46 protein-coding genes, 6 tRNA genes and 1 other RNA gene (2 of these 53 only partly in view) are annotated in these 57,490 nt (G+C 66.1%); 40 read left to right on the forward strand and 13 right to left on the reverse strand.

Going from position 1 to position 57,490, the window contains the following annotated elements; translation table 11 throughout:
* From KHO22_RS00260 to KHO22_RS00280, 5 genes are all read left to right on the forward strand, one after another.
* Positions 1 to 261 carry the 3' portion of an extracellular solute-binding protein gene (locus KHO22_RS00260; RefSeq protein ID WP_211945098.1) on the forward strand. Its footprint begins 1,629 nt before the window's first position, so 261 of the gene's 1,890 nt are visible here — the last part of the coding sequence; its start codon lies beyond the left edge, outside the window; its stop codon occupies positions 259 to 261.
* A 16-nt stretch (positions 262 to 277) separates the two neighbouring features.
* Positions 278 to 1,330 carry a microcin C ABC transporter permease YejB gene (locus KHO22_RS00265; protein WP_211945099.1) on the forward strand — a complete coding sequence of 351 codons (1,053 nt, stop codon included), beginning with the start codon at positions 278 to 280 and terminating at the stop codon, positions 1,328 to 1,330.
* Positions 1,327 to 2,451, forward strand: a complete 1,125-nt coding sequence (locus tag KHO22_RS00270; protein WP_211945100.1) for an ABC transporter permease — start codon at positions 1,327 to 1,329, stop codon at positions 2,449 to 2,451. The genes KHO22_RS00265 and KHO22_RS00270 overlap by 4 nt, the downstream gene beginning before the upstream one ends.
* Positions 2,452 to 2,483: 32 nt before the next feature.
* Positions 2,484 to 4,118, forward strand: coding sequence for an ABC transporter ATP-binding protein (locus KHO22_RS00275; RefSeq protein WP_211945458.1), 1,635 nt, complete (start codon positions 2,484 to 2,486; stop codon positions 4,116 to 4,118).
* Between the two features lie 353 nt (positions 4,119 to 4,471).
* Positions 4,472 to 5,158, forward strand: a complete 687-nt coding sequence (locus KHO22_RS00280) for a C40 family peptidase (protein WP_211945101.1) — start codon at positions 4,472 to 4,474, stop codon at positions 5,156 to 5,158.
* 66 nt (positions 5,159 to 5,224) lie between these two features.
* On the opposite strand, the gene KHO22_RS00285 is transcribed toward KHO22_RS00280, so the two are convergent.
* Positions 5,225 to 6,151 (reverse strand): patatin-like phospholipase family protein, encoded by a 927-nt coding sequence (locus KHO22_RS00285; protein WP_211945102.1) that lies wholly within the window; start codon positions 6,149 to 6,151, stop codon positions 5,225 to 5,227.
* A 258-nt stretch (positions 6,152 to 6,409) separates the two neighbouring features.
* On the opposite strand from KHO22_RS00285, the gene gltX reads away from it, so the two are divergent.
* From gltX to KHO22_RS00320, 7 genes are all read left to right on the forward strand, one after another.
* Positions 6,410 to 7,816: a glutamate--tRNA ligase gene (gene gltX / locus KHO22_RS00290; protein ID WP_211945103.1), complete on the forward strand. Its 1,407-nt coding sequence runs from the start codon at positions 6,410 to 6,412 to the stop codon at positions 7,814 to 7,816.
* A gap of 271 nt (positions 7,817 to 8,087) precedes the next feature.
* Positions 8,088 to 8,163 (forward strand) — tRNA-Ala (locus tag KHO22_RS00295).
* Between the two features lie 64 nt (positions 8,164 to 8,227).
* Positions 8,228 to 8,303: transfer RNA gene (locus tag KHO22_RS00300), tRNA-Glu, on the forward strand.
* Between the two features lie 67 nt (positions 8,304 to 8,370).
* Positions 8,371 to 8,447, forward strand: a tRNA-Asp gene (locus KHO22_RS00305).
* A gap of 189 nt (positions 8,448 to 8,636) precedes the next feature.
* A tRNA-Ala gene (locus KHO22_RS00310) sits at positions 8,637 to 8,712 on the forward strand.
* Between the two features lie 107 nt (positions 8,713 to 8,819).
* Positions 8,820 to 8,895 (forward strand) — tRNA-Glu (locus KHO22_RS00315).
* A gap of 67 nt (positions 8,896 to 8,962) precedes the next feature.
* Positions 8,963 to 9,039, forward strand: a tRNA-Asp gene (locus KHO22_RS00320).
* A gap of 118 nt (positions 9,040 to 9,157) precedes the next feature.
* On the opposite strand, the gene KHO22_RS00325 is transcribed toward KHO22_RS00320, so the two are convergent.
* The 6 genes from KHO22_RS00325 to trxA all read right to left on the reverse strand — a co-directional run bounded on the left by KHO22_RS00325 (position 9,158) and on the right by trxA (position 15,734).
* Positions 9,158 to 10,510: an MATE family efflux transporter gene (locus tag KHO22_RS00325; protein WP_211945104.1), complete on the reverse strand. Its 1,353-nt coding sequence runs from the start codon at positions 10,508 to 10,510 to the stop codon at positions 9,158 to 9,160.
* Between the two features lie 89 nt (positions 10,511 to 10,599).
* The gene (locus KHO22_RS00330) at positions 10,600 to 12,381 is read right to left on the reverse strand and encodes an ArnT family glycosyltransferase (RefSeq protein WP_211945105.1); all 1,782 of its coding nucleotides are present in this window, start codon (positions 12,379 to 12,381) and stop codon (positions 10,600 to 10,602) included.
* A gap of 183 nt (positions 12,382 to 12,564) precedes the next feature.
* Entirely contained in the window at positions 12,565 to 12,825 is a 261-nt protein-coding gene (locus KHO22_RS00335; RefSeq protein WP_211945106.1) for a type B 50S ribosomal protein L31, read from the reverse strand.
* 174 nt (positions 12,826 to 12,999) lie between these two features.
* Positions 13,000 to 13,857 (reverse strand): M90 family metallopeptidase, encoded by an 858-nt coding sequence (locus KHO22_RS00340; protein ID WP_211945107.1) that lies wholly within the window; start codon positions 13,855 to 13,857, stop codon positions 13,000 to 13,002.
* A 103-nt stretch (positions 13,858 to 13,960) separates the two neighbouring features.
* Positions 13,961 to 15,223, reverse strand: coding sequence for a transcription termination factor Rho (rho, locus tag KHO22_RS00345; protein ID WP_211945108.1), 1,263 nt, complete (start codon positions 15,221 to 15,223; stop codon positions 13,961 to 13,963).
* 184 nt (positions 15,224 to 15,407) lie between these two features.
* Entirely contained in the window at positions 15,408 to 15,734 is a 327-nt protein-coding gene (gene trxA, locus KHO22_RS00350; RefSeq protein ID WP_010814265.1) for a thioredoxin TrxA, read from the reverse strand.
* Between the two features lie 462 nt (positions 15,735 to 16,196).
* Here trxA and KHO22_RS00355 point away from each other — a divergent pair, with 462 nt between their 5' ends.
* From KHO22_RS00355 to KHO22_RS00370, 4 genes are all read left to right on the forward strand, one after another.
* Entirely contained in the window at positions 16,197 to 16,472 is a 276-nt protein-coding gene (locus tag KHO22_RS00355; protein ID WP_211945109.1) for a hypothetical protein, read from the forward strand.
* Positions 16,473 to 16,637: 165 nt separating this feature from the next.
* The gene (locus KHO22_RS00360; RefSeq protein ID WP_211945110.1) at positions 16,638 to 19,529 is read left to right on the forward strand and encodes a PD-(D/E)XK nuclease family protein; all 2,892 of its coding nucleotides are present in this window, start codon (positions 16,638 to 16,640) and stop codon (positions 19,527 to 19,529) included.
* On the forward strand, positions 19,526 to 23,125 hold the full coding sequence (locus tag KHO22_RS00365) for a UvrD-helicase domain-containing protein (RefSeq protein ID WP_211945111.1): 3,600 nt from the start codon (positions 19,526 to 19,528) through the stop codon (positions 23,123 to 23,125). Before KHO22_RS00360 ends, KHO22_RS00365 begins: the two co-directional genes overlap by 4 nt.
* Before the next feature lie 72 nt (positions 23,126 to 23,197).
* A complete protein-coding gene (locus KHO22_RS00370; RefSeq protein ID WP_211945112.1) occupies positions 23,198 to 24,334 on the forward strand; it encodes an IS110 family RNA-guided transposase in 1,137 nt (378 codons plus the stop codon).
* A gap of 611 nt (positions 24,335 to 24,945) precedes the next feature.
* Here the strand turns inward: KHO22_RS00370 and ffs are convergent.
* An RNA gene (gene ffs / locus KHO22_RS00375) (signal recognition particle sRNA small type) lies at positions 24,946 to 25,044 on the reverse strand.
* A gap of 131 nt (positions 25,045 to 25,175) precedes the next feature.
* Here ffs and KHO22_RS00380 point away from each other — a divergent pair.
* From KHO22_RS00380 to KHO22_RS00430, 11 genes are all read left to right on the forward strand, one after another.
* Positions 25,176 to 27,653, forward strand: a complete 2,478-nt coding sequence (locus KHO22_RS00380) for an adenosylcobalamin-dependent ribonucleoside-diphosphate reductase (protein WP_211945113.1) — start codon at positions 25,176 to 25,178, stop codon at positions 27,651 to 27,653.
* 99 nt (positions 27,654 to 27,752) lie between these two features.
* The gene (locus KHO22_RS00385; protein WP_211945114.1) at positions 27,753 to 29,975 is read left to right on the forward strand and encodes a DNA polymerase III subunit gamma/tau; all 2,223 of its coding nucleotides are present in this window, start codon (positions 27,753 to 27,755) and stop codon (positions 29,973 to 29,975) included.
* 64 nt (positions 29,976 to 30,039) lie between these two features.
* Entirely contained in the window at positions 30,040 to 30,366 is a 327-nt protein-coding gene (locus tag KHO22_RS00390; RefSeq protein ID WP_211945115.1) for a YbaB/EbfC family nucleoid-associated protein, read from the forward strand.
* Positions 30,367 to 30,427: 61 nt separating this feature from the next.
* Positions 30,428 to 31,042, forward strand: a complete 615-nt coding sequence (gene recR, locus KHO22_RS00395; protein WP_211945116.1) for a recombination mediator RecR — start codon at positions 30,428 to 30,430, stop codon at positions 31,040 to 31,042.
* Positions 31,043 to 31,112: 70 nt separating this feature from the next.
* Complete coding sequence (locus tag KHO22_RS00400; RefSeq protein ID WP_211945117.1) at positions 31,113 to 32,018, forward strand: LysR family transcriptional regulator; 906 nt, start codon at positions 31,113 to 31,115, stop codon at positions 32,016 to 32,018.
* A 151-nt stretch (positions 32,019 to 32,169) separates the two neighbouring features.
* The gene (locus KHO22_RS00405; RefSeq protein ID WP_211945118.1) at positions 32,170 to 33,366 is read left to right on the forward strand and encodes a CaiB/BaiF CoA transferase family protein; all 1,197 of its coding nucleotides are present in this window, start codon (positions 32,170 to 32,172) and stop codon (positions 33,364 to 33,366) included.
* A gap of 11 nt (positions 33,367 to 33,377) precedes the next feature.
* The gene (locus tag KHO22_RS00410) at positions 33,378 to 34,343 is read left to right on the forward strand and encodes a hydroxymethylglutaryl-CoA lyase (RefSeq protein ID WP_420839569.1); all 966 of its coding nucleotides are present in this window, start codon (positions 33,378 to 33,380) and stop codon (positions 34,341 to 34,343) included.
* A 78-nt stretch (positions 34,344 to 34,421) separates the two neighbouring features.
* Complete coding sequence (locus KHO22_RS00415) at positions 34,422 to 35,435, forward strand: Bug family tripartite tricarboxylate transporter substrate binding protein (protein ID WP_211945120.1); 1,014 nt, start codon at positions 34,422 to 34,424, stop codon at positions 35,433 to 35,435.
* Between the two features lie 168 nt (positions 35,436 to 35,603).
* A complete protein-coding gene (locus KHO22_RS00420) occupies positions 35,604 to 36,647 on the forward strand; it encodes an ABC transporter substrate-binding protein (RefSeq protein WP_211945121.1) in 1,044 nt (347 codons plus the stop codon).
* 131 nt (positions 36,648 to 36,778) lie between these two features.
* Positions 36,779 to 37,591, forward strand: coding sequence for an ABC transporter ATP-binding protein (locus KHO22_RS00425; RefSeq protein ID WP_211945122.1), 813 nt, complete (start codon positions 36,779 to 36,781; stop codon positions 37,589 to 37,591).
* 35 nt (positions 37,592 to 37,626) lie between these two features.
* A complete protein-coding gene (locus tag KHO22_RS00430) occupies positions 37,627 to 38,418 on the forward strand; it encodes an ABC transporter permease (RefSeq protein WP_211945123.1) in 792 nt (263 codons plus the stop codon).
* Between the two features lie 7 nt (positions 38,419 to 38,425).
* On the opposite strand, the gene KHO22_RS00435 is transcribed toward KHO22_RS00430, so the two are convergent.
* The gene (locus KHO22_RS00435) at positions 38,426 to 39,841 is read right to left on the reverse strand and encodes a sensor histidine kinase (protein ID WP_211945124.1); all 1,416 of its coding nucleotides are present in this window, start codon (positions 39,839 to 39,841) and stop codon (positions 38,426 to 38,428) included.
* A complete protein-coding gene (locus KHO22_RS00440; protein ID WP_211945125.1) occupies positions 39,838 to 40,518 on the reverse strand; it encodes a response regulator in 681 nt (226 codons plus the stop codon). The genes KHO22_RS00435 and KHO22_RS00440 overlap by 4 nt, the downstream gene beginning before the upstream one ends.
* 470 nt (positions 40,519 to 40,988) lie before the next feature.
* Here KHO22_RS00440 and KHO22_RS00445 point away from each other — a divergent pair, with 470 nt between their 5' ends.
* On the forward strand, positions 40,989 to 42,047 hold the full coding sequence (locus KHO22_RS00445) for a porin (protein WP_211945126.1): 1,059 nt from the start codon (positions 40,989 to 40,991) through the stop codon (positions 42,045 to 42,047).
* A gap of 174 nt (positions 42,048 to 42,221) precedes the next feature.
* On the opposite strand, the gene KHO22_RS00450 is transcribed toward KHO22_RS00445, so the two are convergent.
* A complete protein-coding gene (locus tag KHO22_RS00450) occupies positions 42,222 to 43,196 on the reverse strand; it encodes an NADPH:quinone oxidoreductase family protein (protein WP_211945127.1) in 975 nt (324 codons plus the stop codon).
* Positions 43,197 to 43,404: 208 nt separating this feature from the next.
* Between KHO22_RS00450 and surE the strand changes: the two genes are divergently transcribed.
* The 5 genes from surE to KHO22_RS00475 are packed head-to-tail and all read left to right on the forward strand — an operon-like array spanning position 43,405 to position 47,966.
* Positions 43,405 to 44,157, forward strand: a complete 753-nt coding sequence (surE, locus tag KHO22_RS00455) for a 5'/3'-nucleotidase SurE (RefSeq protein ID WP_211945128.1) — start codon at positions 43,405 to 43,407, stop codon at positions 44,155 to 44,157.
* A gap of 28 nt (positions 44,158 to 44,185) precedes the next feature.
* Positions 44,186 to 45,079, forward strand: a complete 894-nt coding sequence (locus tag KHO22_RS00460) for a protein-L-isoaspartate(D-aspartate) O-methyltransferase (RefSeq protein ID WP_211945129.1) — start codon at positions 44,186 to 44,188, stop codon at positions 45,077 to 45,079.
* A gap of 8 nt (positions 45,080 to 45,087) precedes the next feature.
* Entirely contained in the window at positions 45,088 to 45,948 is an 861-nt protein-coding gene (locus tag KHO22_RS00465; protein WP_211945130.1) for a peptidoglycan DD-metalloendopeptidase family protein, read from the forward strand.
* A 6-nt stretch (positions 45,949 to 45,954) separates the two neighbouring features.
* Complete coding sequence (gene rpoS / locus KHO22_RS00470; protein WP_211945131.1) at positions 45,955 to 47,133, forward strand: RNA polymerase sigma factor RpoS; 1,179 nt, start codon at positions 45,955 to 45,957, stop codon at positions 47,131 to 47,133.
* Entirely contained in the window at positions 47,130 to 47,966 is an 837-nt protein-coding gene (locus KHO22_RS00475) for a 3'-5' exonuclease (RefSeq protein WP_211945132.1), read from the forward strand. The genes rpoS and KHO22_RS00475 overlap by 4 nt, the downstream gene beginning before the upstream one ends.
* Before the next feature lie 35 nt (positions 47,967 to 48,001).
* Here KHO22_RS00475 and KHO22_RS00480 read toward each other — a convergent pair whose 3' ends face one another.
* Positions 48,002 to 48,856 (reverse strand): endonuclease/exonuclease/phosphatase family protein, encoded by an 855-nt coding sequence (locus KHO22_RS00480; protein WP_211945133.1) that lies wholly within the window; start codon positions 48,854 to 48,856, stop codon positions 48,002 to 48,004.
* A gap of 131 nt (positions 48,857 to 48,987) precedes the next feature.
* On the opposite strand from KHO22_RS00480, the gene rlmD reads away from it, so the two are divergent.
* Positions 48,988 to 50,394, forward strand: a complete 1,407-nt coding sequence (gene rlmD, locus KHO22_RS00485; protein WP_211945459.1) for a 23S rRNA (uracil(1939)-C(5))-methyltransferase RlmD — start codon at positions 48,988 to 48,990, stop codon at positions 50,392 to 50,394.
* 65 nt (positions 50,395 to 50,459) lie between these two features.
* On the opposite strand, the gene KHO22_RS00490 is transcribed toward rlmD, so the two are convergent.
* Positions 50,460 to 51,161, reverse strand: a complete 702-nt coding sequence (locus KHO22_RS00490) for a Bax inhibitor-1/YccA family protein (RefSeq protein WP_211945134.1) — start codon at positions 51,159 to 51,161, stop codon at positions 50,460 to 50,462.
* Positions 51,162 to 51,506: 345 nt separating this feature from the next.
* On the opposite strand from KHO22_RS00490, the gene ndk reads away from it, so the two are divergent.
* The 6 genes in view from ndk to hisS are tightly spaced (at most 51 nt apart) and all read left to right on the forward strand, a layout consistent with a single transcriptional unit that may run on beyond the window.
* On the forward strand, positions 51,507 to 51,932 hold the full coding sequence (ndk, locus tag KHO22_RS00495) for a nucleoside-diphosphate kinase (protein WP_211945135.1): 426 nt from the start codon (positions 51,507 to 51,509) through the stop codon (positions 51,930 to 51,932).
* Between the two features lie 51 nt (positions 51,933 to 51,983).
* On the forward strand, positions 51,984 to 53,138 hold the full coding sequence (gene rlmN, locus KHO22_RS00500) for a dual-specificity RNA methyltransferase RlmN (RefSeq protein WP_211945136.1): 1,155 nt from the start codon (positions 51,984 to 51,986) through the stop codon (positions 53,136 to 53,138).
* A complete protein-coding gene (gene pilW, locus KHO22_RS00505; protein WP_211945137.1) occupies positions 53,135 to 53,914 on the forward strand; it encodes a type IV pilus biogenesis/stability protein PilW in 780 nt (259 codons plus the stop codon). The genes rlmN and pilW overlap by 4 nt, the downstream gene beginning before the upstream one ends.
* Entirely contained in the window at positions 53,907 to 54,944 is a 1,038-nt protein-coding gene (locus tag KHO22_RS00510; RefSeq protein WP_211945138.1) for a RodZ domain-containing protein, read from the forward strand. Before pilW ends, KHO22_RS00510 begins: the two co-directional genes overlap by 8 nt.
* A gap of 41 nt (positions 54,945 to 54,985) precedes the next feature.
* Complete coding sequence (gene ispG / locus KHO22_RS00515) at positions 54,986 to 56,278, forward strand: flavodoxin-dependent (E)-4-hydroxy-3-methylbut-2-enyl-diphosphate synthase (RefSeq protein WP_211945139.1); 1,293 nt, start codon at positions 54,986 to 54,988, stop codon at positions 56,276 to 56,278.
* Positions 56,279 to 56,319: 41 nt separating this feature from the next.
* Positions 56,320 to 57,490, forward strand: partial view of a histidine--tRNA ligase gene (gene hisS / locus KHO22_RS00520; RefSeq protein WP_420839563.1) — the 5' portion only. The gene runs 212 nt beyond the window's last position; 1,171 of the gene's 1,383 nt are visible here — the first part of the coding sequence; its start codon is at positions 56,320 to 56,322; its stop codon lies off the right edge, out of view.

Consider the following 57,490-nt stretch of genomic DNA (forward strand, 5'->3'; position numbering starts at 1 on the left):
CCGCAGGTTGACCAGCTCGTGGACAATGTCCTGCACGCCAATACGCGTGATGAACTCGTCACTGCGGGTCGGGCGCTGGACCGGGTGCTGATGCATGGCTATTACATCGTGCCGAACTGGTACAGTGCCTCGCATCGGGTGGCTTACCGCAAGGAGCTGGGCTACCCCAGGGACCGCCTGCCTTACTACTACACGGCAGAAGGCTGGATTCTGAGCAACTGGTGGCGCACCGATACGGTCGCGTCATCCGCGGCTCGCTGAAGAAAGGGGACAGCCGATGCTTGCCTATCTGTTCAAGCGCGTCCTGCTGATGATCCCGACGCTGATCGGGGTCATTACGCTGACCTTCGCCGTCATCCAGTTCGTGCCGGGCGGGCCCGTCGAACAGATGATGCTGGAACTCAAGGGGCGCGGCGGCGGTGGCGGCGAAGCCAGCGGCGGCGGTGCCGAGTACCGCGGCCGCCGCGGCGTGGATCCAGAGAAAATCAAGGAAATCCAGGCCCTTTACGGCTTCGACAAGCCGCCGATCGAGCGCTACTTCCTGATGCTCAAGCGCTTTGCGCAGTTTGACCTCGGCCAAAGCTACTTCCAGCACCGCAGCGTGTGGGAGTTGGTCAAGTCCAAGCTGCCGGTTTCGGTGAGCCTCGGACTGTGGACCTTCTTCCTGACTTACCTGATATCGGTGCCACTGGGGATTTCCAAGGCGATCCGCGCCGGCAGCCGGTTCGACGTGGTGACCAGCATGATCGTGCTGGTTGGCTACGCCATCCCGGGCTTCGTGCTGGGCGTGCTGCTGCTGGTGCTGTTCGGCGGCGGCACCTTCGTCCAGTGGTTCCCGCTGCGCGGGCTGACTTCCGACAACTGGGACCAGTTGTCGCTGATGGGCAAGGTCATGGACTATCTGTGGCATCTGGTGCTGCCGATTACCGCGTCGGTGGTGGGCAGCTTTGCCGTGGTGACCATGCTGACCAAGAACGCCTTCCTGGACGAGATCCGCCGGCAGTACGTGCTGACCGCGCGGGCCAAGGGTTTGTCGGAGCACCGTGTGCTCTGGAAGCATGTGTTCCGCAATGCCTTGATCCCGCTGGTGACCGGGTTTCCGGCCGCGTTCATCGGCGCGTTCTTCACCGGATCGCTGCTGATCGAAACGCTGTTTTCGCTCGATGGGCTCGGCCTGCTGTCGTATGAGGCCGTGCTTCGGCGCGACTATCCGGTGGTGCTGGGTACGCTCTACCTCTTCACCCTAATCGGCCTGGTCACCCGGCTGATTTCCGATGTCTGCTACGTGCTGGTCGACCCGCGCATCCATTTCGAGGCCCTGCACCGATGAAATTATTCCCGCAAGCGGTGCCGAACGGCTTGCCGCACTCGCTGTCGCCGCGCCAGCGGGCCTGGCAGCGCTTCCGGCGCAATCGCCTGGGCTACTGGAGCCTGATCCTGTTCGTGGCGATCTTCGTGCTGAGCCTGTGCGCGGAGGTCCTGTCAAGCAACCGGCCGCTGGTGGTGCGCTACAAGGGCGATTGGTATTTCCCGATCGTCAAGGTCTATCCTGAAACCACGTTCGATGGCGATTTCGCCACGCCGGCGGACTACCTCGATCCCTATATCCGCGACCGCATCACCTCGAATGGCAATCTGGCGGTGTTCCCGCTGAACCACTATTCGTACGACTCGCTCAATTACTTCGCCAAGGAGCCCAACCCGGCGCCGCCGTCAGCCGAGAACTGGCTTGGCACGGATGACCGTGGGCGCGACATCCTGGCGCGCCTGCTCTATGGCTTCCGCGTGTCGGTGCTGTTCGGAATGGCGCTGACGGTGCTCGGCGTGCTGATCGGTACCCTGACCGGCGCGCTGATGGGCTTCTTTGGGGGGCGCTTCGATCTGTTTTCGCAGCGGGCCATCGAAATCTGGAGTTCCATGCCGGAGCTGTACCTGTTGATCATCTTCGCGTCGATCTTCGAGCCCAGCCTTGCGCTGCTGATCATCCTGCTGTCGCTGTTCGGCTGGATGGGGCTATCGGACTACGTTCGCGCGGAGTTCTACCGCAACCGCTCGCTCGACTATGTCAAGGCGGCGCGCGCGCTGGGCCTGTCCAATGTGCAGATCATGTGGCGCCATATCCTGCCCAACAGCCTGACGCCGGTAATCACCTTCCTGCCGTTCCGCATGAGCGCGGCGATCCTGGCGCTCACCAGCCTGGACTTCCTGGGCCTGGGCGTGCCGCCCACCACACCCAGCCTGGGCGAGTTGCTGGCGCAGGGCAAGGGCAACCTGGACGCCTGGTGGATCTCGCTGTCGACCTTCACCGTGCTGGTGGTGACCTTGCTGCTGCTGACGTTCATGGGTGACGCGCTGCGCGATGCGTTCGACACGCGCCTGGGCCTGGCCGCGCTGCGCGGCCGCGTGGCGCCCAAGGTGCCGGCCGGTGCGCCCGCGGGGGCAACGCCATGAACGTGGTGCCCAAGCTCCGCGAAACGGACGCCATGCCGGCCGATCCGTCGCCATCTCCGTCGACGGGTGACACGCTGATCCGCGTGGACAAGCTCTCGGTCACATTCGGCCATGGTGACGATGCCACGCGCGCAGTGCGCGAAGTCAGCTTCGACCTGCGCGCCGGCGAGCGCTATGCGCTGGTGGGCGAGTCAGGCTCCGGCAAGACGGTTACCGCGCTGGCCATGCTGCGCCTCGTGGAGGACGCCCACTACCATGGGGCGATCCGTTTCCAGGACCGCAACCTGCTCGACGTCTCGGAACGGGAAATGCGCGCCATCCGCGGCGCGGAGATCGCCATGATCTTCCAGGAGCCGATGACCGCGCTCAATCCGCTCTACACGATCGGCAACCAGATCGTCGAGACGCTGGCGCTGCATGAAGGGCTCGATCGGCGCGCGGCGCGCGAGCGCGCCATTGCCTTGCTGGAGCGCACCGGCATCAGCGACGCGGCCCATCGCTTCGACAGTTTTCCGCACCAGCTTTCCGGCGGCCAGCGCCAGCGCGCCATGATCGCCATGGCACTGGCCTGTCGCCCCAAGCTGCTGCTGGCCGATGAGCCGACCACGGCGCTCGACGTCACCATCCGTGCGCAGATCATGGACCTGCTGCGCGACCTGCAGACCGAATTCGGCATGGCGGTGATGCTGATCACCCATGACCTGAACCTTGTGCGCTCCTTTGCCCAGCGAGTCGGGGTCATGGAGAAGGGCGTGATGGTCGAGACCGGCGAGACCGCGCAGGTGTTTGCCTCGCCGCAGCATCCCTATACGCGCAAGCTGATCGACAGCCGGCCGCGCCGCGAGGTGCTGCCTCTCGTGCCGCTGGCGCCGACTCTGCTGGAGGCGCGCGGGCTCTGCGTCAATTACTCGCGCAAGCGCAAGGGGATGGCGGGGTGGTTCGGCAAGGACCAGTTCGCGGCCGTCAAGGACGTCGATTTCCAGTTGCGCGAGGGCGAGACCATCGGCATCGTCGGGGAATCGGGCTCGGGCAAGACCACGCTGGCCCATACGGTGCTGGCGCTGCAGGGCAAGAGCGCGGGCACCATCCATTTCCTTGGGCGCAGCTTCGACGGCGCCACGCGCAAGGACCGCTGCGACCTGCGTTCGCGCATGCAGGTGGTGTTCCAGGATCCGTTCGGGTCGCTGTCGCCGCGCATGACGATCGAGCAGATCGTCGGCGAGGGGCTGGGGCTGCACCAGCCGGGCCTGTCTCGCGAGGCCATGCGCCAGCAGGTCATCGAGGCGCTGCGTGAAGTCGGGCTCGACCGGACGGCGCTTGGCCGCTACCCGCATGAATTCTCGGGCGGGCAGCGCCAGCGCATCGCCATCGCCCGGGTGCTGATCCTCAAGCCGCAGGTGCTTGTGCTCGACGAGCCCACTTCGGCGCTCGATGTCTCGATCCAGCAGCAGGTGCTCGGGCTGCTCTCCCAGTTGCAGCACAAGTACAACCTTAGCTACCTGTTTATCAGCCACGATCTCGCGGTGATACGCGCCATGGCGCACCGGGTCATCGTGATGAAGGCGGGCGAGGTGGTGGAGGCGGGGGAAACCGAGTCGGTTCTCGGCGCGCCGCAACATCCGTATACGCGCAAGCTGATGGCGGCTGCCCAGGTTGGTGCCGCCTGACACCATTGCCGTGCAGTAAGCGCACCGCCTTCGGGCGGTGTCACGCGACTGTCATGCGGAAAGCGACATTCCAGATGCGGAAACTGAAGTAGGTCTTTGATTGGAAAGCCCTTTCCGTCAAATTTGTAACGAACTTTGACAGCGGTGTGCCAAGCCTATACCATCCCGCGAGGACTATTTTTGGGGTGGTCGCTCGTCCGCTTTAGGACGAGCCATGCACGGCTGTGTGCCTTTTGTGACCGGCGCGCTTCTTGCGTATGGTCATCCCCGCAATGATTCAGGCATCACCATCCTCGCCGGCGTTATTCGTGCGGCGTGATGGGGATGATTCGAACGATTCATCAGGAGAACCAATGCAGCGATCGGTACTTCATTCCCTGGCACGCGTTGCCGCCGGGATTGCCATTGCCTGCGGTGCGACTGTGTCGAATGGAGTGCTGGCGGATACGGTTTTCAAGGACCCCGATGCCCGCATCGATGCTTCGGCCCAAATGGGCGCGGACACGCATGTGGAAGGCAAGCGCGGCTTGCTGTCGTCGGTCGTGAATTCCACCAGCAACGTCGCCAGCAAGGCTGGCGACCTGGTCATGAACGCGCTTGGCCTGATTGGCGTGCGTTACCGCTTCGGCGGCAACAGCCCGGAATCCGGCCTGGACTGCAGCGGCTTTGTCCGCTACGTGTTCCATGACACCTTCGGCTTCATGCTGCCGCGCCGTTCCGTCGAAATCAGCCAGGTTGGCACCAATGTGGCTGTCAATGACCTGCGCCCGGGCGATCTGGTGTTCTTCAACACCATGCGTCAGACCTTCTCGCACGTTGGCATCTATATTGGCGACAACAAGTTCGTCCATGCGCCGTCCACGGGCAGCAAGATCCGCGTCGACGACATGCGCGCCGCCTATTGGGTGACGCGCTACAACGGTGCCCGCCGTATCGAGGACGGCCAGTCTTCGAACCGCGGCGACAACCTCGGGAACATGGTCGAGACGCTCAAGCGATTCGACCCGAACGCCACTGCGCGTACGCTGTACGGCGGCTGAAACAGGCCTGCAGGCAACAAGGAAGGACTGCTTCGGCAGTCCTTTTTGTTTGTCGGGATCGCCCGGTTATTGCGCTGCCACGGTGCCGGCCGGCCGCAAGCGGGCCTGCTCGAGCCGCTGGCGCAACGTGGCCATCATCGCGGCAGTGGCCTGTTCGCCGGCCAGTACCGCGCGGTTGCGTGCATTGAAATCGCTGCCGCCCATGTCGGGCAGTTCGGGGCGGATCACCACGTCCGCGCGCGCGAGTGCCATCTTGTTGATCGACTGGCCCATGATCGTCGTCGTCTGCAGGAGCACGCCGCTCTGGCCGCCATTCTTCTGGCTGGACGGGTCCGCCGAGATGTTAACGGCAATGACGAAGTCGGCGCCCATGCTGCGTGCCGAATCCACGGGAACCGGCTCGACCAGTCCCCCATCCACATAGTCCCGGCCCTGGATGGAGACCGGCTGGAACACTCCCGGCACGCTGCTGGACGCGCGTACAGCCTGTCCCGTATTGCCGCGCCGGAACAGGATGCGCTCGCCGGTCTTGAGGTCGGTGGCCACAATGCCAAGCGGCAGTTTCATGGCCTCGATCGGGCGGTTCGAAACCAGGCGGTTCACATAGTTCTGCAGCGCCTCGCCCTTGAGCCAGCCGCCAAAACGGCTGCCGAAGGGCAGCGCCCAGTCGGCGATGGCTGCCTCGTCCATGGTCAGCGCGAGCTTGTTGAGCTCGAAGCCGCTCATGCCGGTGGCATAGAGCGCTGCGACCACCGCCCCGGCGCTGGTGCCGGTGACCAGGTCAGGGTGGATGCCCTGGGCTTCCAGTGCCTTGATCACGCCGATATGGGCAAAGCCGCGTGCGGCGCCCCCGCCCAGCGCCAGGCCGATCTTGATGGGGCGCGGTGCCGGCTGCATGGCCACCGGGTTTGCCGGCGCAGCAGGGCGCGGGCCGAACGAGCAGGCGGAAAGCAGGGCGGCTGCGGAGGCGCCGAGGAAGTGACGTCGTTGCATGAATCGGGGTGCCAGTGGATGGGCGGAGGCGGGCGGAAACCAATATGTGACTGGATCGGCGCGAGGATGATATTTCTTCGTACTGGCCGTTCCTGTGACTCCGTGAAGCATAAATGATTCCGCTGGGGACGGTGGCGATGCCGGGCGGGCGAGGTCCATTGGCCGGCAGGGCTCCCTGCTTCGCTTGCTATAATGCAGGACCGACATATTCCAGCCTGCGCGCGTCCGCGCGGGCTTTTTTGTTTGTTCCCGACCGCCATGACCCAACGCGTCCGCACCCGCTTTGCGCCGAGCCCGACCGGCTTCATCCATCTCGGCAATATCCGATCCGCGCTTTATCCGTGGGCGTTTGCCCGCCGCATGAAGGGCGATTTCGTGCTGCGCATCGAAGATACCGATGTCGAGCGTTCTTCGCAGGAAGCCGTCGATGTGATCCTCGAAGGCATGGAATGGCTCGGCCTGGATATCGACGAAGGCCCGTTCTACCAGATGCAGCGCATGGACCGCTACCGCGAGGTACTGGCCCAGATGGTCGACAGCGGGCTGGCCTATCCGTGCTACATGAGCACGGAAGAGCTGGACGCCCTGCGTGAAGCCCAGCGCGAGCGCGGCGAAAAGCCGCGCTACAACGGCTTCTGGCGCCCGGAGCCGGGCAAGGTCCTGCCGCAGCCGCCAGCTGGCGTGAAGCCGGTGCTGCGCTTCCGCAATCCGCTCGACGGCAGCGTGGTGTGGGACGACGCAGTGAAGGGCCGCATCGAAATCTCGAACGAGGAGCTGGATGACCTCGTCATCGCGCGCCCGGACGGCACGCCGACCTACAACTTCTGCGTCGTGGTGGACGATCTCGACATGAAGATCACGCATGTGATCCGTGGCGACGACCATGTCAACAACACGCCGCGGCAAATCAATATCATCCGTGCGCTGGGCGGCACGACGCCGGTCTACGCGCACCTGCCGACCGTGCTCAATGAGAACGGCGAGAAGATGAGCAAGCGCCACGGGGCCATGAGCGTGACCGGCTATCGCGACGAAGGCTATCTGCCCGAGGCCGTGGTGAACTACCTGGCCCGCCTGGGCTGGGCGCACGGCGACGCGGAGATCTTCACTCGCGAGCAGTTTGTCGAATGGTTCGACCTCGAGCATCTGGGCAAGTCGCCGGCGCAGTACAACGCCGAAAAGCTGGCCTGGCTGAACAACCACTACATCAAAGCGGGCGACAACGCGCGCCTGGCCGAACTGACGCGTCCGTTCATCGAAGCGCTTGGCGGCAAGGTGGAGGGGGCGGACCTGGTAGGCGTGATCGCCCTGGTCAAGGACCGGGCCAACACGCTCAAGGAAGTCGCACAGACGGCGCTGCTTTTCTATCGTGGCGAGCCGCAAGCCGATGCGGCACTGAAGGCCGAGCACCTGACGCCTGAAATCCAGCCGGCACTGAAGGCGCTGGCGGCCCAGCTCGGTGCACTGCCCGAATGGAAGCGGGAAGCTATCAGTGCCACGTTCAAGGCGGTGCTGGCGGAGTACGGGCTGAAGATGCCCAAGCTTGCCATGCCGGTACGCCTGCTGGTTGCCGGCCAGCTCCAGACGCCCGCCATTGACGCCGTGCTGGAACTGTTCGGCCGCGATGCCGTGCTGCGCCGCCTTGCTGCTGGCTTGAGCGCATAAAAAAGATGCGAAAAATCCTGGCGGGGGCTTGCGCTCCGCTCAGGATTTCGCCATAATCTCTTTCTCCCTGCAGCGCGATCAGTAATCAAGGTCAAGCGGGCAATCTGGAAAGAATCTCGTGGCCGTCAGGCCAGAATCTGCGAAAGCAGGGCGAGAGGAAAAGACAGCTCAGGGGCTTGCAAAAAATCGAGGTTGATATATAATCTCGGCTTCGCTTGAAACGGTAAGTTTTCCCGTGGGGCGAATAAGCAAGCAGTAGTAGAAGTACCATGGGGCTATAGCTCAGCTGGGAGAGCGCTTGCATGGCATGCAAGAGGTCAGCGGTTCGATCCCGCTTAGCTCCACCAAGACACCGGGGTTATCTGCAGTTCGGGATGATTCCAGACGGAACGCGTTGAAAGACAAGTTTCTGTCCCCTTCGTCTAGAGGCCTAGGACATCACCCTTTCACGGTGAGTACAGGGGTTCGAATCCCCTAGGGGACGCCATAATATCGGGCGTAATCAAATGCCTGAATTGCCGCGGCGAGCGAAGCTCGATGTGGCGACGGATTACGGAGTGGTAGTTCAGTTGGTTAGAATACCGGCCTGTCACGCCGGGGGTCGCGGGTTCGAGCCCCGTCCACTCCGCCAAACTAAACCCACATGGTTAATACCATGTGGGTTTTTTCTTATAAGTGAGAGGATTATCTGATAATCAACGCGGCAGTAAATAACTGTTGCGGTTTATATCAAGGCTGTATATAATCCTTTCACTCGCCGAAGCATTTTCAGTAATGCGGAGGCGGTAAATAAGTAGTGCCGTAGTAAATGCAGTAATATGGGGCTATAGCTCAGCTGGGAGAGCGCTTGCATGGCATGCAAGAGGTCAGCGGTTCGATCCCGCTTAGCTCCACCAGGATTCGGGATGCATCGTAGTTAAAAGATGCTTCCAAAGCGAAGAAAAGTTTGTTAGAATAACGGACTGCTCAACGCGAGACGGAACGTGTTGAAAGACAAGTTTCTGTCCCCTTCGTCTAGAGGCCTAGGACATCACCCTTTCACGGTGAGTACAGGGGTTCGAATCCCCTAGGGGACGCCATAACATCGGGCGTAATCAAATGCCTGAATTGCTGCATCGAGCGAAGCTCAATGTGGCAGCCGACTAAGGAGTGGTAGTTCAGTCGGTTAGAATACCGGCCTGTCACGCCGGGGGTCGCGGGTTCGAGTCCCGTCCACTCCGCCAAAACTAAACCCACATGGTTCATGCCATGTGGGTTTTTTCTTTTGCACTTCAGGTCAAACCTCAATGCTGCTGCGTTGCACCTGCCCGGTCCACACGGACCCAGGCAGGTGCACGCGCGTCACTGCCCTTGCGCAGCGCTGATGCGCATGAAGTAACGCACCAGCAGGAAGCCGGCGATGGCCAGGCTCACGCTGTTGGCGATCCAGAAACCGGAGGCGCCGCGCGTGAATGCGGGCAGCGCCTCGATCAGGCCGAAACCCAGTACATAGCCCCCGCCAATGCCAATGCCCCATAGCGAACCGGCGTAGATCAGCGTCGGGATCAACGCGATCTTGTAGGCGCGCAGGATAAAGGCTGTCATGATCTGGACGGCATCAAAGGCCTGGTAGAAGGCGATGAACAATACCAGCGGCAACGCGGCGGCCACGACAGCGGCATCCTTGGTGTAGGCGTGCAGCACGGGCCCCCTCAGCAGCCACAGCATGCAACCCGTCAGCAAGGCCAGGGAGGCTGCCAGGCAGATGCCGCGCCATGCAAGCCGGCTGGCGCCTGCCATGTCTCGCGCGCCGATCGACTGTGCCACCAGCGTCGACGTGGCAATGGCCAGCGACAGCGGCAGCATGTAGGCCACCGCGCCGAGGTTGGCAATGATCTGGTGCCCGGCAAGGGTGACCGTGCCCATGCGCGTGATGAAGATCGACATCAGCGTGAAGGAGGTGATCTCGATCAGGTAAGTGAGCCCCATCGGTACGCCCAGGCGCAGCAATGCCCTCAACTGAGCCGGCACCGGCCAGCTCCAGGCGGAGAAGATCTTCAGGGGATGATAGATCGCGCTATGGCAAAGGATCAGCAGGCCGGCAACGCACCAGCCCCAGCTGATCAGTGTCGACGCCAGCGCGCAGCCAGGTCCGCCCATGGCGGGCATGCCAAGCCCCCCGTGGATGAACCACGCGTTGAGCGGCACCTTCATGCCCAGGCCGACGATCTGCAGCACCGTCACCATGACCGGGCGCGACAGCGCGTTATTGAGCGCGGAATAGATGCGAAAACCCAGCGCCGCGGGCAGGCCGAATGCGCCAATGTGCAGATACTGGCTGGCCTTGTCGACCAGTTCGGGCGGCGCCTTGGCAAAGGCGAGCAGCGGCTCCGGAAACATGAGCAGCATCACGCCGGGAACGGACAGCGCCAGCCCGAGCCAGGCAGCTTGCCTGACTTCGCTGCCGATCTGTTCGCTGCGTCCTGCGCCGTAGAGCTGGCCTGCGACCGGTGCGAGTGCCTGCAGCACGCCCATCAGGCTGATATAGACCGTCACGTAGATCGAACCGCCGAGGCCAACTGCGGCAAGGTCGCCTGCCGAGGCGCGCCCGGCCATGATCGTATCCATGACGCCGAAGGCGATGACGGCGAGCTGGCCGACCAGTACTGGCGCGGCAAGATGGGCGATACGCCGCAGATCGTGAAGCAGGTTCATGCCGGTTTCGCGCAGGCGCTTCCATGCGCCAGAGAGTCAGCCGGCGGCGGCGCGGCCGCCAGCCATGCCGCCGGCAGGACGGTTGAGGATTACTGGGGCAGGCGGTGCCGGGGCAGTTCGGGTCGTGCGTGCGTGGCGCGCGAGGTATCGACCAGGCGATACATGCGGAAACGCTCGTCCCGGTCGGCGGGCCGGCGGCCTTCCCAGATCAGCCGCCATTCGAAATGGGAGATCTTGCTCGGATCGCCGTAGTCAGCGCCATCGTGCCGCAGCAGGATGTCGCAATCGTCTTCGGGACCGCCGAAGCGGAAATGGCCAAAGTAGGCGAATGACGCCAGCTGGGCATTGCCCATGCGAATCGGTTGCACGCACTGGTACGCAGGCGGCAGCGCCATGGCGGCAGCCTCGACCACGTCGCGGTAGGTCTTGCCGTAGTTGATCGACGGCAGCCACAGCGTCATGGCCATCACCCACATCAGCGTGGTGCCGGCGGCGGAGATCACCACCGGGCGCCAGATCTGCTTGGGCGCCCGCGACAGCCGCCAGCGTACGACCAGCACCCAGGCCACCGTTACCAGCAATGCGAAGATGACCGAGGAGAGTCTGAAGTGGTGCTGGTAGCCGGGCAACTGCCGGAAGACGTTGCCCGCGATGCGCGGCGGCCATCCCGTGGTCTTGGCGACCCACAGAAACCACACCGTGCTGCCGAAGATGGTGAAGAACAGCAGGGCGAACCAGTCGATCGCATTGATCACGCCGCGCGCGAGCGTAGGCAACGCGAACGCGCCAAGGATTGCCATCGGCGGCAGCAGCAGGATGAACTGCGCATCGCTGGCATTGGTCTGCAGGAACAGCAGCACCAGTGTCGGCAGCAGCAGCGCAAGGGGAAGCGCGACATGCGGGGCGCGGCGCATGCCGGCCCACGCAACCCAGGCCCAGGCCGCGATCGGCCAGACCGGCCACGCGTACAGGAACAGGTTGCGCATGTTGAAGCCGAACGTCTGCATGTTCGGCGCGCCGTAGCTGCGGCGGTCATAGCGGGCCCATTCGCGGATGAAGGTCACGGCCTCCTGCCGGTCCGCCGTGCTGAAATATGCGGCGGCCAGCCACGCCGCGACGATCAGCAGCGCCAGCGGCACGCCGATAGCCGCCAGGCGTCGGCCGGGCATCGGGGCGCAGACGGCGGCGCAGATCGCGGCGGCAACCAGTAAGGCAAGTGGCAGGATCGGCCCGCTGGCCAGGGTCAGCGCACCCAGGCCGAGCCCGAACACCAGGCTGCCGTGCACGGGCTTGTCGAGGCTGCGCACCAGCCCGTACAGGATCATGGCGATCAGCGCAACCTGGCCGACCTGCGCGGTCGTTTCGTGGCCCCGGACGGCCAGCCCCACGCAGGCCAGGAACACAAGCAGGGCGCCGTCAGCCAGCGTGCGGCCATAGTCGCGCGCGCTGGGCTGGCCGCCAAAGGCGTAGGCAAACGGCTGGACCTCGTCACGGCGTCCGAGCAGGTAGGTGGTGTACCAGATGAAGGCGCAGGTGCCGAAGAAGCACAGCGCCGTGGCCAGGCGCGATGCATCGGGAGCGCCAAGCCAATTTCCGAACAGGCGAATCATGGTCGCGCCGATCCAGAAGACCAGCGGACCATCGTCGGTGAACGGGCGCCCGGCGATGTTGGGCATCAGCCAGTCATGCACGCCACCGGTCGCCAGTTGCCACATCACGCCGAAACCGGCGGCATCCTCGTTCTTCCACGGATCGCGGTGGAACAGGCCGGTCAGCCCGTAGATGATGCAGATCGCCAGCAGCAGGGCGCGCGGCAACGCGCCCGTTGCGGCGGCGGTCAACTGAACGGGGGAAGTCTTGGCTTCACGCATCGGCGGATCGGGTCAGCAGCGCGGTACCGGCCCGGCTGCCGCAAGCGAGTGGCGGCGCCCAGGGCCGGAACGGTAAGGAGGGCACAAATGCAAAGAGGCAGCCGCTGCTGCCTCTTTGCGGGTCTGCACGGCGCCGGAACATCTGTCCGCTGGCGCCACGCAAACGGGTGTTCGCAGGAGCGATTACTTCGCAGCCTTGCCCAGCTTGCTGCCGAACTTCTGGCGGAACTTCTCGACGCGGCCGGCGGTGTCCATGATCTTCTGGGTGCCGGTGTAGAACGGGTGCGATTCCGACGAGACTTCGATCTTGGCCAGCGGGTATTCCTTGCCGTCCTTCACGACCGTGTCCCTGGTCTGGATGGTCGAACGCGTGATGAAGCTGAAGTCGCTCGACATGTCCTGGAACACGACTTCGCGGTAATTCGGGTGGATGCCTTCTTTCATGGTGATTCCTTTCTGGTTGGGTAGCCAGTCCGTTGCGCGCTGCCGGCACATTGCCGCGGCGCGAGACGAACCACTTGCCGATTACGGGCAAACCGGGATTATGGCAGAAAAACAATGGCTTGGGGAAGCGCGGCCGCAATTCCCGCGGGACCGGCGAACGGCGGATTTGACGGCTTACGCCGACGTGCCGGCCGGGTCCTGCAGGAAGAATGTTGCCAGGCATTGATACACCACGGGCCAGTGACGTTTCAGGCCCGTCGGTTCCACAAAAAATGCTTCGGCCGTCACTGCAAAGAATTCGCTCGGCGCCTCGCAGCCATAAGGGTCAATCACGCGCAAGGCCGGTGGCAGCCGCTCCGGGTGTTCCCAGGCTTCGGCAGGATGCCGGTCCCAGATTTCGGCGAAGCGGTCGTACTCGGTCAGGAAGGTCTCGGCCCAGGCCTCGGCGTCGACGCCGGGGTGCAGCAGCCGGGAGAAGGGCGGAACGCCGTCGGGTTCGCCGTCGAGCATGTCCAGCTTGTGGGCAAATTCATGGACCACCACGTTGTAAGTGTCGGCCGGTACATCGTGCCTGGTATCGAGGCCGCCGCCCGGCATCTCGACATCGGGCCAGGACAGGATGACCGGGCCATGTTCCCAGGCTTCTCCGCTGGCCTCCTCGACGACGCCATGCACCAGCCCGATTTCGTCCTGCACCGTACGCCGGATGACGAATTCGCCGGGGTACAGCACGATGCCGTGCCAGCCGCGATACCACTCGATGCCAAGCCGCAGGATGGGCACGCAGGCCTGTACCGCGACGCTGACCACCATGTCGTCGGTCAGCGGCAGATCATGCGCGGTGGAGTATTCCTTCTCGGCGATGAAGAGCGTGGCCAGTTCGCGCAGCGCGCGCCGGTCGTCCTCGGCGTAGCGCTGCACGAATGGCAGTGCCGACACGGTGCGTTCCCACAGCGCATCGGGGATGGCGTAGTGCTCGAGCTTGCGGGCTTTCGAGCGGGTGCGCAGGAATTGGGTCAGTTTGCCGAGCATGATGCGTTGGGGGCTGAAAGCCGGGGCCGGCCCTGGCAATGCGACAAAGCAAAAAGGCGTGCCACGGCACGCCTTTTGTTCGCTGGGCGAAGATGCCGGAGGCTTAGCCGCCTCTGCGCATCATATCGAAAAACTCTGCGTTGTTCTTCGTCGCCTTCATCTTGTCCATGATGAATTCCATGGCCTGCACTTCGTCCATGTCTGAGATGAACTTGCGCAGGATCCAGATCTTCTGGAGGATGTCCGGCTTGATCAGCAGTTCCTCGCGACGCGTGCCCGATTTGTTCAGGTTGATCGACGGATAGACGCGCTTTTCGGCAAGGCGGCGCTCCAGGTGCACTTCCATGTTGCCGGTGCCCTTGAATTCTTCGTAGATCACGTCGTCCATGCGGCTGCCGGTTTCGATCAGCGCCGTGGCGATGATGGTCAGCGAACCGCCTTCTTCCAGATTACGTGCGGCGCCGAAGAAGCGCTTCGGACGTTGCAGCGCGTTGGCATCCACACCACCGGTCAGCACCTTGCCCGAAGCCGGCACCACGGTGTTGTAGGCGCGTGCCAGGCGGGTAATCGAATCCAGCAGGATTACCACGTCGCGCTTCAGTTCGACCAGGCGCTTGGCCTTCTCGATCACCATTTCGGCGACCTGCACGTGGCGGATGGCCGGTTCGTCGAAGGTTGACGCGACCACTTCGCCGCGCACCGAGCGCATCATCTCGGTCACTTCTTCCGGGCGTTCGTCGATCAGCAGCACGAACAAGTCGGCTTCCGGATGATTGTTGGCAATCGCATGCGCGATATGCTGCAGCATCACGGTCTTGCCGGATTTCGGCGAGGCCACCAGCAGCGCGCGCTGGCCGCGGCCGATCGGCGCGATCATGTCGATGATGCGGCCGGTGATGTTCTCTTCGGCCTTGATGTCGCGTTCGAGCTGGAGCGGCCGGTTCGGATGCAGCGGCGTCAGGTTCTCGAACATGATGCGGTTCTTCACCGCCTCGGGCGCCTGGCCGTTGACCTTGTCGACCTTGACCAGCGCAAAGTAGCGTTCGCCGTCCTTGGGCGTGCGCACTTCGCCTTCGATCGAATCACCGGTATGCAGGTTGAAGCGGCGGATCTGCGACGGGCTGATGTAGATGTCATCCGTGCTGGCCAGGTACGAGGTTTCCGGCGAGCGCAGGAAACCGAAGCCATCCGGCAGAACTTCCAGGGTGCCGTCTCCGTAGATGGTTTCGCCCATCTTGGCGCGCTTCTTCAGGATCGCAAACATCAGTTCCTGTTTGCGCATCCGTTGTGCGTTGTCGATCTCGAGCGTTGCCGCCATTTCGAGAAGCGCAGACACGTGAAGCGATTTGAGTTCTGTCAGGTGCATAGACAAGGGGTACAGAAGGCCCGGACGGGCGAGACCTAGAGGAAGGGGGAAAGAAATGAGCGAACGCTCGGGGAAGTTGTTGGTGGCATCTTAGCACAATCCGACCGGCGCGCCAGGGCGTGGCGCACGCACATCGGATTGTGGGAAACCCGGAGCCCGTGCCAGGGCTCCGGCAGGCAAGCGCTTACAGGTTGCCGTCGAGGAACGCCGTGAGCTGCGACTTGGACAGCGCGCCGACCTTCTGGGCCGCGACTGCACCATTCTTGAACAGGATCAGCGTCGGGATGCCGCGGATGCCGAACTTGGCCGGCACTTGCTGGTTCTCATCGACGTTGATCTTGGCGATCTGCAGCTTGTCGCCGTAGTCCTTGGCCACTTCGTCCAGGATCGGGGCGATCATCTTGCAAGGGCCGCACCATTCCGCCCAGAAGTCGAGCAGGACAGGCTTGTCGGACTGGAGGACGTCGGCGTCGAACGAGGCGTCGCTCACATACTTGATTTGTTCACTCATGGCGGAAAACCTCTGGTTTCGCTCAGTTTATGTCAATGGCTGGGAATGGCCGAACTGCTACCTTACACGAGAATCCCCGGATTCGCCTGACGGCACCTGGCGGAAGATTCGCCGCGGCGGCCGCTATCGCGCCCCGGTTTGGTCGATATGTTACCAGTTTGCGGATTTTCAAGACGCCCCCCAAAACGGCCCGTTCGGCGACCCATTGGGCGGTCCGGATAATCGCCGGCGGTGCAGATATTCTGCCTTGGATTTCCCGGGCGCATGAATGGTTGTTTCAATGGCGCCAAGAGATTCTGGCAATCGGACTATGTGGGACAAGCAGCACTTCAGCGGCATTGCCATGCGGCCCGGATTTGACCGCACGTGTGCCGGATGCGCCCGCCGGACGCGTAGAATAGAAGGGCAGCATAGAGGGGCAGCACTTCCTGCGCGCCATGCGCCATTGACAAGGCCATCGACATGACTCCCGATTCCCGCAAGCCTACGCAGCCCGACGCCGAGCCGACGTCTCCGGATGTGGAACACCTGAGCGACGCGCTGGATCACATCAGCAGCGCGGTCGAGACTGAAAGTATTGCCAGCGGCGCGGCCAAGGGGCTGGTGTACAGCATCATCGAGACCCTGGGCACGCTGGTTGGCGACCCGGACTTGCCTGAGCACGCGCGCTCGGGCTACGAAGGCCTGCTCGAAACCGCGCGCGAGATCCGGGCGCGGCTGGAGGGTGGTTCGGACTGATCCGGCGCGGAGTCCCCCGCATCCGCCGTTCGTGCCCGAACCGCGCGCTGCGTGCCGCAGCGCGCGGGAAGCGGGCCTTCGTTGTTCCCGCAATTGCCGTTGTTTCCGCCCATTGTTTCCACCCTTTGCCTCCCGCAGTCCGCGTAACCCGCGGCGCGCGCGCCAATGACGCCACTCCGCTTTCGTCCAGGCCCGGATTTCCTCGACCAGGCGGCTGCGGCTGCCTGGCATTTCCTTGACCACTGCGGCGTGCCGGAAGCCGCCGCGCACGTGGTCGTCCCAACCGCGGCCCAGATTCCCGGCGTGCGCATGGCCCTCGATGCCGTGGCGCGCGCGGCCGGCCGGCCGCGGCTGCTGCCGCGCGTCGTGACGCTCGGCCACTGGCTGCTCGACCTGCCGCCCGATGGCACGCCGGTGCGCAGCCACGCCGCGCGCCTGCTGGCCGTGCAGCAGGCCGTGCGCGGGCAGGACTGGCTGAGGCGCTCGTTCGGCGCGCAGACGGAATCCGCGGCGTGGGGCCTGGCGCAGACGCTGCTGTCGATCTGCGACGAACTCAATACGCGCTGGCTCGAGGACGTCGCCGTCAGCGACGGCGAAGCCATGGACGGCACGGATCGCGCATCGCTGCTGCAGGGCGCGCTGGAACGCACCTATGCGCATCTGAGCGAGCGGCTGCTCGGCGAGGAGGCACGCATCGTGCTGGCGTTCTGGCAGGCACTGTCCGGTCCGGACGATCCGATGCCATCGCGCCGGCGCGCGTTGCGGCAGCTCGCCCAGCAACTCTGCGGGCCGGTCGTGTGGATCGCCCCGACACCGCCGACGCCCATCGAGACAGCGTTCCTGAGCGATGCCGCCGAGCTGGTGCCGGTGCTTGCGGTGGGCTACGACTGGTCCGGCGCCACCGAGGCCGAAGATAACGAAGCCGAAGACAACGAAGCCGCCGGATGGTACGAAACGATGGTAGCCCTGTGGCCCGAGGCGCGTATCGCTACCGACGACGATACGCCGCCATTCGCGCAGGCCCTGCCAGTGCTGCCGGAAGCGCGGCCATCGATCCGCGTCATCGGCGCCGCCCGTTTCGAGGATGAAGCGGCCGCCGCGGCCGATCAGCTCGTGCAATGGCTCAATGCGGGACGCCGCAATATCGCGCTGGTCGCGCACGATCGCGTCGTGGCAAGGCGCGTGCGGGCGTTGCTCGCGCGCGCCGGTGCGCCCGTGCGCGATGAAACGGGCTGGAAGCTCTCCACCACGCGCGCGGCCGCGGCACTGATGCGCTGGTTCGACCTGCTGGTGCGCGACGGCGACACCGCCGCGCTGCTCGATTTGCTGAAGAGTCCGTTCTGCTTGCCAGGATTCCTGGACCGCGGCGCCGCCATCGCGCTGATCGAGCGTCAGGTCCGGCGCGACAGTATCAGCGGCGGATGGGACCGGCTGCGCCACCTGTCGGGGGGCCTGCCTTCCGGGTCGGCGGAAGCCGAAGATGCGGATGTCGAGCGTGCGCAAGCGGTGCGTCGCAGCGCGGGTAACCTGCTCCTTGTGCTCGCCGATGAGGCCGGGCGCTGGCCGCGCGGCATTGCGCAGCATCCGCTGTCGGTGTGGCTGGGCTGCCTGGACGGAACGCTCGACGCGCTCGGCATGCGCGCCGCGCTTGCCGCGGACGAGGCGGGCCGTCAGATGCTTGACGCGCTGGCGCGGCTGCAGGAGCTGCCCTCGGACGAAACCGGTTCGCACGCCACGCTGTCCCAGGCGGAATTCCGCTCGATGCTATCGGCGTTGCTGGAGTCGGTGGCGTACAAGGAGCCATCGGCCAGCAGCGCGGCGCGGATCACCATCCTGCCGCTGAACGGCGCGCGCATGCGGCGGTTCGAAGGGGTCGTGGTGGTGGGGTGCGACGACGCACAACTGCCGTCGAGCGCCGCGGAGCTGATGTTCTTCTCCAACCAGATGCGCCGCGAACTGGAACTGGAAGACCGCGAAGCCCGTTTTGCGCAGCAGGCCCGCGACCTGGCGGAAGTCCTGCTGAACAACGACGACGTGGTGCTGACCTGGCAGCGCCTGGGCGGGCGCGGCGAGCCCAAGCACGTGTCCGGCTGGATCGAGCGCCTGTCCGCGTGCTGCGCGCGTGCGGGCGTGATGATCGAAGCGAGCATGACACCGCTCATCCACCAGACGTTCGCCGATACCCGCGGCATGCCCGCGCCGGCGGCACCGGAGCTGGTGCCGGCCCGCTGGAGCGCGCAGGCCTACAACATGCTGCGTCGCTGCCCCTACCAGTTCTTTGCAGGCCGCATGCTGGGGCTGGCAGGGCTCGAAGTCGTCAGCGACGACCTGGAGAAGCGCGACATCGGCGAGTTGCTGCACCGTGTGCTGTTGCGCTACCACCGCGAACTGCTGGCGCGGCGCGAACGCGGCGACGTGGTGCCGGAAGCGGCGCGGCTCGAGCGGCTGCGCGAAATCTCGGACGACGTCTTCGGCGCGCTGATGGCCGAGGACGGCAACGCGATCGGCTACTACCGACGCTGGTGCGAAGTGCTGCCGTCCTATGTGTCCTGGCAGACCGAGCGCGAAGCGCAGGGATGGTTCTGGCGCGGCGGGGAGGTCGACGCCGGCGTGGATCTGCCCATGCCCGACGGCAAGCCGATCCGGCTGAGCGGCCGCATCGACCGGCTCGACCAGGGGCCCGATGGCGCGCATGCCGTGCTCGACTACAAGACGCAGAGCGCCACGCGCCTCAAGCGCAAGACCAGCGAGGTCGAGGAGGATTGCCAGTTGCCGTTCTATGGCCTGCTGCGTGCCGACGCGGTCGGCGGGAGCTGGGTGGCGCTGGAGGGTGCGCGCGAAGGCGCCGCCGCCCCGCAACGCGAAGTCGACCTGCCTGATTTCGACGCTGCGGTGGCCTGGCTGGAGCGGCAGATGCGCGACGACGTCATGCGCCTGCGCGAAGGCGCACGGCTGCCGGCGTTCGGCGACGCGTCGGCCTGTACCTATTGCAGTGCCCGCGGCCTGTGCCGCAAGGGTTTCTGGGAATCCACCGCCGTGCCGGTGCTGACATCATGACAGTCCACGCCTACCTGCGCGACGGCCAGCCCGTGAGCGAGGCCGATTTCACACGCGCCGCCTGCGATCCCGCCAGCTCCGTGGTGGTCGAGGCCTGCGCCGGCAGCGGCAAGACCTGGCTGCTGGTGGCGCGCCTGGTGCGCCTGCTGCTGGCCGGCGCCGCTCCGCACGAAGTTCTTGCCATCACGTTCACGCGCAAGGCAGCCGAGGAAATGCGCGAGCGCTTGCTGGAAGTGCTCGCGCAGATGGCGCGTGACAGCGATGAGGCGGTGGTCGAGGCGCTGGTCATGCGCGGCATGACGCCGCAGGCTGCGCGCGAAGCGCTGCCGCGCGCGCGGCGCCTGCATGCACAGGTGCTGGCGGCGCCCGGCCGCATGGCCATCGACACGTTTCACGGCTGGTTCGGCACGCTGCTGCGCGGCGCGCCGCTTGCGTCCGGTGTCGTGCCGGGCGCGTCCTTGCGTGAGGACTCTCTGCGCATGAAGCGCGAAGCGTGGGCGCCGGTCTGGCGCTCGCTGGCGGCGCCGCGCTATGCGGAGCTGCGGCAGGCGTACGAGACGCTGGTCGATGCCGTCGGCGAGTTCCCGGCGCGTGGCCTGCTCGACGCCATGTTCCACGCACGCAGCGAGTGGTGGGCCATGCGAGAAGGCGGTGACCCGGCCCAGGCGCTGGCCGATTGCCTTGGCGAAGATGCGCAGGGCGACGTGCTGGTGCCGGTGCTGAGTGATGAAGCGTGGCTCGAGATGTGCCAGTCGCTGGCATCGCGGCTCGGTGCCGGCGGCAAGACCGAACAAACGCATGCGGGCCGCATCCAGGACGCGCTGATTGCCATCGGCGCCTGGCGCGAAGACGGGGCGGCCGCCGGCAAGCCGGCCGAGCACGCGTTCGCGCTGCTGCGCACGGCATTCTTCACCGCGGCGGGCAGTCCGCGGTCGCTGCGCCGGACCAGCGCGCTGGTCAAGTCGGCCGGCGGGGAAGCGCAGGCGGATGCGCTGCTGGCGCAGCACGGCGAGCTGTGCGCGATGCTCGATGAGATCAGTGCCCGCCGCTGCGAGGCCGCGGTGCTCGCCGTCAATCTGGCGCTCTACCGCCTCGGCGGCGCACTGCTGGAGCGATACCAGCAGTACAAGAGCGAGCAGCGCGCGATGGACTTCGCCGACCTGGAGTGGCAGGCCGCCTGCCTGATGGCCGAGGAGGAAACCGCCACCTATCTGCAGGTGCGCCTCGACGCGCGCTACCGCCACCTGCTGCTCGACGAATTCCAGGACACCAACCCGCTCCAGTGGCGCATCCTGCAAGGCTGGCTGGCCGGTTACGGGGGCCTTGGCGAACGCCCGACCGTGTTCCTGGTCGGCGATCCCAAGCAGTCCATCTACCGCTTCCGCCGCGCCGACGCACGCCTGTTCGGCGCCGCGAGTGCCATGCTGCAGGCGGAGTTCGAGGCCACGGTGCTGCGCACCAACCGCACCCGCCGCAACCGCACGGAAGTGCTGGCGTGGGTCAACGCCGTGTTCGATGCCGCGCGAGGCGAAGGCCGCTATCCGCTCTACGAAACGCAGACCACCGCGCTGCCGGAGGGGGGCGGCCCGGTCTGGCTGCTGCCGCTGGTGGAGCCCGAGGACAGCGGATCAGCCGATGCGCCGGCCGAAGAGCCTGGCATGCCTTCGGACGCGGCACCCGAAACCGGCCATCGCGACACGCTGCTGCAGCCGCGGCGTCAGGAAGGCGACTCGCTGCGCCTGGAAGAGGGGCGGCGCGTGGCGGCATGGCTGCGCCATATCCACGACACGGTCCCGGTTCATGAGGGCGGCGAGCAGAGGCCGGCGCGCTGGAGCGATATGCACCTGCTGGTGCGGCGCAAGACCCATCTGGCCGACTACGAGCGTGCCCTGCGCGAGGCCGGCATCCCGTGCCTGAGCCCGCGCCGCGGTGGCCTGCTGGCCACGCTCGAGGCGCTGGACCTGTCTGCCTTGCTGGCGTTCCTGATGACGCCTGAATCCGACCTGGACCTGGCCCACGTGCTCAAGAGCCCGCTGGTGGGCGCCACCGACGACGACCTGATGGCGCTGTCGCAGGCAGAGGGCAAGGGCGGCTGGTGGGCGCGCATCGAGGCGGGCGGCGTGCCGCAACCATGTTCCGACGCCGTCCGCGAAGGCGTGGCACGGCTGCGGCACTGGTTGCGGCTGGCGCCGCACCAGCCCGTGCATGACCTGATTGACCAGATCTTCCACGGCGGCGAAGTGCGGCGGCGCTACGCCGAAGCCGCGCCGCCGGATATCCGCGAGCAGGTGCTGGCCAATCTCGACGCGTTCCTGAAACTGTCGCTGGACCTTGACGGCGGCCGCTATCCCAGCCTGCCGAAGTTCATCGACGAACTGCAGGAAATCCGGCGTGGCGACGAACAGGAAAGCCCAGACGAGGGTGGCATGGCAGAGGACACGGAACCCGCTGACGAGGACCCTGCGCAAGCGGGGCTGGATGCCGTGCATATCCTGACCGTCCACGCGGCCAAGGGGCTGGAGGCGCCGTTCGTCGTGCTGCTGGATGCGAACCACAGCGATCCGGCGCCGGACCGTGGCGGGATCCTGATCGACTGGTCGCCGGAGTCGCGCGTGCCGCGGCATTTCTCCGCCTATGGCAAGCGCAGCGAGCGCGGGCTGGCCCGCGCGCCGCTGTTCGAGGCCGAAGCCGCGCTGGGCGAGCGCGAGAACTGGAACCTGCTGTACGTAGCGATGACGCGTGCGCAACAGGGCTTGCTGGTCAGCGGCGTCAGGGGCCGGGCGAGCCGCAACGCCGAATCCGAAGCGGACAGCGAGATCGCGGGCAGCTGGTATGTGCGCCTGCAGGCGGTCGGCGTGGCCGACGCCGTGGCAGAGCGTCCGCCCACGCTGGCGGACAAGCTGCCCGCGGCATCGCGCCTGAGCGAGCCCGTGCGTTTCACGGATTTCCGGCTGCGCTACCGCGATGCGGCGGATGCGGCGGATGTGATGGCGTTTGCCGACGATCCCGGCGACATGGGCGAGCCGCTGCTTGAAGCGTCCGGGGATGAATCCGAAGGCATCGTCTTCAATGCCGCCGCGGCGCGCCATGGCGAACTGATCCATGCGCTGCTGGAGCGGATCACGCGCTATCCCGATGCGTTCGATGCCGTGCCGGACGTGTCGACCGTGCTGCGCTGGTTCCCGCTGGCGGGCGCCGGCTCGCCAGGCGCGCGGCAAGCCTGGCAGACTCAGGTGGAAGAGGCGGTCGGCGCAGTGCAGGCGATGCTCTCGGCCCCGGCGCTGTCGCCGCTGTTGCAGCCCTTTGATGCGATGTCCGCGCGCAATGAGGTCGAACTCTATGACGCACGGGGCCGGCTGCTGCGTATCGACCGCCTGGTGGAGTTCGACGACCGGGTCGTCGTCATCGACTACAAGCTGCGCCTGCTGCCCCAGGAACATGCAAGCTATCGTGCCCAGCTCATGCGCTATGTGGCTGCGGTGGCGCCGATGTTCCCCGGCAAGCGGGTGGAGGCCGGCGTGGCCACGTCGGACGGCGAGTGGATTCCGGTCGGGGCGCTGTCGGCGCCGGCTGTGGAACCGGTGCAGATACTATGAAGGGCTGCGGAGGCAAGCCCCCTGGAGTAAAACGAGGATTCGGAGTCTCGTTTTCCGAAAAGGAGCACGCAAATGGACGCGCCTGACACAGCCCTTCATGGGCAGAATACGCCGATCACCGGCTGGCTGTACATAGCCTTCGAACTGGGCGACAAGAGCTGGAAGCTGTCGCTGGGGGACGGCGTGCATGGACCGAGCCGGCATACGCTGGCAGCTAGCGATCTGAATGCAGTCCTGCAAGCCATCGCCAAAGCCAAGGCACGCTTCGCTCTGCCGCCGCAAGCTCCGGTGCGCAGTTGCTACGAAGCTGGGCGCGACGGCTTCTGGCTGCATCGCTGGTTGGCCGAGCAAGGAATCCATAACCTCGTGGTGGATTCGGCCAGTATCGAAGTCAACCGCCGCGCAAGGCACGCCAAGAGCGACCGCCTCGATTGTGACAAGCTACTGTCGATGTTGATGCGCTACCACGCCGGCGAGCGGCGGGTGTGGGCAGTCGCACGGGTACCAACTGAAGAGCAGGAAGATGAGCGGCGTTTGCACCGCGAGCTCGGCCGACTCAAACAGGAACGCACCGCCCACAGCAACCGTGTTCGCTCGCTGCTGGTATTGCACAATCTGCGGGTCGCCCACATTGGTGACCGCTCGTGGAAGCAATGGTGGAACGCTCATGGCTCGCAACTGCCTGCTGGCTTGGGTGCCGAGGTCGAACGTGAAGTCATGCGACTGGCGCTGGTCAAAGCGCAGATCAAGACCATCGAAGCCCAGCAGTGCAAGGCCGTGAAGGCTGGCACGCAGCCAGCCATCGCCTTGCTCGCCCGGCTCAGCGGGATCGGCGTGGGCAGCTCTTGGCTTCTGGTTAAGGAACTGTTTGGCTGGCGCCGTTTTCACAATCGGCGCGAAGTCGCAGGTTGCCTGGGACTGGCACCGACCCCCTATAGCAGTGGTGAAAGTGAGGTCGAACAAGGCATCAGTAAGGCGGGCAACAAACGAGCGCGCTCGTTGATGATTGAACTGGCATGGGGCTGGCTACGCCACCAGCCAACCAGTCAGCTCACGCAATGGTTCAATGCGCGCTTCGCGCCAGGCAGCAAGCGCACGCGTCGCGTCGGCATTGTCGCACTTGCCCGGCGATTAGCCATTGCCCTGTGGCGCTATCTCGAGGACGGCGAGATTCCCACTGGCGCAAACCTTAAACCAGTAGCGACGTGATGCAGATCTAAACGTGGAAAAGTGAAGCGGTAACGAAAGCAGGTCAGCGCGCCCGACAATGAGCCGGGCTACCCCCCTCGGGTAGCCGTCCGTGCAGATGGGGCGCGCGGGTAACAGGGTAGTTCCAGCGCTTTGCGTATGTGGTATGTGGTGCCCGGCCTCGCCGGGCACGGATAGAAGGTAGCCCGGGGCAGCAAGCCCGGCATTGACCCGAACCCCCGACCTCGATTTCACGCCGCTTCAGTTTCCGTCACCGAAAAGAAATGGCTTGCAAGGAGAGAGTATCGCGTCAGACATCCTCGATGCTGAAATCCAATATTGGAGGGGGTTGACACCCTCACCCTCATAGAAGGGCTCATTGTTCTGAATGCCGGACGGGCCGCGTCCTGCTGTCTCGCCCGAATCGGCGCAGAATGCAGGAGGCGGCGCCCGGAGGCTTGCTGTACTAAAGTGACGGAATGCGCGGCGCGGTCCGGCGCGACGAGGTGCCGGAAAAGCCTGGGAATGCTTAGGGGATTTTTGCCGGACGGCCCGCAAGTTCCAGACGGATGGCGGGCGGTAAAGTGGGCGGTACAGCGGGAGGTAACGGAGGTAACGCGGGAAGGAATGAGGTGGACGAGCCTGGCCCTCGGCACTGGTGGAAAACGGCTATGGCTGCTTCGTTCCCGACCTGACCAGGTTGACCGCGCCACCATGCGAGGAGGCCCGTCCGGTCGCCATTGTAACCCAGAGTGGCGCACTGCGTCGAAATTGCATCCGATTGATCTTGCGCAGGCGATGTCGCCCGCCGTGGCCGGAGCATACCGGCTGCCCAATCCGGACACGAATGGTGAGCCAAGACATGAACGCAAACGACCAGATCCTCCGCGGCGCGCTGGCGCCGCAGGAAATCTCGACCGAAGTCCTGCTGGAGAAATACGCCAAGGGCGAAGAGCAGAGCGTCACGGACGTGCGCGAGCGCGTGGCGCGCGCACTGGCGCAGGTGGAGGCCGAAGACCAGCGCGAAGCCTGGGCGGCGCGTTTCCTGTGGGCGCAGGAGAACGGCTTCGTGCCGGCCGGGCGGATCAATTCCGCCGCGGGCACCGGCATCCAGGCCACGCTGATCAACTGCTTCGTGCAGCCCGTGGGGGATTCGGTGTCGGAGCCGCGCGATGGCCGGCCCAGTATCTACACGGCGGTCGCGCAGGCTGCCGAAACCATGCGGCGCGGCGGCGGCGTCGGCTATGACTTCTCGGCCATCCGCCCGGCCGGCGCGCTGGTGCGCGCCACGCATTCGCGCGCATCGGGGCCGGTGTCCTTCATGAAGGTGTTCGACGCGTCATGCGCGACGGTCGAGTCTGCCGGCGCGCGCCGGGGTGCGCAGATGGGCGTGCTGCGCTGCGACCATCCGGATATCGAGAGCTTCATCCACGCCAAGGACAAGGGCGAACTCAGCAACTTCAATATCTCGATCGGGGTCACCGACGCATTCATGCGCGCGGTCGAGGGCGACCAGGAAGTGGAGCTGGTGCACGAGGCCGAGCCCGGCGTCGACCTGATTGCCAGCGGCGCCTACCGGCGCGATGACGGCCAGTGGGTCTACCGCCGCATGCCCGCGCGCCTGCTGTGGGACCAGGTCATGCACGCGACCTACGATCACGCCGAGCCCGGCATCCTGTTCCTGTCGCGCATCAATGCCGACAACAATCTCTATTACTGCGAGACCATCGAGGCGACCAACCCGTGCGCCGAACAGCCGCTGCCGTCGTACGGCTGCTGCTGCCTGGGCTCGATCAACCTGACGGGCTTCGTGCGCAGGCCATTCACGCCCGAAAGCGAGTTTGACTTCGATGCCTTTGCCGGGGTCGTCCGCGTGTCCACGCGCATGCTGGACAACGTGCTCGACGCGACGTTCTGGCCCTTGCCCGAGCAGCGGGCCGAGGCGCAGGCCAAGCGCCGCGTGGGCCTGGGTTTCCTGGGCCTGGGCAGCGCGCTGGTGATGCTCGGCCTGCGCTATGACAGCGAGCCGGCGCGCGAGCTTGCCGCCCGCATCTCCGAGCGCATGCGCGACGAAGCCTACCTGGCATCGGCGGAGCTGGCTGCGGAGAAGGGCGCGTTCCCGTTGTTCGATGCCGAGGCCTACCTGCAGAGCGGCTTCGCAAGCCGGCTGCCCGGGCCCGTGCGCGAGGCGATCGAGCGCAACGGGCTGCGCAACTCGCACCTGCTGTCGATCGCGCCGACGGGGACGATCACGCTGGCGTTCGCCGACAACGCGTCGAACGGCATCGAGCCGGCGTTCTCGTGGACCTACAACCGCCGCAAGCGCATGCCGGACAACAGCTACCGCGCCTACGAGGTGGCCGACCACGCATGGCGGCTCTACCGTCACACGGGTGCGGACATGGAGCAGTTGCCCGACGCGTTTGTGACGGCGCTGCAGATGTCGGCGCTGGACCATATGCGCATGCTGCAGGCCGTGCAGCCCTATATCGATACCAGCATCAGCAAGACCGTCAATGTGCCGGAGGACTATCCGTACGAGGCGTTCCGCAACCTGTACTTCGAGGCCTGGAAGGCGGGGCTGAAGGGGCTGGCGACGTACCGGCCCAACAGCGTGCTCGGTGCCGTGCTGTCGGTCGGCACGCCGGTGGCCCCGGTCGCCGCGCCCGCGGCGGACAATCCGCTGGTTCGCCCGTTCGGCAGCCGCCCGGTCGGTGACCTGGAGGGTGTGACCTCCAAGCTCGACTACATGACCTACGAGGGCCACAAGACCGTCTACCTGACCGTGAACTTCCTGCGGGCCAGTGGCGTGCTGGATGGCAAGCCGGTCGAGATCGAGCGGCCGATCGAGTTCTTCATGCCGGCCGGCCAGCGCAGCGAGGGGCAGCAGTGGATCACATCCACCATGCGCCTGCTGTCGATGGTGGCGCGCTCGGGCGGCTCGGTGGCCAAGGCGCTCGCGGACATGCGCAATGTCGTGTGGGACAAGGGCACGGTGCGCTACGGCACCCTGGTCCGGCAGGACGGCACGGAGGTGCCGCGCTTCCATGATTCGGAGGTGGCGGCGATCGGGTATGCGCTGCAGCGCATCCTGATCAAGCGCGGCTTCCTGGACGCCGAAGGTGGCCAGGTGCCGGTGGCCGGGCTGGCGGCGCGCCTGGCCCGGCGCGAGGGCGGGGCCGCCGCGGCGGAGAACGGCCAGGGCGCCGCTGCCGCTGCGCCGGTCAATCCGGCCCTCGGTACGGGAAAACCTTGCCCGGAGTGCGGCGCGCACGCCCTGCACAAGGTGGACGGCTGCGCCAAGTGCGCCAACTGCGGATACGTGGGGGAGTGCGGCTGAGCGGGCCCCGCGCGAGCCCAGGCGGCGCCAGGCCTGGCGGGCGGGCGGGTTGCCGCGGCGGCCGCCGGCGCGGCGCCGCCTTTTGCTACAATCGCCGCCATGAGTTATCAAGTTCTAGCGCGCAAATGGCGCCCCAGGGATTTCACCACGCTGGTCGGCCAGGAGCACGTGGTCCGCGCGCTCACGCACGCGCTGGAACAGCAACGGCTGCACCACGCCTACCTGTTCACCGGCACGCGCGGCGTCGGCAAGACCACGCTGTCACGGATCCTGGCCAAGGCCCTGAACTGTACCGGCCCTGACGGCAACGGCGGCATCACGGCGCAGCCATGCGGCCAGTGCAAGGCCTGCACGGAAATCGACAGCGGCCGCTTCGTCGACTATATCGAGATGGACGCGGCGTCCAACCGCGGCGTCGACGAAATGGCGCAGCTGCTGGACAAGGCGGTGTACGCGCCGACGGCGGGGCGCTTCAAGGTCTACATGATCGACGAAGTGCACATGCTGACCAACCACGCCTTCAACGCCATGCTGAAGACGCTGGAGGAGCCGCCCGGCCACGTCAAGTTCATCCTGGCCACCACCGACCCGCAGAAGATCCCGGTCACGGTGCTGTCGCGCTGCCTGCAGTTCAACCTCAAGCAGATGCCGCCGGGACAGATCGTGTCCCACCTGGACAATATCCTGGCGCAGGAAGGCATCGGCCACGACGGCAATGCGCTGCGGCTGCTGGCCCAGGCCGCCCACGGCTCGATGCGCGACGCGCTGTCGCTGACCGACCAGGCCATTGCCTACAGCGCCGGCCAGGTTTCCGAGGAAGCCGTGCGCGGCATGCTCGGCGCGATCGACCAGGGTTACCTGGTGCAGCTTCTCGATGCGCTGGCGGCCGAAGACGGCGCAGCGCTGATCGGTATCGCCGATGCCATGGCCGACCGCAGCCTCTCGTTCGCGGGTGCCTTGCAGGATCTCGGTTCCCTGCTGCACAAGATCGCACTGGCGCAGGCCGTGCCGGCATCGGTGCAGGAAGAGTGGCCGGAAGCCGGCGACGTGCGCCGGCTGGCCGGCGTGTTCGATGCCCAGGAAGTCCAGCTGTTCTACCAGATTGCCAACCTTGGCCGTAGCGAACTGGCGCTGGCGCCCGACGAGTACGCTGGCTTCACCATGACGCTGCTGCGCATGCTGGCCTTCCGCCCGTCGTCCAGTGCGGAGCCCCTGCCTGCGACGGCACCGGGGCAGGGCGGTGGTGCCACGCCGCGCGTGCGTACAGCGGCTGCCGCGCAGGTTGCTGCATCGGGTGCGGCGCCGATTGCGGCGCCGGTCGTCGCCGCCCAACCGGTGTCCCGGCCAGTAGTGGCCGCCGCGCCGCCAGCGGCCGCGCCAGTGGCGCAGCCTCCGGCAGTTGCGGCGCCGGCCAGGCCGGAAGCCAGCGGCGACGCACCGATGTCGCCAGCCCGGGCGGCCCTGGCGGCAGCACGCCAGGCGTCCGCTGCGCGCGGCGGTGCAGGCCGTGCGCCGGTCGCGGCGCCGGTGTCGACGCCGACAGGTGGCGCTGCACGTCAGCCGGCCCAGCCGCTGCGCGCGCCGGCACCCACCGCGGTATCACGTCCCGCTCCGGCGCCCGCCGCAAGGCCCGCGCCGCCGGCCGCAGCGCCGGCACCGGCCCGCAGGCCCGCGCCGGAACCGGAAAGCGTGCCGCCGTGGGAAGCGTCCGGTGGCAGCGACATCCCGCCGTGGGAAGACCTGCCGCCCGACCTGCCGGTCTTTGGTCCGTATGACAGCGAGCCCGCGAGCCTGCCGCCGAAGGCGGCGGCACCCGTGCGCGCGTCAAAGCCCAATGCGCCCGATGCGCCCGATGCCCCCGCGCCCGAGGCGCCCCGCGCGCGGCCCGTCGCTGCAGCGGTCGCGCCGCGGCCGCCAGCCGCGGCGGAAGACGGCACGCCGCCGGTATTCACCGGCGCGTGGCCTGCACTGGCTGCCAGTCTGTCGCTCAAGGGCCTGGCGCAACAGCTGGCGTACCAGAGCGAACTGACCCAGGTGGTGGGGCGTACCTTCCACCTGCGTATCCCGGTCGCGGCCATCGGCGAGAATGGTGTCGCGGAGCGCCTGCAGCAGGTGCTGTCCGACCATTTCGGCGTGGAAGTGCGTGTCCTGTGCGAAATCGGCGCGGTCTCCGAAACGGCCGCCGCGGCCGATGCCCAGGCCCGCGCCGAGCGCCAGCGCGAGGCCGAGGCCAATATCGAGGCCGATCCGTTCGTGCAAGGCCTGCTGCGCGATTTCGGCGGGCAGATCGTGCCGGGCTCGATCCAGCCGCGCGTAGCCTGATTTTCCGGGCCGCGCGGGGCGCGGCCTTCCATCCGCTTACTATCGAATCCAGGAGCATTCCATCATGATGAAGGGTCAACTGGCCGGGCTGATGAAGCAAGCCCAGCAAATGCAGGAAAACATGAAGAAGATGCAGGAGCAACTGGCCCTGATCGAGGTCGAGGGCCAGTCCGGCGCCGGCCTCGTGAAGGTGGTCATGACCTGCAAGAACGACGTGAAGCGCGTCACCATCGATCCGAGCCTGCTGGCCGACGACAAGGAACTGCTGGAAGACCTGGTGGCCGCCGCGTTCAACGACGCCGTGCGCAAGGCCGAGGCGACCACGCAGGAAAAGATGGGCTCGATGACCTCGGGGTTGCCGCTGCCGCCGGGCTTCAAGCTGCCGTTCTGAGCCACGCCACCGGCACGATCATGATGCGCGCAAGGTCCATGTCGACGATGGGAGGGCGGCCGTGAAGGCTGCGCCGCCGACCTCGCTGCAGGCGCTGATCGAGGCGCTGCGGGTGCTGCCCGGCGTGGGGCCGAAGTCCGCCCAGCGCATGGCCTACCACCTGCTGCAGCACGACCGCGAAGGCGCGCGCAAGCTTGGCGACGCCTTGCGCGGCGCGGCGGACCACATCCGCCATTGCGCGCGCTGCAATACCTTCACCGAGCAGGAGATCTGCGAGACCTGCCTGGATGACCGGCGCGACGGCTCGATCCTGTGCGTGGTGGAAACGCCCGCCGACCAGATCATGATCGAGCAGACCCTGACCTATCGCGGCAAGTATTTCGTGCTGATGGGCCGGCTGTCGCCGCTCGACGGCATCGGCCCCAAGGAAATCCATCTGGACCGCCTGCTGGCACGTGCCACCGATCCGGACATGGGCGGTCCGGTGAGCGAAGTCATCGTCGCCACCAACTTCACCAGCGAAGGCGAAGCCACGGCGCACTACATCGGCGAAATGCTCAAGGCACGCGGGCTCAAGGTGTCGCGCCTGGCGCGCGGCGTGCCGGTGGGCGGTGAACTCGAGTACGTCGACGCCGGCACCATTGCCCGTGCGGTGATGGACCGGCGCAATCTCTGAGCCCTGGCGCATCCGGCACCATGGCCCGACCTGGACTTTCTTCCGCCAACCGACACCGGCAACGCCCGCAATGAACCTGGCCCGCTTCGATCTTGTCACGCTCGGCCTGTTTGTGGCCGTGGTCCGGCAGGGCAGCATTTCGGCGGGGGCCAGGCAGTCGCACCTGGCCGTGGCCGCTGCCAGCAAGCGCATCTCGGACCTGGAAGCGGCCGTGGGCGCGCCGCTGTTCTTCCGCCACGCCGCAGGGGTGCAGCTTACCGAGGCCGGGCAGGCCTGCTTCCACCACGCGCTGACCATCCTGCAGGACGTCGAGCGCATGGCCGGCGTGATGTCGGACTATGCGAGCGGCGTGCGCGGACAGGTGCGCGTCTGCTCCAACACCTCGGCTATCACGCAGTTCCTGCCCGATGACCTGGCGTCCTTCATGCGACTGCACCCGACCATCCGCATCGAGCTGGAAGAGCAGAACAGCAGCGACATTGTCGCGGCGCTGGTCGAGAACCGCGCCGACGTCGGCATCTTTGCCGACCGTACGCCGAGCGCGGGCCTGGTGACCGTGGAGTACCGCCAGGACGAGCTGGTCATGGTCACGCCGCCCGGCCACCCGCTTTCTGAGCGCGGGCCGGTGCGCTACGCCGATACGCTCGAATACGACTTCGTCAGTCTGCCGCAGGTGACCTCGCTGGCCGCGCGCCTGCTCGAGGAAAGCAGCCGGCTGGACCGCCCGTTCCGGCTGCGCATCCAGGTGCGCAGCTTCGACGCCATGTGCCGCATGGTGATGGCCGGGCTGGGCGTGGGCGTGTTGCCGCGCATCGCCGCCGAGCCGCATGTGAAGTCCATGGGGCTGTCGCTGGTGACGCTGCAGGATGCCTGGGCCAAGCGCTCGCTGCTGATCGGCATGCGCGACCCGGCCGGCCTGACGGTCTCGGCCCGGTTGCTGATTACGCACCTTTGCGGCGATCGCGCGCCGTTCTGAGCACCCCCCTGGCTGTTCGAGCCTTTCGCATTCCGAGAAAGCCCGCTTCACCGATTGCCGATTCCGGCCAGCGGGCCGCTGATGCACACTCCGTCGAAACGCAATCGCGGCCGCCGCAACCGCCGGCAGGCCGCACGGTACGGAGACATCCATGGCGCAACAGATTCTTGAGGGCATCCGCGTCCTCGAACTCGGGCAACTGATTGCCGGTCCTTTCGCCGCCAAGACCCTGGCCGACTTCGGTGCCCACGTGGTCAAGGTGGAACCGCCCGGGCAGGGCGACCCGCTGCGCAAATGGCGCATGCTGCATGAAGGCACCTCGGTCTGGTGGGAGGCGCAATCGCGCAACAAGGAGTCGATCTGCATCGACCTGCGCCAGCCGGAAGGCCAGGCGCTGGTGCGCAAGCTGGCAGCCGAAGCCGACGTGCTGATCGAGAATTTCCGCCCCGGCACCATGGAGAAGTGGGGCCTGGGCTGGGACGTGCTGCATGCCGACAATCCGCGCCTGATCATGCTGCGCGTGTCGGGCTATGGCCAGACCGGTCCCAAGAGGGATGAGCCCGGCTTTGCCGCCGTGGCCGAGGCCATGGCCGGCCTGCGCCACCTGACCGGCGAGCCGGGGCGTGCGCCGGTGCGCGCGGGCCTGTCGCTCGGCGATACGATCGCCGGGTTGCACGGGGCGATGGGCGTGCTGCTGGCGCTCTACCAGCGCGACGCGCGCGGCGGCGAAGGGCAGGTCATCGACGTGGCGCTGTACGAGTCGCTGTTCAACCTGAGCGAAAGCCTGCTGCCGGAGTACTCGGCATTCGGCGCGGTGCGCCAGCCCGCGGGCGGCGCGCTGCCGGGCATTGCGCCATCGAACGCCTATCCCTGCGCGAGCGGCGAATACGTGCTGGTGGCGGCCAATGGCGATGCCATCTTCAAGCGCCTGATGCACGCGATTGGCCGCGCCGACCTGGCGGAGGATCCGGCGCTTGCGCAGAACGACGGCCGCGTGAAGCGCGTCGAGGAGATCGACGCCGCCATTGCCGCCTGGACCCGCACGCAAGGCGTGGAACCGGTGCTGGCCGTGCTGCGCGAGGCCGAGGTGCCATCGGGGCGCATCTACACCGTGAAGGACATCGCCGAAGACCCGCACTACCGTGCACGCGGCGTGATCGAGTCGGTCACGTCGGCCGGCGGCCTGACCGTGGAAGTCCCTGGCATCGTGCCGAAGCTCTCGGGCAGTCCCGGCGGTATCCATGACCGCGCGCCGACGCTGGGCGAGCATACCGATGCCGTGCTGGCCCAGGCCGGGTTTGACGCCGCGGCGATTGCCGACCTGCGTGCCCGCAAGGTGATCGCATGAGCGCCGCCGCAATGTCCGCAGTGGCCCTGCGCGGTCCGGCCCGCATCGAGATCAATGAAGTGGCGCCGCGCGACGGCCTGCAGATCGAGCCGGTGGTGGTGCCGACCGATGCCAAGGTGGCCTTTCTCGACGCGCTGTCCGCTTGCGGCTTCGCGCGTATCGAAGCGACGTCTTTCACGTCCGCCAGAGCCATCCCGGCGCTGGCCGATGCCGAGGCCCTGATGCACCGCATGCACCGCCAGCCCGGCGTGCGCTACACCGCGCTGGTGCCCAACCTGCGCGGCCTCGAGCGTGCGCTCTCGTGCCGGCCGGACGAGGTCAACCTGGTGATGTCGGTCAGCGAAACCCACAACCGCGCCAACCTGCGCATGACGCGCCAGCAGTCGCAGGCGCAGTTGCTGGCGATGATCGCGCAGGCGCGCGCCGCCGGCGTGCCGGTCAACGTGTCGTTGTCGACGGTGTTCGGCTGCCCGTTCGAGGGCGAGGTGGACAGCAACGCGGTGATGGTGCTGGCCGAGACCTTCGCGCAAGCCGGCGCGCAAGGCATCACGCTGTGCGACACCACCGGCATGGCCTATCCGAACCAGGTGGCGCAGACGTGCGCGCAGTTCCGGCAGCGCCTGCCGAATGCGGGGCTGACCATCCATCTGCACAACACACGCGGCATGGGGCTGGCCAATGCAGTGGCGGCATGGGAAAGCGGCGTCACGCGCTTCGATGCCGCTGCCGGCGGCCTGGGCGGTTGTCCCTATGCGCCTGGCGCCAGTGGCAACGTCGGCACCGAGGAACTCGTGCACATGTTCGCCTGCATGGGCGTGCAGACCGGCGTGGACCTGCCGGCGCTGCTTGACGTCGTGGCCGGCATTCCGGCGCTGGTGGACCGCGACATCGGCAGCCAGTTGCTGCGCGCCGGTCCGCGCCTGCGCACGCATCAGCCGCCAGCCTGGCTGGCAGAACACTTCGTCGGCCAGGACTAGCTTCCTGCGGCAAGCGCGCTGCCGGAAGGCGCGCGTCACGATAAAAAAATCAGTCAATACCGATACCGGAGACATTCCATGAAGCAAGCCTTCTTCTTCCTGCCCGCGCGCCGCAAGCTGATGGCGGCAGCCATGCTCGCCGTTGGCGGCGCCATTGCGGCAACGACGCCGCGCGCCTTTGCCCAGGACGGCAGCTACCCGAGCCGCCCCGTCACCCTGGTGGTTTCGGCTGCGGCCGGCGGTACCACCGACCTCGCGGCCCGCATGATTTCCGAGCCGCTGGCCAGGGCCCTGGGCCAGGCCGTGGTGGTGGACAACCGCCCGGGCGGCAACGGCAGCATCGCCGCGCAGGTGGTGGCACGGGCCAAGCCTGACGGCTACACGCTGCTGGTGCAGTACTCGGGCTTCCATGTCATCACGCCGCTGCTGGTGAAGAACCTGCCGTGGGACCCGGTCAAGGATTTCGCGCCGGTGGCCAACCTGCTGTCGGCGCCGCAGGTGCTGGTGGTGCGCCAGGGGTTGCCGGTCAAGTCGCTCAAGGAGCTGGTGGCCTATGCCAAGAGCCATCCGGACAAGCTGAACTATGCATCGTCGGGCAACGGCTCGCTGCAGCACGTCTCGACCGAGTTGCTGAACCAGATGGCGGGGATCCACATCACCCACGTGCCGTACAAAGGCACCGGTCCGGCGATGACGGACCTGCTCGGCGGCAACGTGGACATGACCATGACCACGCCGCCGCCGCTGATGGGCCATATCGCCGCGGGCAAGCTGCGCCCGCTCGTGGTGACCAGCAAGACCCGCCTGCCCAGCCTGAAGGACGTGCCGTCGGCGCCGGAAGCGGGCTACCCCGATCTGGAGGTGTCGTCGTGGTTCGCCATGTACGCACCGGCGGGCACGCCCAAGCCCGTGATCGACAAGCTGGCCGGCGATATCGAAAAGATCATGCGCACCGACGCTTTCCGCAAGAAGGCCGAGGAACTCGGCGCGGAAGCCGCCTTCATGGGTCCGCAGCAACTCGCGCAGTACCAGCGCGCGGAACTGGCGCGCTGGGCCAAGGTAATCAAGTCCGCCGATATCCACGCCGAGTAAGCGCGGGTGGCAAGCCGATCGAAAGCAAAGGGGGGTATGCTGGCGCCGGCTGCCATTCGGCCGGCCTTAGGTGTTCGCCCCGATGCGGTTCGGCGAAGCGTCCGCTAGCATCGCATTGGGCCGCCGCGCGGCACGCCGTTTGCAGACCCCAACGGGCAGGAGAATCGAATGTATAACAAGAAATTCTGGAAACAGTTGCTGATCGCGCTGGCGTTGTTCCTGGCAGGGTGGTTCACCTTCGGCCAGGCGCAGGCACAGGGCAAGCCGGAAAAGACCAAGGTGACGATCGCCGTCGGCGGCAAGAACCTGTTCTATTACCTGCCGCTGACCATCGCGGAGCGGCTTGGCTACTTCAAGGAAGAAGGGCTGGACGTCGAGATCGTCGACTTCGCCGGCGGCGCCAAGGCGCTGCAGGCCGTCGTCGGCGGCAGCGCGGACGTGGTGTCCGGCGCGTTCGAGCACACCATCGGCCTGCAGGCCAAGGGCCAGCGCTACCAGGAGTTCGTGCTGCAGGGCCGCGCGCCGCAGATCGTGCTGGTGGTGTCGAACAAGACCATGCCGGGCTTCAAGTCGATCGCCGACCTGAAGGGCAAGAAGATCGGCGTGACCGCGCCGGGCTCGTCGACCAACATGATGGCGAACTTCGTGCTGGCCAAGGCCGGCCTCAAGCCGTCGGACGTGTCGTTCATCGGCGTGGGCGCCAGCGCCGGCGCGGTGGCCGCGATGCGTTCGGGCCAGATCGACGCCATGGCCAACCTGGACCCCGTGATTTCGATGCTGACGCAGAAGAACGAGGTCCGCATCGCGTCGGATACCCGCACGCTCAAGGACACGCAAGCGGTGTTCGGCGGCAACATGCCGTCGGGCTGCCTGTATGCGTCGGCGGCGTTCATCCAGCAGAATCCGAACACCACGCAGGCGCTGACCAATGCCATGGTGCGCGCGCTGAAGTGGCTGCAGAAGGCCGGCCCGTCCGACATCGTCAAGACCGTGCCGGAGAGCTACCTGCTGGGCGACCGCGCGCTGTACCTGGCGGCCTGGGACAAGGTCAAGGAAGCCATCTCGCCGGACGGCATGATGCCGGCTGACGGTCCGCGCACCGCGCAGAACATGCTGCAGCAGTTCGATGCCGAACTGAAGGGCAAGACCATCAGGCTGGAAGACACGTACACCAACGCGTTCGTGCAGAAGGCCAACGCCAAGTACAAGTAAGCCCGCGCCACCTCCGCTGCCGGCCCGCTGTGCGCAGCGGGCCTTTGCTTTGGGCGGCGGTGGCCATTCACTCACTCGATCCGGGCCGGCACTTACCGGCACTTCCGGCAAGGCGAACCAGACGGTTTCCCATGAGCACTCCCGCACTTTCCCTCGACAAGGTCACCTGCACCTTTGTCTCGCGCGAAGACCGCAGCCAGCGCTATACGGCGGTCAAAGACGTTACCCTGGCGATCCAGCCGGGCGAGTTCGTCTCCGTGGTCGGCCCGACCGGCTGCGGCAAATCCACGCTGCTCAATGTCGGCGCCGGCCTGCTGGAGCCGTCCAGCGGCGAAGTCACGGTATTTGGCGAGACGCTGCGCGGCATCAACCGGCGCGCCGGCTACATGTTCCAGGCCGAGGCGCTGATGCCATGGCGCAGCGCGCTCGACAACGTGGTGGCCGGCCTGGCGTTCCGCGGCGTGCCGCGTGCCGAAGCGGTGAAGCAGGGCGAGGAATGGCTGCGCCGCGTGGGCCTGGGCGGCTTCGGCGACCGCTATCCGCACCAGCTCTCGGGCGGCATGCGCAAGCGTGTCAGCCTGGCGCAGACGCTGGTGCTGGACCCGGACATCATCCTGATGGACGAACCGTTCTCCGCGCTCGATATCCAGACGCGCCAGCTGATGGAGAACGAGGTGCTGGACCTGTGGGCGGCCAAGCGCAAGGCGGTGCTGTTCATCACGCACGACCTCGACGAGGCGATTGCCATGAGCGACCGCGTGGTGGTGCTGTCCGCCGGACCCGGCACGCATCCGATCGGCGAGTTCGCCATCGACCTGCCGCGTCCGCGCGACGTGGCGGAGATCCGCAATCATCCGCGCTTTGTCGAGCTGCACGCCGCGATCTGGGACGTGCTGCGCGAAGAGGTCCTCAAGGGCTATGCCCAGCAGCGCAACGCCGCCTGAACCCCACGCCAACCTGACACCGAATCCGAATTCCCATGGCATTCCGTCCTGACTCCAAGGGCATGCTGCGCGTCTGGCAGCTGCTGGTCCTGGTGGTGATCCTCGGCGTGTGGCACTTCGCCACGCGCTCGCAAGAGATCGCCTTCTTCTTTGGCGAGCCGCTGATGGTGGCGCAGCGCATCTGGAACTGGTTTATCGTCGAGCGCGATATCTACCTGCATCTCGGCGTGACGCTGCTCGAAACGGTGCTGGCCTTCGGCATTGGCACCGTGGCCGGCCTGGGCGTGGGCCTGTGGCTGGCGCTGAGCCCGCTGACCTCTGCGATCCTCGATCCGTACGTAAAGGCGATGAACTCGATGCCGCGCGTGATCCTGGCGCCGATCTTCGCGGTGTGGTTCGGCCTGGGCATCTGGTCCAAGGTGGCGCTGGCCGTGACGCTGGTGTTCTTCATCGTGTTCTTCAACGTCTACCAGGGCGTGAAGGAAGTCAGCCCGGTGGTGCTGGCCAATGCGCGCATGCTCGGCGCCAACCGCCAGCAGCTGCTGCGCCATGTGTACCTGCCGAGCGCGACGAGCTGGGTGTTTTCGTCATTGCACACGTCGGTGGGCCTGGCCTTCGTCGGCGCGGTGGTGGGCGAATACCTCGGCTCCGCGCGCGGCGTGGGCTACCTGATCCTGCAGGCGGAGGGCACGTTCGACATCAACACCGTGTTCGCTGGCATCGTGGTCCTGACGGCGTTCGCACTGGTGCTGGACTGGATGGTCGGAACCGGCGAAAAGCGGCTGATGAAGTGGCAGCCGAAGACCGGCGAGACCGAAAAGCTCTGAACAGAAGCTAGGCAAGCGGCTGGCCGCCCGGTGCCGGAAAGCGGACCGTGACGGTCAGGCCGCCGCCGGGGGTCTCTTCCAGGCCGGCGGCGGCCTCATGCAGCCGGGCGATCTCCCTGACGATGGGCAGCCCAAGCCCGGTGCCTTCCACGCCCTGGCCGCTTTCGCCGCGGTAGAAGCGCCGGAACACGTCTTCGCGCTCGGCCGGGGCAATGCCGGGGCCATTGTCGATCACCTGCAGCAGGGCGGCGCCGTCCGCTTCCTGCGCGACCCTGACCGTGACAGCGGAGCCATCGCCCGCATAGCGGATGGCATTGTCGATGAGGTTGGCGGTCAGTTCCTGCAGCAGTTCCATTTGCCCGCGCACTGTCACCGGGCCATCTCCCTCGAATCCGAGATCGATGCCCAGCCGGCGCGCGACCGGCGCCCATTCGAGCGCAACCGCGCGTGCCGCGCCATCGAGCGGGACCTCGCGCAGCGTGGGCGCGTAACCGCTTTCGGGGTCGAGCCGCGACAGCGACAGCAGTTGCTGCACGCCCTTGGCGGCATGGCGCACGGTGCCGTGCAGCACGCGCATGTGTGCGCGCACGCGCTCGCCATCGGGCTCGCGCAGCGCCAGTTCGGACTCGGCCTGGATCACGGCCAGCGGCGTCTTGAGCTGGTGCGCGGCATCGGCAAGGAAGCGCTTGCGCGCCTGCAGCATGCGGTGCAGGCGATCGACGTACTGGTTGAGCGCGCGCACCAGCGGCTTCATTTCGGAGGGCAGGTCGCGGTGCTCGATCGGGTCGAGCTGGCTGGCGCTGCGCGCGGCCACGGTATCGGACAGGCGGTGCAGGGGCCGCAGCCCGCGGCGCACGCCGAGCCAGACGATGCCCAGCGCCAGCGCCACGAGCACGAGCTCCTGCAGCAGCGAGCCGACCAGGATCTCGCGGGCCAGCGCCTGGCGCGGCTCGATGGTTTCGCCGATCACGATCCATACCAGCTGGCTGCGCGCCGAGCCGACGTCATGGATCGGCAGTGCCTGCGCCGCCATGCGCACTGGCTGTTCGTGGAAAACGGTGTCGTAGAACACGGTCCGGTACAGCGGCGGGCGCGCGCCAGGCGGCCCCGGCAGGTTGTAGCCGGTGACCGTTTCCCCATGGTCGTCGCGCACCTGGTAGAAGACGTGCGGGCCGGCCTTGTCGTCGAACAGCTCCAGGGCGAGGTTCGGCACGTCGATCTCCAGCCGGCCATCGCGCAGGGCGATGCCCTCGCGCATGGCGCGCAGCGACGCTTCGAGCGTGCGGTCGAAGGCCGTGTGCGCCGCCGACATGGCGCGCTCGTACGTCAGCCAGGCATCCAGCGCCAGCAGTCCCAGCAGCGGCAGCAGCAGCCACAGCGACAGTTGCAGGCGCAGGCTCGGCGTCCTGCCCAGGATGCTCATGGCGCGGGATCTGGCCGCGCTTCGAGCAGGTAGCCGAGGCCCCGCAAGGTGACGATGGCCACGCCGCTGCCATCGAGCTTCTTGCGCAGGCGGTGGATGTAGATCTCGATCGCATCCGGGTTGACCGACTCGTCGATGCCGAAGATCTTCTCGGACAGGGCCGACTTGTTCACGGCCTTGCCATCGCGCAGCATCAGCACCTCCAGCACCGACCGCTCGCGCCGCGTGAGCTGCAGCAGTTCACCGTCGATCGTGAAAGCGTGGCTAATCGTGTCGTAGTGCAGCGGGCCGCAATCGAGCTGCGTGGATTCGTGCCCGTGGCTGCGGCGGATCAGCGCACGCGCGCGCGCTTCGAGTTCCGACAGGTCGAAGGGCTTGGCCAGGTAGTCGTCCGCGCCCAGGTCCAGGCCGCGCACGCGGTCTTCGACCGAGCCATGGGCGGTCAGGATCAGCACGGGCATCCGGTTGCGGCGCTGGCGCAGCCGGCGCAGCACTTCAAGGCCGTCGAGCCGCGGCAGGCCCAGGTCCAGGATCAGCAGCGCATAGTCCTGCGTGGCCAGCAGGTGGTCGGCGCTGCGGCCGTCGTGCATGCAGTCGACCGCGAAGCCGGCCTGGGTCATGGCCTGCGTCAGGGAGTTGGCCAGCATCACGTTGTCTTCGGCAAGCAGGATACGCATCAGGGGGAATTCAAAGCGGCAAGGCAGGCAACGCGGTGGCACGGACGGGCGGCGCTCGCTGCACAAGCCGGGTGTGCATGTCCGTGACCCGTCACGGCGCACAGCCTTGGGGCAATTCAGTCAGTGGAGTGGCCCAGACTCATACCGCGAAGTGCCCAAACTTTGAAGCTAGGGAAACTCCCAACCCCGTATTGGTGCAACACGCGCCAAAGCGCTTTCGCCCGAAAGCGAACTGAAAGTGCCGTTCCCATACGATGCCGCCATTCCAGCGTTCCACCGCTTGCCGGATGGAACGCCATAACGACCAGGGGACAGTTGTGATGGATGTGCCGGCAGACGGTTGCCGGCACCGGGGCCGGCGCGGGGCGGCCACGACTCCAACGCAATGCGCCGCCGGCTTGCCCGGCGGACAAGATCCTCCGGCGCGAGCGACTGGCATCACCACAACAAGCAAATCAAGGAGAGAAAGAATGAAACGTACGGCACTGGCACTGGCCTGCATCGGTCTGACGGGTACCGGTTCGGCCTTCGCGCAGTCGAGCGTGACGATGTATGGCCTGGTGGATGCGGGGGTCGAGTATGTCAACCATGCCGGGCCGAATGGCTCCGTGGTCAAGCTGACTTCGGGCGGCCGCAATACCTCGCGCTGGGGCATCCGGGGTACCGAGGACCTGGGCGGTGGCCTGAAGGCGCTCTTCAATCTGGAAAGCGGCATCGCCATCGACACCGGCAACCTCGATACCAGCGGCACGCTGTTCGATCGCCGCGCGACGGTGGGCCTGAGCAGCAGCTATGGCCAGGTGGTGATGGGCCGCACCTTCACCACGACCTACGATTTCATGCTGCCTTTCGATCCGATGGGCTACGCGCCGAATTATTCGTGGGCGACGTCTTCGACCGCCACCGGCGGCCGCAAGGACGGGCTGTTTTCGCGCGCGTCGAATGCCATCCGCTATGACGGCGTGTTCGGCGGCCTCAAGCTGGGCGCGACCGCGGCCATGGGCGAAGTGGCCGGTGATTTCAAGACGGCGTCCAAGTATGCCCTCGGCGTCGGCTACAACGCTGGCAAGTTCGCCGCCGCGGCGACCTGGGACCGCCAGAACGGCGCTGGCAGCAGCACCACGCCCGCCGATGCCACCGACTACATCCAGGGCATTCACGCCGGTGCCAGCTATGACTTCGGCAGCCTGTCGCTGTTCGCGGGCTACCGCAACTACAAGCGCACGCTGACCACCGGCGCGGCTTCGGAGCGCAGCGACATGTACTGGGGTGGCGCCAGCTACGACTTCACGCCGGCTTTCACGCTGTATGGCGCGGTCTACAAGCAGAACATCAAGGGTGGCACCGACGCCGATCCGATCCTGTTCTCGCTGCGCGCGCAGTACGCGTTCTCGAAGCGCACGCTGGCCTATCTGTCGGCCGGTTACGCCAAGGCCCGCAACGGCCAGAACGTCAGCCTGTCGCGCGATTTCGTCGGCTTTGCCAACAGCCAGACCGGCGTGATGGCTGGCCTGCAGCACCGCTTCTGACGCGCCGGGTTCATGTCGATGCAGCAATCCGCTGATTGCTGATTTTGGGAACTGTCTTCCGCTGCCAGTAGGGGTGTGCATTCAGGTGGAAGACAGCTTGGGGCGAATTGCCCCATCGGAGGGCGCAGCGTGTTGCCGCACGCACTGCGCCCTTATTTTTTGACCGCTTTCGTCTCAGGGAACGATCACGACCTTGCCGGTCACCTTGCGCGCTTCCATGTCCTTGAGCGCCTGCGGAGCCTGTTCCAGCGAGTAGCGCGCGGAAATGTGCGGGCGCAGTTTGCCCTCCTTCACCCAGCCCAGCATTTGCGCCATATTGGCCTGGTTGGCACGCGGTTCGCGCCGCACGAATTCTCCCCAGAACACCCCCACCAGCGATGCGCCCTTGAGCAGCGCCAGGTTGAGCGGGATCTTCGGGATCTCGCCGTTGGCGAAGCCCACCACCAGATAGCGGCCGCGCCAGGCGATGGAGCGGAACGCCGGCTCGGCATAGATGCCGCCCACGGGATCGTAGATGACGTCCGGACCGTTGCCATCGGTCAGTGCCTTGACGCGTTCGCGCAAGTCCTCGGTGCTGTAGTTGATCAGCGCGTCGGCGCCGTGCTCCTTGCAGACCGCGAGCTTTTCATCGGTGGAGGCCGCTGCGATGACGCGTGCGCCGATGGCCTTGCCGATCTCGATCGCAGCGAGGCCGACGCCGCCGGCGGCGCCCAGTACCAGCATGGTCTGGCCAGCCTTGAGTTCGCCGCGGTCCACCACGGCATGGTGCGAGGTGCCGTAGGTCAGGGTGAAGGCTGCCGCGGTGTCGAAATCGATGCCCGGTGGCATCGGCATGACCTTGTTGGCGGGAGCCTTCACGTGCGAGGCGAAGGCGCCATTGCCGAGATAGGCAATCACGTGGTCGCCAGGCTTGACGTGGCTCACGCCGGCGCCGACCGCGGTGACGATGCCGGCCAGTTCAGAGCCTGGTGTGAACGGCAGTTCCGGCTTGGCCTGGTATTTGTTCTGGATGATGAGCACATCCGGGAAATTCACGCCGGCGGCCTTTACCTCGATGAGCACTTCGCCCTGATCCGGGACCGGATCCGGCAGGGTTTCGACGGTCAGGGAATCGGGCGGCCCCCAGGCTTTGCACAGAACGGCTTTCATCTTGTCTCCGGTGATAGGTATGGGTGTTAAATCCTGGCGTCTGCCCGCTGGCAGCGGGCAGGCGGCAAAGCTAAGTGTAGCGCAAATAGCACGATCGTTCTGTTCCTCGCTTTCACCCGTTTGCGATGGCGAATGCTGGCGCCGGGCGGCGGCTTTCGCGGTGCCTTGAGAGGCCGCTTGTGCAGGCTTCGTCAGGTACAATCGCGGGATGCACATCCTTCTAGCCAACGACGACGGTTATCTCGCGCCAGGACTCGCCGTCTTGCACGCCGCGCTCGCTCCCCTGGGGCGCATAACGGTGATTGCGCCTGAGCAGAACCACAGCGGGGCTTCGAACTCGCTGACCCTGCAGCGGCCCCTGTCGATCTACGAGGCGCGTGAAGGCGTGCAGAAGGGATTCCGCTTCGTCAATGGCACGCCGACCGATTGCGTGCATATCGCACTGACCGGCCTGCTCGACGAGAAACCTGACCTGGTGGTGTCCGGCATCAACCAGGGGCAGAACATGGGCGAGGACGTGCTGTATTCCGGCACGGTCGCGGCCGCCATCGAAGGCTACCTGCTGGGGATCCCTTCCATTGCATTCTCGCAGGTGCACAAGGGCTGGGAGCATCTTGACGCTGCCGCACGCGTGGCGCGTGCCGTGGTCGAGCGCGCGATTGCCACGCCGCCGGTCGAGCCGTTCCTGCTGAACGTCAATATTCCGAACCTGCCTTTCGAACATATCAAGGGCTACCGCGCTACGCGGCTGGGCAAGCGGCATCCGTCGCAGCCCGTGATTGCGCAGGTCAACCCGCGCGGCGATCTCAACTACTGGATCGGCGCGGCTGGCGACGCACGCGATGCGAGCGAGGGCACCGATTTCCACGCGACGGGCGAGGGCTATGTTTCGCTGACGCCGTTGCAGCTCGACCTGACGCATCGCGGCCAGCTCGAGGCGCTTGCCCAGTGGCTGGACTAGCCATTCCCGCCGCAGTGCCTCGCCCCCGATGAGTCCAACGCCCCCTCGCAGCAAGTTTCCCCTGCCGCTGGACGCGGTCGTGCAGCGCAAGCCGGAACCGGCACGTACCGCCGGCATGCCGGCGGTTGGCGCGCCACGTCCGGCGCGGGTGCCGGCCAAGGTCCGCGACAAGCAGCCATCCGCGCCGACGCCCGCGGCGAGTGCCGTGGAGGCACGCGCCTCGGCCGCGACGGCGGGCGGGGGCGGCATGGCGTCGGACCGCGCGCGCGGCGCGCTGGCGGCGCGGCTGCGTGCCGCGGGCATCCGTGACGAACGCGTGCTGGCCGCCATTGGCACCGTGCCGCGCCATCTGTTCGTCGAGCCGGGGCTGGCATCGCAGGCCTATGAGGATGCTGCGTTGCCCATTGGTCATCAGCAGACCATCTCAAAGCCGTCGGTGGTCGCTCGCATGATCGAACTGCTGCGTGAAGGCCTGCCGGCGGCCACACCATTGGAACGCGTGCTCGAGATCGGCACCGGCTGCGGCTACCAGGCCGCGGTGCTGAGCCTGGTCGCGCGTGATGTCTTTTCCATCGAGCGCATCCGTCCGCTGCATGAACAGGCGAAGGCGAACCTGCGGCCGCTGCGCGTGCCGAACCTGCGGCTGCATTATGGCGATGGCATGCTTGGCCTGCCGCAGGCGGCGCCGTTCTCGGCCATTATCCTTGCCGCGGCCGGCATGGACGTGCCACAGGCCCTGCTCGAGCAGCTTGCCATTGGCGGCCGGCTGATTGCGCCAGTGGCGCTGATGCCGCCACCGGGAGCGCCGGGCCAGACGGTCACGCAGCAGCTCCTGCTGATCGAGCGGCTCAATCGGCATCGCTTTCACCGGACCGCGCTTGAAGCCGTTTTCTTTGTGCCCTTAAAATCGGGCACCATCTGAGTCGAACTATGCACAAGATCGTGAATTCGCATCATTTCACACGCGCTGGCCAGCTTGTGGCGGCTTCCACGCTGGCGGCGCTGCTGGCCGCCTGCGCCAACTCGCCCATGCCGGCACCCGTGGTGGACCGCACCTCGACCGCCGGCACTGCCGCGGCGCCGCTGGAACCGGCACCTCCCGGATACTATCGGGTCAAGCGAGGCGATACCCTTTACCGTATCGCGCTGGAGAACGGCCAGTCGTATCGCGATGTCGCGGCCTGGAACAATATCGTCAACGCCAACCAGATCGAGGTGGGCCAGTTGTTGCGTGTCGTCCCGCCGGGCGCCGACGTCAATGCCGGCCAGGGCGTGACCACCACGCCGGTGGCACCGGGTTCGATCCAGGGGCAGCCGCTCGACCAGGCGCGGCCGGCTGGCACGCCGGTGCCGCCTGCGGCGGCCGCCAACACGCCCCCGGCAGGTGCCGCAGCGTCCGCCGGCACATCCGCGCCGGTGGCCGACGGGGCCATGAAACTGGCGTGGCCGGCAACCGGCCAACTGCTCGGTAAATTTGATGACAAGAGTAATAAAGGGATCGATATTGCGGGCAAGAAAGGCGATGCCGTCCTGGCTGCCGACGACGGTCGGGTGATTCACGTTGGCCCCTTGCGCGGCTACGGGAATCTTGTCATCATCAAACACAATGAGACATTTCTTACAGCCTACGGCCACAATGACAAGGTGCTCGTAGCAGAGCAGTCAACGGTCCGAAAGGGGCAGAAGATTGCGGAGATGGGCAACAGTGATACCGACCGGGTAAAGCTTCACTTCGAAGTCCGCAAGAACGGAAAACCGGTTGATCCGATGCGGTATCTGCCGCCACAGTGAGGGTTCATGCCACGCCAGAAAACTGTCTCCTCCGGAACCGCCAGCAGGGCTCGCCGTCCCAAGCAGCCGGAAGTGAAGGCTGGTGTGGCCCAAGCCGACGATCGCGTTGATCTGGACGCATTCGACAAGGATGTCGGTGCTGACCTGCTCCCCGTCACCGATGAGCCGATCGCGACCACTGCAGCGGTCGGTCTGCGCGAAGCGGACCTGCTCAGCGACGACAACGATCGACAGCTGCGCGATGACGACGAGGATGAGGCAGAAGAGGACGAGGAAAGTGAAGGCGAGAATGGCACCGAGGCCGCCGCGCCGGAGCACGATGACTTCCGCACCGTCCTCCACACGGAGCTGGCCGCCGATACGGTTCAGCACTACCTGAACCGCATCAGCATCAAGCCGCTGCTTTCCGCGCCCGAGGAGCTGCATTTCTCGACGCTCGCCAAGGACGGCGATTTCTCCGCGCGGCAGGTCATGATCGAGCGTAACCTGCGCTTGGTCGTGAGCATCGCCAAGGGGTATCTCAACCGCGGCGTGCCGCTGCTGGACCTGATCGAGGAAGGTAATCTCGGCCTGATGCACGCGATCGAGAAATTCGATCCGTCGCGCGGCTTTCGCTTTTCCACTTACGCGACCTGGTGGATCCGCCAGAGCATCGAGCGCGCCATCATGAACCAGGCGCGCACGGTACGCTTGCCGGTCCACGTGATCCGTGAACTCAACCAGGTGCTGCGTGCCAAGCGGCACCTTGAAAAAGGCGGCACCGACGGCCGCGACGCCAGCCTCGAAGACATTGCCCACCTGCTGGGCAAGACGCCTGACGAGGTGCAGGACGTGCTGGCGCTTAACGAACATACCACCTCGCTCGATACGCCGTTTGACCTGGACCCGGGCTCCAGCCTGCTGGACTTCCTTTCCGACGAGCACAACGCCGCGCCGGACCAGGAGGTCGCGCACCGCGAGCTCGAAGGGCTGATGAAGCTGTGGCTGGCCCGCCTGTCGGAAAAGCACCGCTATGTGGTGGAGCGCCGCTTCGGGCTCAACCACATCGAACCGGCCACGCTTGAAGAGCTGGCCGAGGAAATGGGCCTGACGCGCGAGCGCGTGCGCCAGATCCAGCAGGAAGCCCTGGTCAAGCTCAAGCGGCATTTCGCTTCGCAAGGTGTCAGGAAGGACGCTGTTCTATGACTCCTGTGCTGGTATTCGACATCGAGACCATTCCCGATGTCGACGGCCTGCGCCGTTTGCATGACCATCCCGCATCGATGAGCGACGACGAAGTCGCCGAGCATGCGTTCTCAGCCCGCCGCGAAAAGACCGGAAGCGATTTTCTGCCGCACTATCTGCAGCGTGTGGCAGCGATCTCCTGCGTGTTGCGCCGTACGCAGCGCGACGGGTCGGCCGTCTTCCATGTCGGCTCGCTGGGAACCCTCGAGGATGGCGAAGCGACGCTGATCCAGAAATTCTACGAACTGATTGCGCGTTACAGCCCGCAGCTGGTGTCGTGGAATGGCGGTGGATTCGACTTGCCCGTGCTGCACTACCGCGGCCTGGTCCACGGCGTGGCCGCGCCGCGCTACTGGGAAATGGGCGAGGGCCGCGACGACGACAGCCGCGACTTCAAGTGGAACAACTACATCAGCCGCTACCACATGCGGCATCTGGACCTGATGGACCTGCTTGCCATGTACCAGCCTCGCGCTAGCGCTCCGCTGGATGATCTGGCCAAGCTGTGCGGCTTCCCGGGCAAGATGGGCATGGATGGCAGCAAGGTATGGCGCGCGTTCCAGGATGGCCAGCTGGAGGCGATCCGTGCTTACTGCGAGACCGACGTCGTCAACACGTACCTGATGTACTGCCGCTTCCAGCTGATGCGGGGTGGCGTGACGCCGCGCGAGTTCGACCAGGAGATGGAACTGGTGCAGGAGTCGCTGGCAGAGCTGCCTGGCGAACAATGGATGGAATACCTCCAGGCGTTCCGCCTGAAGCGACTGACGCCCGAAGACGAACAGCTCGACTGAGCCACCGGCGGGCCGGCCGGTGGCGCGGGCCTTCCTCAGATATCCAGTGACAGCACGATGGGCTGGTGATCCGAGTCCTTGGTCGCGGCATTGACCTCGCATCGGCTGACCTGGCCGGCAAGATTTTCCGTAACGAAGACGAAATCGCACGCGAAGGGCGGCTCGGGCCATTGCTCCTTGTCATACATGGCGCAGGTGGGGGCGTGCGGCTGGCCCGGATGCCTGAGCAACCAGGCGTCGCGCCACGGCGTGGTGCCGTCGTCGAAGGGCTCCAGCATGCGTCGGTACGCAATGTCCGAGGGTTTGCTGTTGAAGTCGCCGCACAGGACGGCTTCCGATGGCCGGGCTTCAGGCGTGAACGGTCCCGGCGTCGATTCGCTGCGGCCGGGCCGGCGCGCCTGGCCGCAGGCCTCGGCGTGCCAGTTGCGCAAGGCGTCGGCCTGGGCCGCGCGCTGGTTCGCCGAATAGTATTCCAGGTGCGTGCAGATGACGCGCAGCCGCTTGCTGCCCGATTGCACCGTGGCCTCCAGTGCCACGCGCGGCATCGAGGCCACGTCGGGATCCGGAGGCCAGGGCAGGGCGTGGCGGAATACCTCATGCACCGGTAGTCGCGTGGCGATCAGGTTGCCGAACTGGCGCGGACTGCCGTCGCCGCCGAAGCGGTCGACGCCCGGGGCGAACATCACCCGATAGCCAGGTAGCAACGCTGCCAGCTCAGCCACCTGGTCGGCACCCGGTGCCCCGCGCAAGTCGCCGAAGCCGCGCGTGACCTCCTGCAGACAGATGACGTCGGCATCGGCCATCGCGCGCATGGTGGCCACGCCGCGCGACAGGTCGACCTGTCCGTCGGCGCCCCGGCCCCACTGGATATTCCATGAAATCAGTTCCATCGCATCGCTCCTTTCGCGTTGCGCGGCCGTTGCACAGGTTTCGCGCGGCGTGACTGGACTACAATCGCGCTTTCGCAAAACAATACGTCAGGTTTCGTCTGGTGTCCCAAGTCGTGTCCTCTCCGCAAGAAATGCCGGCAACGCCGCGTGCGGCATCTGCCGCTCCCGCTGCCGCCGCGCCCGGTGCCGATCCCGTGGTTTCCATTGACAGCCTCGACATGGAGGCCCGCGGCGTCGGCCGCCTGGTCAATGAGGACGGTACGCCCGGCAAGGTGATCTTCGTCGAGGGTGCGCTGCCCGGCGAGACCGTCAGCTACAAGAGCTACCGGCGCAAGCCGAGCTACGAGCAGGCCCACCTGCTCGAAATCCGGAGTGAATCGGTGATGCGGGTCAAGCCGGGCTGCCAGTATTTCGGCGTCTGCGGCGGCTGCTCCATGCAGCACCTGGATTCGCGCGCGCAACTCGCCATCAAGCAGCGTGTGCTCGAAGACAACCTCTGGCATTTGTCGAAAGTCCGGCCGGAAGTGATGTTCCGGCCCATTGCCGGTCCGGACTGGGGCTATCGCTATCGCGCGCGCCTGACCGTGCGGCACGTCGCCAAGAAGGGCGGGGTGCTGGTCGGCTTCCACGAGCGCAAGAGCAGCTATGTGGCGGACATGAAGACCTGCGAGATTCTTCCGCCACATATCTCCGCGATGCTGGTGCCGTTGCGCGAACTGGTGGGGAGTCTCTCGATCCTCGATCGCATGCCGCAGATCGAGCTGGCGGTCGGCCACGAGGTCACGGCGCTGGTGCTGCGTATCCTGGAACCGCTCACGGATGCGGACAAGGATCTGCTGCGCACTTTCGCCGATCAGCACAATGTCCAGTTCTGGCTCCAGCCCAAGGGGCCGGACACCGTTGCGCCGTTCTATCCGCTTGACCGGGAGCTGGCCTACACGCTGCCCGAGTTCGGCATCCGCATGCCGTTCAAGCCGACGGATTTCACGCAGGTCAACCACCAGATCAACCGCGTGCTGATCGGCCGTGCGTTGCGCCTGCTGGACGCCCAGCCGCAAGACCGCCTGCTCGACCTGTTCTGCGGCATCGGCAACTTCACGCTCCCGCTGGCCACGCAGGGCCGCTCGGTCATGGGTATCGAAGGCAGCGAAGCCCTGACAACCCGGGCGCTGGCCAATGCCGGCCACAACGGGTTGGCGCACAAGACGGAATTCGCCTGCCGCAATCTGTTTGAAGTCACCGCCGAGGACATCGCCGCGCTGGGCCGCTTCGACCGCTGGCTGGTCGATCCCCCGCGCGAAGGTGCGCTGGCCGTGTGCAAGGCGCTGGGCGAGCTGGCGCAGCAAGGCAGCGACGTGCTCCCGAGCCGGATCGTCTACGTATCGTGCAGCCCCTCGACGCTGGCCCGCGATGCCGGCCTGCTGGTGCACGAGGCCGGCTACCGGCTGGTGGGCGCAGGCGTCGTCAACATGTTCCCGCATACCTCGCACGTCGAGTCGATTGCCGTGTTCGAGCGTGGGCAGGCTGGGGCGGCCTGAAATCGCCGCCCAATGAAAAACGCCGGCCAGATGGCCGGCGTTTTTTTATCTTGCCTGTGGCTGCGTCAGTCCCGGCTGCCGCCGAAAATGCCCAGCAGGGCCAGCAGGTTCGCGAACACGTTGTAGACGTCGAGGTAGATCGCCAGCGTGGCGGTGATGTAGTTGGTTTCACCGCCGTTCACCACGCGCTGCACATCGAACAGGATGTAGGCCGAGAAAATGCCGATGGCGATGACCGACACCGTGATCATCAGCGACGGCAGTTGCAGCCAGATATTGGCCACGCTTGCCAGGATCAGCAGGATCACGCCGACGAACAGGAACTTGCTCAGGCCCGAGAAATCACGCTTGCTGACCGTGGCGATGGTGGCCATGGCGCCGAATACCGCCGCGGTGCCGCCAAAGGCATACATGATCAGTGCCGGTCCGTTCGAGAACTGCAGCACCGCGCCGATCAGGCGCGACAGCATCAGTCCCATGAAGAACGTGAAGGCCAGCAGCAGGACCACGCCCATGCTGCTGTTCTTGGTCTTCTCGATCCCGAAGAAGAACGCGAACGCGATGCCGAGGAAGAGGATCAGCGAGAGGCCGGGGCTGCCCGCCATGAAGCTGAAGCCGGTCGCCACGCCGATCCACGCGCCGAGCACGGTGGGGATCATCGAGATGGCCAGCAGCCAGTAGGTGTTGCGCAAGACCCGGTTGCGCACGACGACATCACTGACCGTCGACGCATTGCCGAAACCGTAGGTGTTCAGCTTGTTATCCATGGTGACTCCTGTTTCTTAACGGTGAGGCGCCGGGGCAACCCGGTGCCGACGCATCGCCAATGTGGCATCGCCTTTGCGGAATTGCAAGTGGATTAAAGTGTCATATCGGGCACTTATGTGGAATTGCGGTCTGCTTTGTTGCTCACGTTTGACGGTTTTGCATGTATTGCGTTCCGTGCATGGCCCGGTGCAAGAATATGGAGAATGTGCCTCATCGTATGTTGCAGCGCCGCATCTCGCTGCCGTGGCGCTGGCCAAGGGGGTGCGCGCTCGAAACCGTCATCGTCTCGTGCTAGAATTGCACGTTTAATCCATTTGTAACCCCTTCATTTTTCGGAGTTTTTCATGGCGATCGAACGCACCCTGTCGATTATCAAGCCGGATGCCGTGGCCAAGAACGTTATCGGCCAGATCTACGCCCGTTTCGAAGCTGCTGGCCTGAAGGTCATCGCTGCCAAGATGGCACACCTGTCGCGCGGCGAAGCCGAGCAGTTCTACGCTGTCCACAAGGAACGCCCGTTCTTCAAGGATCTGGTCGACTTCATGGTTTCGGGCCCGGTCATGATCCAGGCTCTGGAAGGCGAGAACGCCATCGCCAAGAACCGTGAGCTGATGGGCGCCACCGACCCGAAAAAGGCCGAAAAGGGCACCATCCGCGCCGACTTCGCCGACAGCATCGATGCCAACGCCGTGCACGGCTCGGACGCTGCTGAAACCGCCGCTGTGGAAGTTGCCTTCTTCTTCCCGGGCATGAACGTTTACAGCCGCTGATTGTCTGGTTTTTCACAAGACTAGACTGACACGGAAGTTGAGTTTGCCGTCATGAACGATCTCGTCAACCTGCTCGACCTGGATGCGGACGCGCTCACCGCCTATTGCGGAGAGCTCGGCGAGAAGCCGTTTCGTGCGCGGCAGCTGCAACGCTGGATCCACCAGTTCGGTGCCAGCCGTTTCGACGCCATGTCGGATCTCGCCAAGTCGCTGCGCGAAAAGCTCGCCACGCGTGCCGAGATCCGTTCGCCGGCCGTCATCACCGACCACTTGTCGGGTGACGGCACGCGCAAGTGGCTGCTCGATGTCGGCAACGGCAACGCGGTGGAGACGGTGTACATCCCCGAGGAAACGCGCGGCACGCTGTGCGTCTCCTCGCAGGCCGGGTGCGCCGTCAACTGCCGGTTCTGCTCGACCGGCAAGCAGGGTTTCTCGCGCAACCTGACCACGGGCGAGATCATCGGCCAGCTGTGGATGGCGGAGTTCGCCATGCGCGAGCAACTGGGCCGTGGTCCCAAGGATGACCGCGTCATCTCCAACGTGGTGATGATGGGCATGGGCGAGCCGCTGCTGAACTACGATCAGGTGGTCCCGGCCATGCGGCTGATGCTGGACGACAACGCGTATGGCCTGTCGCGCCGGCGCGTGACGCTGTCCACCTCCGGCGTGGTGCCGATGATGGACCGTCTGTCGAAAGACCTGCCGGTGGCCCTTGCGGTGTCGCTGCATGCGTCCAATGACGGCCTGCGCGACATGCTCGTGCCGCTGAACAAGAAGTACCCGCTGGCCGAGTTGATGGCGGCATGCCGCCGTTACCTGGAGTTCGCGCCGCGCGACTTCATTACCTTCGAATACTGCATGCTGGATGGCGTCAATGACGGCGTCGAGCATGCGCGGGAGCTGTTGAAGCTGGTGGCCGACGTGCCATGCAAGTTCAACCTGATCCCGTTCAATCCCTTCCCCGAATCGGGCCTCAAGCGTTCCAACAACGAACAGATCCGGCGCTTTGCGCAGGTGTTGATGGACGCCGGCATCGTGACCACGATCCGCAAGACGCGTGGCGACGATATCGACGCGGCGTGCGGCCAGCTTGCCGGGGAAGTCAAGGATCGCACCCGGCTTGCCGAGCGCGGCAAGTTCGGCAAGATCACGCCCTTGGTGCCGGTCGCCGCGACTGGCCAGGCTGGGGAGGCTCGCCCCGCATGATCCGTCTGATCGCTGCAGCCCTGCTGGGGCTGCTGATGTTGTCCGCGTGCCAGTTGCCGCACGCGCCCTCGCAGGATCTCCAGAGCACTTCCGACCAGCCCGATGCACGGCGCCGTGCCAGCATCCGGCTGCAGCTGGCCACGAATTATCTTGAGGCCGGCCAGAACAGCGTGGCACTCGATGAGGTGAAGCAGGCGATCGCCGCCGACCCGACCATGGCCGATGCCTACCATGTGCGGGCGCTGGCCTACATGGCCATGAACGAGAAGGCGCTGGCCGATGACAGCTTCCGCACCGCGGTTTCGATGCGTGGCAACGATGGCGACCTGCTCAACAACTATGGCTGGTTCCTGTGCCAGGAAGGACGGTATGGCGAGGCAGTCCCGGTGCTGGAGCGCGCGCTGTCCGCCCCCTCGGCCGGCGGGCCGGCCAAGCCGCTGATCAGCCTCGGGGCTTGTCAGATTCGCAATGGCGCTGGCGCGGACGCCGAGAAGAACCTCAAGGCTGCGCTTGGCTACGATCGGAACAACCCGGTCGCCAACACCAATCTCGCGCTGGTCTACTACCGGCGCGGCGATCTCAGGCAGGCTCAGCAGTACGTGGAGCGTGTCAACAGCGGTAAATTCGCAAGCGCGCAATCCCTCTGGCTGGGTGCGCGCATTGCGCGTCGTCAGGGCGACGCGGCTGCGCAGAGTGCCCTGGTGGCGCAGCTGCGCCAGCGTTTTCCGGACTCGCGCGAACTAAGCGCCTACGAACAAGGAGCATGGGATGAGTGAGCAAGAGCGCGCCGCAGGCCAGGCCGCATCGACGGGACACGTCGGCGGTGGCGCGACAGATTCGGAACGTGAAGCCGTAGCGCGCGAGATCGGCGCGCTGCTGGCGCAGGCCCGGCAATCGCAACGGCTGTCCATCGAGGACGTGAGTGCCCGGCTGAAGGTCGCCGCGCCGAAACTGGCCGCAGTCGAAACCGGTCACCTCGACGCGCTGCCCGACGTCACCTTTGCCAAGGGCGTGATGCGCGCCTACGCGCGCATCTTGCACGTGGATGTGGACGCCTTGCTTGCGCGCTTCCAGCCGCGGCCGGTGCAGGTGACGGAGATGGCGCGCCAGCGCGAAGGCGGCATCAACCAGACGTTCGACGACCGCCGGCGCTTCGGCACCCGCAGCGGCGCGGGTGCCGGCGGGCGCTGGGTCTGGCTGGCGCTGGTGGCGGCCGGCGTGGCGGCGGGCGGCTGGTTCGGGCTCGACCACATGAAGCAATGGCTGGAAGCGCGCAACAGCACTGCTCAGGTCACGCAAGCCGAAGCGCAGGAGCAGCCGGCTCAGGCATCCGACTCCGGCACCGTGACGGCGGCTCTGCCGCCGGTCATGGCCGGCGCCGACTCCCCGGCTCCGTCCGAGGCATTGCCTGCGAGCGCGCCGGCTGCATCCGCCAGCGACGCGGCCGTGCCCGTACCGGCTGCGGCGGCGGCCCCGATTGCGGCCACGGTCACGGCCACGGTCACGGCCCCGGTGGCGCCCGCGGTGGCCACGGCCCCGGCGGCGCCCGCCGTGGCAGGCTCGGCACAGGGCGAGCTGCAGATCAAGTTCGCGTCCGACACGTGGTACGAGATCCGCGACCGCAACGGCAAGGTCGTGCTGGGCGGGACCGCCAAGGGCGGCCAGGAAGTCTCGGGTGGCGGCGCGGCACCGTACAAGGTGATCATCGGCAACGTGAAGGGTGTGGAATCGATGAGCCGCAACGGCACGCCGGTCGACCTGAAGGCGGCGAACCGCAACAACGTCGCGCGGCTGACGCTGCCCTGACGCCGGCCCGGCACCGTGCATCATTGCGAGGTGGTAACGCTATGAACGAACAGCTTTGTCTTCCGGTCCTGCCGGGCCCGCTGCCGCGCCGCGAGACGCGCCAGGCGCGTATCGAGTGGAGCGGCAACATCGTCACCATTGGCGGCGGGGCGCCGGTGCGTGTGCAGTCGATGACCAATACGGACACCGTCGATGCCATCGGCACGGCTATCCAGGTCAAGGAGCTGGCGCGCGCGGGGTCCGAGATCGTGCGCATCACCGTCAATACGCCCGAAGCGGCCGCGGCCGTGCCGCACATCCGCGAGCAGCTCGACCGCATGGGCGTCAACGTGCCGCTGGTGGGCGACTTCCACTACAACGGCCACAAGCTGCTGCAGGATCATCCGGCTTGTGCCGAGGCGCTGTCGAAGTACCGCATCAACCCGGGCAATGTCGGTCAGGGTGCCAAGCGCGATACGCAGTTCGCCCAGATGATCGAGATGGCCTGCCGGTTCAACAAGCCGGTGCGCATCGGCGTCAACTGGGGCAGCCTGGACCAGGACCTGCTCGCGCGCGTCATGGACGAGAACGCCGGCCGTGCCGAGCCCTGGCCTGCGCAGAGCGTGATGATCGAGGCGCTGATCACCTCGGCGATCGACTCGGCGAAGAAGGCCGAGGAAATCGGCCTGCCTGGCAACCAGATCATCCTGTCGTGCAAGGTGTCGCAGGTGCAGGAGCTGATCGCGGTGTACCGCGAGCTGGCGCGCCGCTGCGACTATGCGCTGCATCTCGGGCTGACCGAGGCGGGCATGGGCAGCAAGGGCATCGTGGCCTCGACGGCCGCACTGTCGGTGCTGCTGCAGGAAGGCATCGGCGATACCATCCGCATCTCGCTGACGCCGGAACCAGGCGCGCCGCGCGAGAAGGAAGTCTATGTCGGGCAGGAGATCCTGCAGACCATGGGCATGCGCAATTTCACGCCGATGGTCATTGCCTGCCCGGGTTGCGGCCGTACCACCAGCACCGTATTCCAGGAGCTGGCGGCAAGCATCCAGACGTACCTGCGCGAGCAGATGCCACACTGGAAGACGGCCTATCCCGGCGTCGAAGAGATGGACGTGGCCGTGATGGGCTGCATCGTCAACGGTCCGGGCGAGAGCAAGCACGCCAACATCGGCATCTCGCTGCCGGGCTCGGGCGAATCGCCGGCGGCGCCGGTGTTCGTGGATGGCGTCAAGGTGAAGACGCTGCGCGGCGAGCGCATCTCGGAAGAATTCCAGGCGATCGTCGACGAGTACGTTCGCACGCATTACGGCCCGGGCGCAGCACGGGCAGAGAAGGAAGCGGCGGCCTGAGCCGGTATGGAACCGGCTCACCCCAGCAAGATAACTACAGAATGACGCAAAACGAGAATCCGTCCGCGCAAAGCGGCGCCAAGGCAGAAGACAAGGCAGAAGACAAGGCACGCCCCGCCAAGGCATTGCAGGGCGTGAAGGGCATGAACGACATGCTGCCTGCCGATGCCCCGCTGTGGGAGCATTTCGAGAACGCCGCGCGCGCGATGCTGCGGGCCTATGGCTACCAGCAGGTCCGCACGCCGATCGTCGAGCATACCCAGCTGTTCGTGCGTGGCATCGGCGAGGTGACGGACATTGTCGAGAAGGAAATGTATTCCTTCACCGATTCGCTCAACGGCGAGCAGCTGACGCTGCGCCCGGAAGGCACCGCCGCTGCCGTGCGCGCCACCATCGAGCACAACCTGCTGTACGACGGCCCCAAGCGCCTGTGGTACACCGGCCCGATGTTCCGCCACGAGCGTCCGCAGCGCGGCCGCTATCGCCAGTTCCACCAGCTCGGCGCCGAGGCGCTGGGTTTTGCCGGGCCGGACGTGGATGCCGAAATCATCCTGATGTGCCAGCGCCTGTGGGATGACCTGGGCCTGGTGGGCGTGCGCCTGGAGATCAATTCGCTGGGCCAGGCCCATGAGCGTGCCGCGCACCGCGAAGAGCTGATCAAGTACCTGGAAAGGTTCAAGGACATCCTGGACGAAGACGGCAAGCGCCGCCTGTACACCAATCCGCTGCGCGTGCTGGATACTAAGAACCCCGCGCTGCAGGAGATGGCGGCCAACGCGCCCAAGCTGATCGACTTCCTGGGCGAGGAATCGCTTGCCCACTTCGAGGGCGTGCAGCGCCTGCTCAAGGCCAACAACATTCCGTACAAGATCAACCCGCGGCTGGTGCGTGGGCTGGACTACTACAACCTGACGGTGTTCGAGTGGATCACCGACAAGCTGGGCGCGCAGGGCACCATTGCCGGCGGCGGCCGCTACGATCCGCTGATCGCGCAGATGGGCGGCAAGCCGGCGCCGGCCTGCGGCTGGGCCATGGGTATCGAGCGCATCATCGAGCTGATCCGTGAAGAAGGCGTGGTGCCGGATGCGGTGGGCTGCGATGTCTACCTCGTGCACCAGGGCGAGGCCGCGGCCCAGCAGGCTATGGTCGCCGCCGAGCGCCTGCGCGATGCCGGGCTGGACGTGGTGGTGCATGCCACGACCGATGGCAAGA

It is taken from the genome of Cupriavidus yeoncheonensis, from assembly GCF_905397275.1.
In the GTDB taxonomy this organism is placed as follows: Bacteria; Pseudomonadota; Gammaproteobacteria; order Burkholderiales; family Burkholderiaceae; genus Cupriavidus; species Cupriavidus yeoncheonensis.

Coding starts and splice junctions, on each gene's coding strand:
- KHO22_RS00265 (WP_211945099.1), top strand. CDS start 278: ATGCTTGCCTATCTGTTCAAGCGCGTCCTGCTGATGATCCCGACGCTG.
- KHO22_RS00270 (WP_211945100.1), top strand. CDS start 1,327: ATGAAATTATTCCCGCAAGCGGTGCCGAACGGCTTGCCGCACTCGCTG.
- KHO22_RS00275 (WP_211945458.1), top strand. CDS start 2,484: ATGCCGGCCGATCCGTCGCCATCTCCGTCGACGGGTGACACGCTGATC.
- KHO22_RS00280 (WP_211945101.1), top strand. CDS start 4,472: ATGCAGCGATCGGTACTTCATTCCCTGGCACGCGTTGCCGCCGGGATT.
- KHO22_RS00285 (WP_211945102.1), bottom strand. CDS start 6,151: ATGCAACGACGTCACTTCCTCGGCGCCTCCGCAGCCGCCCTGCTTTCC.
- gltX (WP_211945103.1), top strand. CDS start 6,410: ATGACCCAACGCGTCCGCACCCGCTTTGCGCCGAGCCCGACCGGCTTC.
- KHO22_RS00325 (WP_211945104.1), bottom strand. CDS start 10,510: ATGAACCTGCTTCACGATCTGCGGCGTATCGCCCATCTTGCCGCGCCA.
- KHO22_RS00330 (WP_211945105.1), bottom strand. CDS start 12,381: ATGCGTGAAGCCAAGACTTCCCCCGTTCAGTTGACCGCCGCCGCAACG.
- KHO22_RS00335 (WP_211945106.1), bottom strand. CDS start 12,825: ATGAAAGAAGGCATCCACCCGAATTACCGCGAAGTCGTGTTCCAGGAC.
- KHO22_RS00340 (WP_211945107.1), bottom strand. CDS start 13,857: ATGCTCGGCAAACTGACCCAATTCCTGCGCACCCGCTCGAAAGCCCGC.
- rho (WP_211945108.1), bottom strand. CDS start 15,223: ATGCACCTGACAGAACTCAAATCGCTTCACGTGTCTGCGCTTCTCGAA.
- trxA (WP_010814265.1), bottom strand. CDS start 15,734: ATGAGTGAACAAATCAAGTATGTGAGCGACGCCTCGTTCGACGCCGAC.
- KHO22_RS00355 (WP_211945109.1), top strand. CDS start 16,197: ATGACTCCCGATTCCCGCAAGCCTACGCAGCCCGACGCCGAGCCGACG.
- KHO22_RS00360 (WP_211945110.1), top strand. CDS start 16,638: ATGACGCCACTCCGCTTTCGTCCAGGCCCGGATTTCCTCGACCAGGCG.
- KHO22_RS00365 (WP_211945111.1), top strand. CDS start 19,526: ATGACAGTCCACGCCTACCTGCGCGACGGCCAGCCCGTGAGCGAGGCC.
- KHO22_RS00370 (WP_211945112.1), top strand. CDS start 23,198: ATGGACGCGCCTGACACAGCCCTTCATGGGCAGAATACGCCGATCACC.
- KHO22_RS00380 (WP_211945113.1), top strand. CDS start 25,176: ATGAACGCAAACGACCAGATCCTCCGCGGCGCGCTGGCGCCGCAGGAA.
- KHO22_RS00385 (WP_211945114.1), top strand. CDS start 27,753: ATGAGTTATCAAGTTCTAGCGCGCAAATGGCGCCCCAGGGATTTCACC.
- KHO22_RS00390 (WP_211945115.1), top strand. CDS start 30,040: ATGATGAAGGGTCAACTGGCCGGGCTGATGAAGCAAGCCCAGCAAATG.
- KHO22_RS00400 (WP_211945117.1), top strand. CDS start 31,113: ATGAACCTGGCCCGCTTCGATCTTGTCACGCTCGGCCTGTTTGTGGCC.
- KHO22_RS00405 (WP_211945118.1), top strand. CDS start 32,170: ATGGCGCAACAGATTCTTGAGGGCATCCGCGTCCTCGAACTCGGGCAA.
- KHO22_RS00410 (WP_420839569.1), top strand. CDS start 33,378: ATGTCCGCAGTGGCCCTGCGCGGTCCGGCCCGCATCGAGATCAATGAA.
- KHO22_RS00415 (WP_211945120.1), top strand. CDS start 34,422: ATGAAGCAAGCCTTCTTCTTCCTGCCCGCGCGCCGCAAGCTGATGGCG.
- KHO22_RS00420 (WP_211945121.1), top strand. CDS start 35,604: ATGTATAACAAGAAATTCTGGAAACAGTTGCTGATCGCGCTGGCGTTG.
- KHO22_RS00425 (WP_211945122.1), top strand. CDS start 36,779: ATGAGCACTCCCGCACTTTCCCTCGACAAGGTCACCTGCACCTTTGTC.
- KHO22_RS00430 (WP_211945123.1), top strand. CDS start 37,627: ATGGCATTCCGTCCTGACTCCAAGGGCATGCTGCGCGTCTGGCAGCTG.
- KHO22_RS00435 (WP_211945124.1), bottom strand. CDS start 39,841: ATGAGCATCCTGGGCAGGACGCCGAGCCTGCGCCTGCAACTGTCGCTG.
- KHO22_RS00440 (WP_211945125.1), bottom strand. CDS start 40,518: ATGCGTATCCTGCTTGCCGAAGACAACGTGATGCTGGCCAACTCCCTG.
- KHO22_RS00445 (WP_211945126.1), top strand. CDS start 40,989: ATGAAACGTACGGCACTGGCACTGGCCTGCATCGGTCTGACGGGTACC.
- KHO22_RS00450 (WP_211945127.1), bottom strand. CDS start 43,196: ATGAAAGCCGTTCTGTGCAAAGCCTGGGGGCCGCCCGATTCCCTGACC.
- surE (WP_211945128.1), top strand. CDS start 43,405: ATGCACATCCTTCTAGCCAACGACGACGGTTATCTCGCGCCAGGACTC.
- KHO22_RS00460 (WP_211945129.1), top strand. CDS start 44,186: ATGAGTCCAACGCCCCCTCGCAGCAAGTTTCCCCTGCCGCTGGACGCG.
- KHO22_RS00465 (WP_211945130.1), top strand. CDS start 45,088: ATGCACAAGATCGTGAATTCGCATCATTTCACACGCGCTGGCCAGCTT.
- rpoS (WP_211945131.1), top strand. CDS start 45,955: ATGCCACGCCAGAAAACTGTCTCCTCCGGAACCGCCAGCAGGGCTCGC.
- KHO22_RS00475 (WP_211945132.1), top strand. CDS start 47,130: ATGACTCCTGTGCTGGTATTCGACATCGAGACCATTCCCGATGTCGAC.
- KHO22_RS00480 (WP_211945133.1), bottom strand. CDS start 48,856: ATGGAACTGATTTCATGGAATATCCAGTGGGGCCGGGGCGCCGACGGA.
- rlmD (WP_211945459.1), top strand. CDS start 48,988: ATGCCGGCAACGCCGCGTGCGGCATCTGCCGCTCCCGCTGCCGCCGCG.
- KHO22_RS00490 (WP_211945134.1), bottom strand. CDS start 51,161: ATGGATAACAAGCTGAACACCTACGGTTTCGGCAATGCGTCGACGGTC.
- ndk (WP_211945135.1), top strand. CDS start 51,507: ATGGCGATCGAACGCACCCTGTCGATTATCAAGCCGGATGCCGTGGCC.
- rlmN (WP_211945136.1), top strand. CDS start 51,984: ATGAACGATCTCGTCAACCTGCTCGACCTGGATGCGGACGCGCTCACC.
- pilW (WP_211945137.1), top strand. CDS start 53,135: ATGATCCGTCTGATCGCTGCAGCCCTGCTGGGGCTGCTGATGTTGTCC.
- KHO22_RS00510 (WP_211945138.1), top strand. CDS start 53,907: ATGAGTGAGCAAGAGCGCGCCGCAGGCCAGGCCGCATCGACGGGACAC.
- ispG (WP_211945139.1), top strand. CDS start 54,986: ATGAACGAACAGCTTTGTCTTCCGGTCCTGCCGGGCCCGCTGCCGCGC.